This window comes from Streptomyces sp. NPDC005281, from assembly GCF_040607495.1.
In the GTDB taxonomy this organism is placed as follows: Bacteria; Actinomycetota; Actinomycetes; order Streptomycetales; family Streptomycetaceae; genus Streptomyces.
On record NZ_JBEXGX010000036.1, the window covers coordinates 1 to 57,671 of the forward strand.

At 72.2% G+C, this 57,671-nt stretch carries 42 protein-coding genes and 1 pseudogene (1 of these 43 running past the window's edge); 15 read left to right on the forward strand and 28 right to left on the reverse strand.

The genetic code is table 11. The features are described 5' to 3' along the window. The first annotated feature begins 142 nt into the window (after positions 1-142). Both ABZV42_RS35185 and ABZV42_RS35190 read left to right on the forward strand, forming a co-directional pair. Positions 143-601 carry a nuclear transport factor 2 family protein gene (locus tag ABZV42_RS35185; protein WP_355987608.1) on the forward strand — a complete coding sequence of 153 codons (459 nt, stop codon included), beginning with the start codon at positions 143-145 and terminating at the stop codon, positions 599-601. A gap of 69 nt (positions 602-670) precedes the next feature. After that, positions 671-1,204 carry a flavoprotein gene (locus ABZV42_RS35190; protein ID WP_355987610.1) on the forward strand — a complete coding sequence of 178 codons (534 nt, stop codon included), beginning with the start codon at positions 671-673 and terminating at the stop codon, positions 1,202-1,204. 28 nt (positions 1,205-1,232) lie between these two features. Here the strand turns inward: ABZV42_RS35190 and ABZV42_RS35195 are convergent, their stop codons facing one another. From ABZV42_RS35195 to ABZV42_RS35215, 5 genes are all read right to left on the reverse strand, one after another. After that, positions 1,233-1,670 carry a glutaredoxin domain-containing protein gene (locus tag ABZV42_RS35195; protein WP_356055527.1) on the reverse strand — a complete coding sequence of 146 codons (438 nt, stop codon included), beginning with the start codon at positions 1,668-1,670 and terminating at the stop codon, positions 1,233-1,235. 385 nt (positions 1,671-2,055) lie between these two features. Then, positions 2,056-3,939, reverse strand: a complete 1,884-nt coding sequence (locus ABZV42_RS35200; protein ID WP_356055530.1) for a phospholipid carrier-dependent glycosyltransferase — start codon at positions 3,937-3,939, stop codon at positions 2,056-2,058. Positions 3,940-4,142: 203 nt separating this feature from the next. Beyond that, positions 4,143-4,805, reverse strand: coding sequence for a DUF308 domain-containing protein (locus tag ABZV42_RS35205; RefSeq protein WP_355987618.1), 663 nt, complete (start codon positions 4,803-4,805; stop codon positions 4,143-4,145). Between the two features lie 144 nt (positions 4,806-4,949). After that, the gene (locus ABZV42_RS35210) at positions 4,950-5,147 is read right to left on the reverse strand and encodes a hypothetical protein (RefSeq protein WP_151467062.1); all 198 of its coding nucleotides are present in this window, start codon (positions 5,145-5,147) and stop codon (positions 4,950-4,952) included. A 121-nt stretch (positions 5,148-5,268) separates the two neighbouring features. Next, positions 5,269-6,894, reverse strand: a complete 1,626-nt coding sequence (locus ABZV42_RS35215; protein ID WP_355987621.1) for an MFS transporter — start codon at positions 6,892-6,894, stop codon at positions 5,269-5,271. Between the two features lie 322 nt (positions 6,895-7,216). On the opposite strand from ABZV42_RS35215, the gene ABZV42_RS35220 reads away from it, so the two are divergent. Continuing rightward, positions 7,217-9,880 (forward strand): LuxR C-terminal-related transcriptional regulator, encoded by a 2,664-nt coding sequence (locus ABZV42_RS35220; protein ID WP_356055532.1) that lies wholly within the window; start codon positions 7,217-7,219, stop codon positions 9,878-9,880. A gap of 78 nt (positions 9,881-9,958) precedes the next feature. On the opposite strand, the gene ABZV42_RS35225 is transcribed toward ABZV42_RS35220, so the two are convergent. The 10 genes from ABZV42_RS35225 to ABZV42_RS35270 form a co-directional block, all read right to left on the reverse strand. Beyond that, the gene (locus ABZV42_RS35225) at positions 9,959-10,378 is read right to left on the reverse strand and encodes a hypothetical protein (protein ID WP_355987625.1); all 420 of its coding nucleotides are present in this window, start codon (positions 10,376-10,378) and stop codon (positions 9,959-9,961) included. Between the two features lie 269 nt (positions 10,379-10,647). Further along, positions 10,648-11,967, reverse strand: a complete 1,320-nt coding sequence (locus ABZV42_RS35230) for an alpha-glucosidase/alpha-galactosidase (RefSeq protein WP_356055534.1) — start codon at positions 11,965-11,967, stop codon at positions 10,648-10,650. Further along, the gene (locus ABZV42_RS35235) at positions 11,964-12,995 is read right to left on the reverse strand and encodes a carbohydrate kinase family protein (protein ID WP_356055536.1); all 1,032 of its coding nucleotides are present in this window, start codon (positions 12,993-12,995) and stop codon (positions 11,964-11,966) included. The genes ABZV42_RS35230 and ABZV42_RS35235 overlap by 4 nt, the downstream gene beginning before the upstream one ends. Before the next feature lie 6 nt (positions 12,996-13,001). Then, positions 13,002-13,832, reverse strand: coding sequence for a carbohydrate ABC transporter permease (locus tag ABZV42_RS35240; RefSeq protein ID WP_355987631.1), 831 nt, complete (start codon positions 13,830-13,832; stop codon positions 13,002-13,004). Beyond that, complete coding sequence (locus tag ABZV42_RS35245) at positions 13,829-14,791, reverse strand: sugar ABC transporter permease (protein WP_355987633.1); 963 nt, start codon at positions 14,789-14,791, stop codon at positions 13,829-13,831. The genes ABZV42_RS35240 and ABZV42_RS35245 overlap by 4 nt, the downstream gene beginning before the upstream one ends. 69 nt (positions 14,792-14,860) lie before the next feature. Then, the gene (locus ABZV42_RS35250; protein WP_356055538.1) at positions 14,861-16,153 is read right to left on the reverse strand and encodes an extracellular solute-binding protein; all 1,293 of its coding nucleotides are present in this window, start codon (positions 16,151-16,153) and stop codon (positions 14,861-14,863) included. Positions 16,154-16,164: 11 nt separating this feature from the next. Then, positions 16,165-17,022 (reverse strand): endo alpha-1,4 polygalactosaminidase, encoded by an 858-nt coding sequence (locus ABZV42_RS35255; RefSeq protein WP_356055540.1) that lies wholly within the window; start codon positions 17,020-17,022, stop codon positions 16,165-16,167. A gap of 237 nt (positions 17,023-17,259) precedes the next feature. Next, the gene (locus ABZV42_RS35260; RefSeq protein WP_355987638.1) at positions 17,260-17,784 is read right to left on the reverse strand and encodes a universal stress protein; all 525 of its coding nucleotides are present in this window, start codon (positions 17,782-17,784) and stop codon (positions 17,260-17,262) included. 5 nt (positions 17,785-17,789) lie between these two features. Next, the gene (locus ABZV42_RS35265) at positions 17,790-19,100 is read right to left on the reverse strand and encodes an arsenic transporter (protein ID WP_356055542.1); all 1,311 of its coding nucleotides are present in this window, start codon (positions 19,098-19,100) and stop codon (positions 17,790-17,792) included. A gap of 282 nt (positions 19,101-19,382) precedes the next feature. Beyond that, positions 19,383-21,758 (reverse strand): SpoIIE family protein phosphatase, encoded by a 2,376-nt coding sequence (locus ABZV42_RS35270; RefSeq protein ID WP_356055544.1) that lies wholly within the window; start codon positions 21,756-21,758, stop codon positions 19,383-19,385. A 688-nt stretch (positions 21,759-22,446) separates the two neighbouring features. Here ABZV42_RS35270 and ABZV42_RS35275 point away from each other — a divergent pair. Further along, positions 22,447-24,642, forward strand: a complete 2,196-nt coding sequence (locus tag ABZV42_RS35275; protein WP_355987645.1) for an RICIN domain-containing protein — start codon at positions 22,447-22,449, stop codon at positions 24,640-24,642. Between the two features lie 111 nt (positions 24,643-24,753). Here the strand turns inward: ABZV42_RS35275 and ABZV42_RS35280 are convergent, their stop codons facing one another. Beyond that, positions 24,754-25,728 (reverse strand): 2-hydroxyacid dehydrogenase, encoded by a 975-nt coding sequence (locus ABZV42_RS35280; RefSeq protein ID WP_356055546.1) that lies wholly within the window; start codon positions 25,726-25,728, stop codon positions 24,754-24,756. Further along, positions 25,725-26,894 (reverse strand): lactate 2-monooxygenase, encoded by a 1,170-nt coding sequence (locus ABZV42_RS35285; protein ID WP_356055548.1) that lies wholly within the window; start codon positions 26,892-26,894, stop codon positions 25,725-25,727. Before ABZV42_RS35285 ends, ABZV42_RS35280 begins: the two co-directional genes overlap by 4 nt. A gap of 113 nt (positions 26,895-27,007) precedes the next feature. Between ABZV42_RS35285 and ABZV42_RS35290 the strand changes: the two genes are divergently transcribed. Further along, on the forward strand, positions 27,008-28,186 hold the full coding sequence (locus ABZV42_RS35290; RefSeq protein ID WP_355987651.1) for a helix-turn-helix domain-containing protein: 1,179 nt from the start codon (positions 27,008-27,010) through the stop codon (positions 28,184-28,186). A gap of 87 nt (positions 28,187-28,273) precedes the next feature. On the opposite strand, the gene ABZV42_RS35295 is transcribed toward ABZV42_RS35290, so the two are convergent. Next, entirely contained in the window at positions 28,274-28,825 is a 552-nt protein-coding gene (locus ABZV42_RS35295; RefSeq protein ID WP_355987653.1) for a hypothetical protein, read from the reverse strand. Between the two features lie 342 nt (positions 28,826-29,167). On the opposite strand from ABZV42_RS35295, the gene ABZV42_RS35300 reads away from it, so the two are divergent. Both ABZV42_RS35300 and ABZV42_RS35305 read left to right on the forward strand, forming a co-directional pair. After that, positions 29,168-29,590, forward strand: a complete 423-nt coding sequence (locus tag ABZV42_RS35300) for a protease inhibitor (RefSeq protein WP_355987655.1) — start codon at positions 29,168-29,170, stop codon at positions 29,588-29,590. Positions 29,591-29,929: 339 nt separating this feature from the next. Continuing rightward, the gene (locus ABZV42_RS35305) at positions 29,930-31,480 is read left to right on the forward strand and encodes a phosphatase PAP2 family protein (RefSeq protein WP_356055550.1); all 1,551 of its coding nucleotides are present in this window, start codon (positions 29,930-29,932) and stop codon (positions 31,478-31,480) included. Between the two features lie 87 nt (positions 31,481-31,567). Here ABZV42_RS35305 and ABZV42_RS35310 read toward each other — a convergent pair whose 3' ends face one another. Beyond that, on the reverse strand, positions 31,568-33,070 hold the full coding sequence (locus ABZV42_RS35310; RefSeq protein WP_356055552.1) for an MFS transporter: 1,503 nt from the start codon (positions 33,068-33,070) through the stop codon (positions 31,568-31,570). A gap of 182 nt (positions 33,071-33,252) precedes the next feature. On the opposite strand from ABZV42_RS35310, the pseudogene ABZV42_RS35315 reads away from it, so the two are divergent. Both ABZV42_RS35315 and ABZV42_RS35320 read left to right on the forward strand, forming a co-directional pair. Beyond that, a pseudogene (locus ABZV42_RS35315) lies at positions 33,253-33,564 on the forward strand (metalloregulator ArsR/SmtB family transcription factor); the annotation flags it as partial. A 237-nt stretch (positions 33,565-33,801) separates the two neighbouring features. Continuing rightward, complete coding sequence (locus ABZV42_RS35320; RefSeq protein WP_355987662.1) at positions 33,802-34,338, forward strand: SRPBCC family protein; 537 nt, start codon at positions 33,802-33,804, stop codon at positions 34,336-34,338. Between the two features lie 4 nt (positions 34,339-34,342). On the opposite strand, the gene ABZV42_RS35325 is transcribed toward ABZV42_RS35320, so the two are convergent. The 5 genes from ABZV42_RS35325 to ABZV42_RS35345 all read right to left on the reverse strand — a co-directional run bounded on the left by ABZV42_RS35325 (position 34,343) and on the right by ABZV42_RS35345 (position 41,462). Then, entirely contained in the window at positions 34,343-37,171 is a 2,829-nt protein-coding gene (locus ABZV42_RS35325; RefSeq protein ID WP_356055554.1) for an NHLP bacteriocin export ABC transporter permease/ATPase subunit, read from the reverse strand. A gap of 1 nt (position 37,172) precedes the next feature. Next, positions 37,173-39,398: an NHLP family bacteriocin export ABC transporter peptidase/permease/ATPase subunit gene (locus ABZV42_RS35330; RefSeq protein ID WP_356055555.1), complete on the reverse strand. Its 2,226-nt coding sequence runs from the start codon at positions 39,396-39,398 to the stop codon at positions 37,173-37,175. Next, the gene (locus tag ABZV42_RS35335) at positions 39,395-40,204 is read right to left on the reverse strand and encodes an HlyD family efflux transporter periplasmic adaptor subunit (RefSeq protein WP_355987668.1); all 810 of its coding nucleotides are present in this window, start codon (positions 40,202-40,204) and stop codon (positions 39,395-39,397) included. The genes ABZV42_RS35330 and ABZV42_RS35335 overlap by 4 nt, the downstream gene beginning before the upstream one ends. A 91-nt stretch (positions 40,205-40,295) precedes the next feature. Continuing rightward, positions 40,296-40,511: a type A2 lantipeptide gene (locus ABZV42_RS35340; protein WP_355987670.1), complete on the reverse strand. Its 216-nt coding sequence runs from the start codon at positions 40,509-40,511 to the stop codon at positions 40,296-40,298. A gap of 537 nt (positions 40,512-41,048) precedes the next feature. Continuing rightward, positions 41,049-41,462 (reverse strand): PaaI family thioesterase, encoded by a 414-nt coding sequence (locus ABZV42_RS35345; protein WP_355987672.1) that lies wholly within the window; start codon positions 41,460-41,462, stop codon positions 41,049-41,051. Positions 41,463-41,748: 286 nt separating this feature from the next. On the opposite strand from ABZV42_RS35345, the gene ABZV42_RS35350 reads away from it, so the two are divergent. Beyond that, positions 41,749-43,191 carry a S1 family peptidase gene (locus tag ABZV42_RS35350; RefSeq protein ID WP_356055556.1) on the forward strand — a complete coding sequence of 481 codons (1,443 nt, stop codon included), beginning with the start codon at positions 41,749-41,751 and terminating at the stop codon, positions 43,189-43,191. Positions 43,192-43,297: 106 nt separating this feature from the next. Here ABZV42_RS35350 and ABZV42_RS35355 read toward each other — a convergent pair whose 3' ends face one another. After that, the gene (locus tag ABZV42_RS35355) at positions 43,298-45,457 is read right to left on the reverse strand and encodes a SpoIIE family protein phosphatase (protein ID WP_355987676.1); all 2,160 of its coding nucleotides are present in this window, start codon (positions 45,455-45,457) and stop codon (positions 43,298-43,300) included. Between the two features lie 299 nt (positions 45,458-45,756). Here ABZV42_RS35355 and ABZV42_RS35360 point away from each other — a divergent pair, with 299 nt between their 5' ends. Both ABZV42_RS35360 and ABZV42_RS35365 read left to right on the forward strand, forming a co-directional pair. Then, positions 45,757-48,192: a SpoIIE family protein phosphatase gene (locus ABZV42_RS35360; protein ID WP_356055557.1), complete on the forward strand. Its 2,436-nt coding sequence runs from the start codon at positions 45,757-45,759 to the stop codon at positions 48,190-48,192. A 12-nt stretch (positions 48,193-48,204) separates the two neighbouring features. Then, positions 48,205-48,714: a metallophosphoesterase gene (locus tag ABZV42_RS35365; protein ID WP_355987680.1), complete on the forward strand. Its 510-nt coding sequence runs from the start codon at positions 48,205-48,207 to the stop codon at positions 48,712-48,714. Positions 48,715-48,812: 98 nt separating this feature from the next. On the opposite strand, the gene ABZV42_RS35370 is transcribed toward ABZV42_RS35365, so the two are convergent. Next, positions 48,813-50,210 carry an XdhC/CoxI family protein gene (locus ABZV42_RS35370; RefSeq protein ID WP_356055558.1) on the reverse strand — a complete coding sequence of 466 codons (1,398 nt, stop codon included), beginning with the start codon at positions 50,208-50,210 and terminating at the stop codon, positions 48,813-48,815. Between the two features lie 247 nt (positions 50,211-50,457). Between ABZV42_RS35370 and ABZV42_RS35375 the strand changes: the two genes are divergently transcribed. Both ABZV42_RS35375 and ABZV42_RS35380 read left to right on the forward strand, forming a co-directional pair. Then, positions 50,458-52,443, forward strand: coding sequence for a translation factor GTPase family protein (locus tag ABZV42_RS35375; RefSeq protein WP_356055559.1), 1,986 nt, complete (start codon positions 50,458-50,460; stop codon positions 52,441-52,443). 190 nt (positions 52,444-52,633) lie between these two features. After that, the gene (locus ABZV42_RS35380) at positions 52,634-54,502 is read left to right on the forward strand and encodes an endoglycosylceramidase (RefSeq protein WP_356055560.1); all 1,869 of its coding nucleotides are present in this window, start codon (positions 52,634-52,636) and stop codon (positions 54,500-54,502) included. 7 nt (positions 54,503-54,509) lie between these two features. On the opposite strand, the gene ABZV42_RS35385 is transcribed toward ABZV42_RS35380, so the two are convergent. Next, entirely contained in the window at positions 54,510-55,769 is a 1,260-nt protein-coding gene (locus ABZV42_RS35385; protein WP_356055561.1) for a YncE family protein, read from the reverse strand. Between the two features lie 235 nt (positions 55,770-56,004). On the opposite strand from ABZV42_RS35385, the gene ABZV42_RS35390 reads away from it, so the two are divergent. Further along, positions 56,005-56,676 carry a TetR/AcrR family transcriptional regulator gene (locus ABZV42_RS35390; RefSeq protein ID WP_356055563.1) on the forward strand — a complete coding sequence of 224 codons (672 nt, stop codon included), beginning with the start codon at positions 56,005-56,007 and terminating at the stop codon, positions 56,674-56,676. 104 nt (positions 56,677-56,780) lie between these two features. On the opposite strand, the gene ABZV42_RS35395 is transcribed toward ABZV42_RS35390, so the two are convergent. Beyond that, positions 56,781-57,671: the 3' portion of a glycosyltransferase gene (locus ABZV42_RS35395; protein ID WP_356055585.1), read on the reverse strand. The gene runs 354 nt beyond the window's last position; only the last 891 of its 1,245 coding nucleotides appear in the window; its start codon lies beyond the right edge, outside the window; its stop codon occupies positions 56,781-56,783.

Sequence of the window (57,671 nt, forward strand, 5' to 3'; positions counted from 1 at the left end):
CGCAACGAAACAGGAACCCGCCAGGAGCTGCCCACCGCGTCACCGCAGTGGGAGCAGACTGGAATCCCGGGCCCTTAAGCCCGAGAGGATGTCAATGTTCTCGCTCGTACCCGTGCTCGCGTTCGTGCGTCGAGGAGTCCCCATGGCCGACCGTCCGCCCCTGCCTCCCTTCACCCGCGCGACCGCGCTCCAGAAGGTCCAGGCCGCCGAGGACGCCTGGAACACCCGCGACCCGCACAAGGTCTCCCTGGCCTACTCCGAGGACTCGGTGTGGCGCAACCGGGACACCTTCGTCACGGGGCGCGCGGGGATCGTGGAGTTCCTCACCGGCAAGTGGGCCCGGGAGCGCGAGTACGCGCTGCGCAAGGACCTTTGGGCCTTCGAGGGCAACCGCATCGCGGTCCGTTTCCAGTACGAGTCACTGGACGCCGACGGCCGGTGGTGGCGTTCGTACGGCAACGAGCTGTGGGAGTTCGACGAGCACGGTCTCATGGCCCGGCGCGAGGCATCCATCAACGACGTGCCGATCGAGGAGACAGAGCGCCGGATTCTCGGCCCACGCCCGGAGCCGGGACACGGCCGGACCTTCCCGCTTCAGTGAGTTTCCCCGGCCGGAGGAGGGAGCACATGCCTGCCTCCGGCAGGGTTGGATCTTCACTAGGGTTCACGCGTGAGCGAACCCGTCGAGAAACCCTTCCTCTACGTCGTCGTCTGCGCGGCGGGCGTCGCCGCGGGCGTCGGCGCGTTGATCAACGCGGCACGGGAGCGGGGCTGGGAGGTCGGTGTCATCGCCACACCCCAGGGCCTCGGCTTCATCGACGCGGCCGAGGTAGAGGCGCGGACGGGCCGCCCGGTCCGCTCGGCCTGGCGTGCGCCCGGCGACCCGCGCCCCTTCCCGGCACCGGACGCGGTGGCCGTCGCGCCGGCCACCTTCAACACCGTCAACAAGTGGGCGGCCGGCATATCCGACACGCTCGCCCTCGGAACACTGTGCGAGGCCTACGGACTCGGCGTCCCGATCGCCGTACTGCCCTGCGTGAACGAGGCGTTGGCGGCCCACCCCGCCTACCGCGCCAGTGTCGAACGCCTCCGCGAAATGGGCGTCCGCTTCGGCAGCCCGCACACCGGAGAGGACCAACGGGCCGACGGGCGAGGGGATTTCCACTGGGAACGAGTGCTGGATCTGCTGGGGCCCGGGGAGTGACAGTCGGCAGGGTCCTGTCGCGACTTGGTCAGTTGGACCGGGAGAGCTGTTCGCGGAGCCATGTCGGGTCGGGGTTGGTGTGTGGTTGGCCTGCTATGACGACCGTCGGTACTGTCTCGTTGCCGGCGTTGGCCGTTCTGACCGCTGCGGCTCCCTCCGGGTCCCGCCAGATGTCGACCCAGTGCGCCTGACGCGCCCTGCGGCCCAGCCTGATGCGCAGGCGCAGGCAGTACGTGCAGCCCGGCCTCCAGAAGACGACCGGCCGGCCGTCGACGGCGCTGCGGTCGTGTGCCTCCAGCGCGCTGATCGATCTCGGGAAGACGAGGGGCGAGTTCACGCCCGCGAGCGGTACGAACACCAGCAGGATCGCGACGGCCGCACCGGGGCTCCCTTCGAGGACGAGCTGGGTCGCGGCGGCTGAGCCGCAGAGCAGCAGCAGTATCGGCAGGATCCGGGCGCGCGTCATGAGGACGCAGGCTACCAATGAGTCGAACGAGGGGAGTTGGCACCGTCCGGCGACCGCTGGGGGTGTGAGCACTCCTCGGCGGGCGTCCCGGCCGGGGCACCGGCGGACGACGTGCCGCGAGCCTCCCGTGGGGAGCCGGGAGGTGCGGCGGGCCACGCTCGCCGGAGCGCGGTGGACCCGAGCGGGGGCCTTCACCCGGGAGATCCGGAGCCCACACGGACACCATGCACCAGAACCGGCCACGCGGATAGATCATGGCCGGAAGTATTGGGCCGAGGGTTCAGGGGCCGAAGGTTCAGGGCCGGGGGCGGTGGTCCTGCCCGCCCGGGGGTTCGCGCCGGGCGGGGAACGACGTCATGAGGGACAGGCGCGCCGCCGGCCCGGCTCAGGGCCTGCGGAACACGGTGATCGAGTGGCCGACCTCGTCGACCCGCCTGCTCGTCGACAGCAGCGTCTTCAGACGGGCGTCGGCCTTGTCGATCGCGGTGTCGGAGACGGCGAGCAGACCGTGCACCCGCCCCGCGGGCACCGTTCGGGGGTCGGGCGCGTCGATGCCGTAGGCGGACGGTACTCCGGCGCCCTTGTAGACCAGCCACACCTTCTCGTGCGGGTAGTGGTGCTTCAGGCGGTCGGCGAGGCGGCCGAGGTCCTGGCCCCAGTCGACGTTCGAGTCGTGCAGGCGCAGATAGGTCTTCTCCGAGCCGCCGAACGCCTCGTTCGAGTAGGGAAGGTAGTAGGGGTACGTCAGCAGCGAACTGACGGCGACGAACAGGACCAGCACCGCGGTCACGGGCTCGGCCCACTGCGACCAGGGGCGCCCTGCCGTCCCCGCCCACCCCGGCCAGGGACGCCGTACCGTCCCCGCCCCCCGCGACCAGGGGCGATGCCCCGTCCCCGCGCAGCCCGGCCGGAGGCGCCGCACCGTCCCCGCCCAGCCCGGCCGGGACCTCCCCGTCACCTCCGGCCGACGCCCCCGCGCGAGCACGACCGTGCAGCCCGCGGCGACCGCCAGGAACACCGGCATGAACAGGGCGTAGCGCACGCCGAGATCGCGGGAGCCGGTCATCGCGGAGGCGAGGAGCAGGGCCGGGGGGATCAGGAGGTACGGGGCCGCGGGGCGCAGTCGGCGTACGGTCAGGAGGGCGAGGGAACCGGTGGTCCACAGGGCCGTCATGCCGAGCGGGGTCTTCACCAGCAGCGCGGCCGGCAGGTAGTACCAGAGCGAACCCCGGTAGAGCCGGCCGAAGAGGAAGCCCTGCCAGGTCGCGTTCTCGAAGCCGAACTGGACCCGCATGCCGTCCCGGTAGGGCCGCGGCACCGGCAAATGGTCGATCGCCAGCGCGCGCAGCCCGTGCACGGCGGGGAGATCCGCGGGTGCCGTCCAGCGCAGCCGGGGATCGACGGCGAGATACGTCGCCCACACCACGGCGACGGCCACCACGGCCATCCCGACGGCGGCCGCGGCGCCGAGTCCGAGCAGCCGGGCCTTCGCCCGCGTGCCGCCCGGAGCCGCGTCATGGCCGGAGCGGCCCGCGTGCCACACGGACCCGACCGCGAGGAGCAGGACCAACGGAACGGCGGGCAGCATGCTCATCTTCGTGGCCACCGCCGCGCCGAGCGCCGTCGCCGACAGCGGCAGGTACAGGAAGGGCCGTCGCCTGGCCCGCCACACCAGCCACACCGACGTCAGCAGGAAACCCGACGCCGGGAGGTCGAGCGTGGCCAGCGATCCGTGCGCGATGACGTCGGGGGAGAACGCGTAGAGCGCGAGAGCCACCAACGCGCCCGTACGGCCCGCCAGTTCGCGGGCGAACGCGAGGACGACCAGACCGGACAGCAACGTCAGGACGATCACCGGCAGTCGTGCCCAGAACATCACCCGCCAGGGATCGTTGCCCGACTCGTACAGCACGCGCCGTCCGAGCTCCGTCTGGTCGCCCTTGAACGCGGAGTCGAGGTGCGGGTGCGCGAACAGCAGACCGGCCCCGATGATCAGCTTGCCCAGCGGCGGATGCTCGGGGTTGTAGCGCAGGTCGTGCTGCTGGACGTACACCGTCGCGGTGCCCACGTACACGGGTTCGTCGATCGTCGGGGTCTGCTCCACGGCCGTACTGACCATGGCGACGGCCATCTGGACCAGCAACAGGGCCACGGCCACGGCGAACACGGCACGCCTGTGCCGCCCCAGCCGCCCGAGGAGCGAGTGCGGTGCCACCGCGCCGTTCACCGGCACGCGCTCGTCGTGCCTGCTGGCCAGGAATGTCGGCATGCCCTTTGTTACGTCCGCTCCGTGGGTGCCTGCTCATCGGGCGGCCCGCGGATTCGGGTACGCGTCGAGGCGCCGGCCGGATGATCCGGCCGGCGCCCGGCAGGGGAGTCACGAGTATGCCCGGCCCTCCGTACAACTCGAGGAGTCGTGGGCGGCGGTGTGCGCAGGCCGAAGGGCTCGGCCTCCTCCGCTCCGGCCTCGTCTCAGTAGGGGGAGGCCGGGTCGCGCGGCCCGACGGCGACCGCCCGGCGCAGGGCGGCCCGCCAGGCGAAGGCCACGGCGAGTTCGACCAGGCCGATCAGCACCATCCACAGACCGAGAAGCCGGGTCAGGGCACGGGCCGACTCGGTCGGCAGGGCCAGTACGACGATGCCCGCGATGATGCCGATCGCCGCCCCGCACAGGACGAAGCCGCGGTGCGGCAGGTCCCTGGCGGAGAGGGCGGTGTACGCGGTCAGCAGGCCGGACACGAGCCAGACGACGCCGAGGATCAGGGAGAGCGCGGCGATGGTCTGGATCGGGTGGCGCAGGCACAGGACGCCGGCCAGTACGTAGAGCACGGAGATCAGCAGCGTGGCGAACCGGTTCCCCTGCTCCCGGTGGCCGAAGACGGACACGAACCGGAACACGCCGATGACCAGCAGATAGAGCCCGAGGAGGACCGCGAGGACGTGCAGGGTCTCCTCCGGCCAGACCAGGACCAGGATGCCGGGGATCAGCGTCGCGACGGCCGAGCCGAGGAGCCAGGTCCAGGAGGCGCCGACTCGGTCCAGCAGCACCACGGGGTCGCCCGGGGGCGCGGAAGCCGGGCCGCCGGGCCCGGATCCCGGTCCGGTGTGCGGTGCCGAACCATGCGATTCCGTCATGGTTCCTCCTCACGCGGTCGAGCGGACCGGTTCCGGGCCGCCGACGGGACGGTGGGTGGATTCCCGGCATCAACGGTCCCGTGCGCCGGGCTCGGGCGGCTCACCCCCGGCGGGTGATCCTCGCCCTGACCTGGATCCGCGCCGTCACCCGGGCAGTTGGCGCATCTCCACGACACGCAGGCCGAGCGAGCGGCACCGGGCCAGCAGCCCGTACAGATGTGCCTCGTCGACGACCGGGCCGAACAGGATGGTCTGGCCCGAGATCAGCACGTGGTCCATCTCCGGGAACGCCTCGGAAAGCGTCTCCGACAGATGTCCCTCGACGCGGATCTCGTACTGCATGCGGGGCTCCCCGGAGGGCGGCCCGGGGCGGGCGGACGGCACCCTTCCCCACGATCATCCGCCCGCGCGCCCCGCCCGCCCTCACCCGCAGAAGGTGAACCTCGGGCCGGGCCTCCCGCGGTCACGCCTCTTCGAGGGGCACGGTCCGGGCGCCCGCGTCGGTTTCCTTCCCGCGGCCCGTCGGTCCCGTCGGCAGATGCGTCGTGACCAGGAAGCTCGCGAGCGTGATGCCGCCCGCCGCGAGGATCGCCGCCTTCAGACCGTTCAGCTGCGCCGTCGCGTAGGAGTCCGTGACGGCGTCGACCTCCGCCGGCGGCAGCCCGGCCTGTTCGGCCGCCGAACGCACCTGGTCGGTGGGGACGAAGCTGATGCCCGCCTCGAGCGCGACACTGGTCTGATGCCGTGCCTCCTGCGACACGTCCGGGTGGTTCGCCACCTGGTTGGTGAAGGCATGGGCCAGCGCGCCGACGAGGATCGAACCGATCAGCGCCGTACCGAGCGCGGAACCCAGATTCTGCGCGGTGAACTGGAGCCCGCCGACCTCACTGCGCTCCTCCTCTCCGGCGCTGGACTGCACCACGTTGCCCAGCTGCGAGGCGAGCAGGCCCATGCCGACGCCCAGCAGGGCCATGGCCCCGGCGAACTGGGCGTCGTCGATGACCGGTTGGATGGTGGCCAGCAGCCAGGTGATGGCTCCGAGGAGTGCCAGCAGGGCCAGTCTGACGACACGGCGCGGCCCCATCACCCGCCCCAGCCGGGAGGCCAGCACGGAGGCCGCCAGCATGGTCACGGACACCGGGAGCAGCCGCAGTCCCGTCTGGAACGCGTCGAATCCCTGCACCACCTGGAGATACAGCGGGATGGCGAAGAACAGCCCCAGCAGGATGAGGTTCTGGCTCACCAGCGTCAGCAGACCGGAGCGCAGGGGCAGTCGGTGCAGCAGCGACAGATGGATCAGCGGGTCGGTGCCTTGCGCCTCTCTGCGGCGCTCCCATGCCGCGAAGGCCGTAAGGACGAGCACCCCGGCGGCGACGACGAACAGGGTCGGAGCGAAGCCGAAGACCGTGAAGGGAGGGTTCTGCGGCTGCACCCATCCCCAGGTGCCGCTCTGGAGGACACCCAGCACCCCCAGGCCCAGTCCGGACGCCGACAGGAAGGCGCCCACGCCGTCGAGCCGGGGGCGATGCTCCAACCGGGGGGATTCGGGGATCGCCCGGCGCAGACAGAGCATCACGATCACGACCACGACCTCGCCCGCGAAGACCAGCCGCCAGGTGAGGTACGTCGTCACCCAGCCGCCCAGCAGCGGTCCGACCGCGATGCCCGCACCGGCGAGCCCGCCGATGACGCCGTAGGCGACCGCCCGGTCCCGTCCGGTGTAGGACTCCGCCACGAGAGCCGCCATGGCCGGCAGCACCAGGGCGGCCCCGAGCCCCTCGATGACCGACCAGCCGAGCGCGAGCATCCACAGGGTGGGCGCCACCGCGGTCAGGGCCGACCCCACGCCGTAGACGACGAGTCCGACGAGGAACAGCCGCCGGCGCCCGAGGATGTCGCCGAGCCGCCCGCCGGTGGCCATGAACGCCGCCATGACCAGCGCGTAGAGCGTGATGACGGCCTGGATGGCCGTCACCTCGGTGTCGAAGTCCTCCACCAGCTGGCTGATGGACACGTTCATGACGGAGGTGTCCAGGACCATCAGGAACTGGGCCGTCCCGAGCACGGCCAGAGCGTGCCACTGTCTCATCGGTGACCACCTCGTCGATTCGGCCCGCGAGGCCGCCGCGCGGGCCGGCGGTGTCCGGCCCGGCCGCGCTGCCCCGGCACGTCCATGGCACCCGGAGCCCGGCTTCCGCGCCATCCGGCGAATCGGGGAACGCGCTCCCATGGCACCGGAAGCGGGTTCCCCGCGCCTCACCCGCGGCGGGCGACCGGGGCCTGCCTTGCGACATTCCGGACAGCGGGTGACGATCAGGGTGCGGGGGTTACACCGGGGAGGGAGCTGTGGACCCGGACCACATCGGATCGGACGCGTCGCCGCTGCCGAGAGACCGCGGAGGCAGGACCCCATGGCAGGGCTGCTGACCCCAGGCGGTGACCCCCTGCTCGCCGTCCGGTTCACCGTCCCCGACCTGACGGAGACCTTCGTCCGCAGGCCCCGGCTGGTGGGACGGCTCGCCGAGGGTGTCCAGGGTCCCCTCACCCTGGTCAACGGGCCCGCCGGCGCGGGGAAGACCCTCCTGGTCGCCCACTGGATCTCCACGCGGGACCGCCCGGACGACGTGGCCTGGCTGACCGTGGAACACGAGGACACGGGCCCCGGCATCTTCTGGACGTACGTCCTGGAATCCCTGCGCAGGCACGGAGCGGACGTTCCGGACGACATCGGCAGCCCGTCGAGCCCCGGCGACGTGGACCACTCCCTGCTGACCCGCCTGGCCGCCTGGCTCAGCGAGCGCGCCGAACCCGTGATCCTCGTGCTCGACGAGTTCGACCGGGTGGGAGCCTCGGCCGAGGTCGCCGACGAGCTCCAGTTCGTCCTGCGCCACGCGGGTGGCGGTCTGCGCCTGGTCGTCGTCAGCCGTACGGAGCCGCAACTGCCCCTGCACCGCTATCGGGCCGCCGGAGCGGTCGCCGAGGTCAGGGGCGCCGACCTCGCGTTCGTCCCGGGCGAGACGGCCGCTCTGCTGAGCCGTCACGACATCCGGTTGTCGGACGAGGGCGCGCGATCGCTGACGGAGTGGACCGGAGGCTGGGCGGCCGGACTGCGCCTGTGCATCCTCGCCGCACAGCACGTCGACGATCCGGACACCTTCATCAAGAACTTCGAGGCGGGCCAGAGCACGCTCGCGGACTTCCTGCTGGCCGAGGTCCTCGAAGCGCAGTCGCGGGAGACACAGGATCTGCTCCTGCGCTCGAGCATCCTCGATCAGATCCACCCTGACCTGGCCAACGCCCTGACGGGCCGGGACGACGCGGATCCCATCCTGGCCGGACTCCAGCACGCCAACGCCTTCGTCGAGGCCATCGGCCACTCGTGGTACCGGCTGCACCCCTTGTTCGCGGAGATCCTGCGGGTCCACCTGCGGGTCAGGCTTCCGGGTGTCGAGCCGGAGCTGCACCGGCGCGCCGCCCGCTGGCTCAGCGGAGCGGGACTGCTGGCGGAGGCGCTGCCGCACGCGGCGGGGGCGGGCGAATGGGAGCTCGCCGCGGACCGCTTCGTCGACGAGCTGGCCATCGGCGAGCTGCTGACCGGACTCGACGCCGAGCGCCTGGACAAACTCTTCGCGGCCATGCCCCCGGACGCGGCGGGCCCGGCCGCGTGTCTGGTGCGCGCCGCCCGCGAGCTCGTACGCCACGACGTCGACCGGGGCATGGAGTATCTGCGCCGGGCCGGAGAGAACCTGGGCGGCGAGGGGGCGGACACGGCGGCCCTGCGGCTGAGCCACGCGCTGCTGCGGGTGTTCGCGGCCCGGCTGACCGGCTCGGCCGACCGGGCGCAGGCGGCGGCCGAGGACATGACGGCGGCGGAGCCGGCCCTTCCGGCCGAACGGCTGGAACGGCACCCGGAGCTGCCGGCCCTGATGCTCACCGGCCTGGGATCGGCGCAGCTGTGGGCGGGACGGCTGGACGCCGCCCGCACCTCGCTGTCCGCCGCCGCGCGGGTCGACGACGGACCGTCCACCGCGTACCCCCGGCACGAGTCCCTCAGCCGGCTCGCCCTGATCGACTTCCTGGGCGGCAGGCCGAGCCGCGCGGAGTCGCACGCGCGGGCGGCGGTCGCCGAGGCGGAGCGCTCCGGGCTGCCGCCCGCCGCCCGGACGGGTGTCGCCCAGCTCGTCCTCGCGGCGGTCGCCGTCGACCGCGACGATCTGGCGGCGGCGCAGACCCATCTGGACCAGGCGACCGCCTCCGGCACGGCCTCGCACGATCCCGTGGCGACCGCGGTCCTGGCGCTGCTGCGCTCGAACCTGCTGCTCGCCAAGGGACATCCGAAGGAGGCGTTGCGTGTCCTCGAGGAGCTGAAGCGCCCGCCGCACGGGGTCGAGCCCTCGCCGTGGGTCGGCGACCGGGCCGCGCTGGCCATGTCCACCGCGTACCTGGCCCTGGGCGAACCGCTGGCCGCGGTGGAGGTGCTCGCGGAGGAGGGGGCCAGGGGGCCCGAGGCCACGGCGGCCGCCGCCCTCGTCCGGCTGGCGACCGGTGACCGGGAGGCGGCGCGCACCCTGCTCGAGGCGCTCTGCGCCGAGCCGGACGAGGGTCCGGGCGTCGCCGTCCGGGTACTGCTCGCGCGGGCGCGGACCGCGGACGCGCTGGGCGACGACTCGACCGCCGGGCGGCTGGTGGCGCGGGCGCTGCGGACGGCCAGGCCGGAGCATCTGAGACGGCCGTTCCTGGAGGCGGGCCCCTGGCTGCGGAACTTCGTGCGGCACCGGCCCGTGCTGGCCCAGGGCCATGAGTGGCTCCCCGGGATGGCCGCGGTCCGGGGCATGGGGCAGGCCCCGTCGCCGGGCCGGGAACCGTTGACCGAGCCCGTGGTCGAACCGCTCAGCGAGCGCGAACAGGAGGTGCTGGAGCGGCTGGCGCAGACGATGTCGAGGGACGAGATCGCCGCCGACCTGCATCTGTCGGTCAACACGGTCAAGACCCATCTCAAGAGCGTCTACCGCAAGCTCGCGGCCACCCGCCGGGGCGAGGCCGTACGAAGGGCCCGCGACCTGCACCTCCTGTGAGACGTGGACCCCTCGCGTCGGGAGCCGGCCGGTGCGGGCCGGCTCCGGCGTCGTCACCCCTCGGCCGGACAGGTGGTCCTAGTCGGCGTCCGTGTCCGGCCCCGCCACACAGAGTGCCCAGATGACGAATCCGTACAGCGCTATCAGGGTCAGCGACCAGACGGGGTAGTACGGGATGGAGAGGAAGTTGGCGATGATCAGCAGCGCCGCGATCCCCACGCCGGTCACGCGTGCCCAGGTGGCCGCCGTGAACAGGCCGAGGCTCACGACCACGGCGACCGCCCCGAGCGCCAGATGGATCCAGCCCCAGCTCGTCAGGTCGAACTTGAAGACGTAGTTCGGGCTGGTGACGAACACGTCGTCCTGGGCGATCGCCATGACGCCCCGCAGGACGTCCAGGACGCCGGAGACGAACAGCATCACCGAAGCGAAGATCGTCAGGCCGCCGGCCGCCGTCATGGCGGCCCTGGAGTGAGTGTGATGCTGGGTGGTTGCCATGGCGAGACCTCCGTTGCACTGGCTGCGACCGCAGCCACTCACCACCGAGCCTGCGACAGCCGGCCGCCTCCGGCCTCACCCGTTGAGGGTGACGATGAACGGACATTCCTGCGGGAGCCTGGTCCGGGGCAGGGCCCGGGGGCGAGGAGGGGCCGGCGCGGGCGGTGCACACCGCTGCCCGCGCCGGAGAACGGCACCGTCCCGGGACCGCCGGCCCCTGGACTCAGGCCCCTCCTCCCCGGGGACCGTGCCGCCCCTCGTGGTCCGCCTCAATGCCCGAGCAGCGTCCTCAGCTCGGGCTGGAGCAGTTCCCCATGCGCTCGTACGAGGTCGTCGCACAGGTCCCAGATGCGCTCGACGGGCAGGGCGGCGGCCGTCGCGGGGTCGGCCATCGCGGCGTGGCGGATATGGCGCGGCTCGTGATCGGTGGCCGCGCGGACCACCAGGTCGGTGACCGAGGCGTAGGCGCTGTTCAGCGCGGCGCACTGAGGGGGCAGCGCGCCGACCCGGGTCGGCTGCACGCCCGACGCGTCGGTCAGACAGGGGACTTCGACGACACAGTCCGCCGGGAGGTTGTCGATCAGGCCCCGGTTGGGCACATTGCCGTAGACCGTGCGGGGGGTGCCGGTCAGCGTGCTGTGGATGATCTGCGGGGCGTACTCCAGGGTGCCCTCGACGGGGAGGGGCACCCCGGAGGCGAGGGCGTCACGGGTGCGCCGGTAGCTCGCGGCGTTCTCCTCGATGATCTCCAGATAGGCGCCCACCGGCAGCCTGAGCCGCTCGATCTCGCTGTCGTGGTGGAGATACCACGGCACGTACTCCGAGGAGTGCTCGCTCGTCTCGGTGGGGTAGTGGCCGAGACGGCGGTACATGTCCACGCGGACCCGGCGCAGCAGCCCCGGGTCCTTGGCGATGGCCGCGTCCAGAAGGGGGTGGAGATCCTGGCCCGCGCGCTCGAAACGCAGTACCCACGCCTGGTGGTTGACCCCGGCCGCCAGATAGTTGACCTCCTCGAAGGGGACGCCGACGAGCTGGGCGAGATCGTGCATGGTCCAGTGGACCGAGTGACACAGGCCGGTCACGCGCAGCTTCGGGGCGATGCGGCTCAGATAGAGGACGTTCATCGCCATGGGATTGGTGTAGTTCAACAGCAGGGCGTCCGGGCAGAGTTCGGTCATGTCGGAGGCGAGCGCGCGGAGTACCGGGAAGGTGCGCAGGGCGCGGAAGATGCCACCGATTCCGAGGGTGTCGCCGATGGTCTGGCGCAGTCCGTGGCGGGCGGGGACCGTGAAGTCGGTGCGGGTCGCGGCGTCCATGCCGACCTGGACGATGTTGATGACGAAGTCGGCGTCATCCAGGGCCGCCCGCCGGTCGAGATGCGCGGTGATCGTGGGTTTGGCGCCGCGTACGCCGGCGATGTACCGGGCGGCGCCCTCGGCCGTGCCGAGCCGTTCCGGGTCGATGTCGTGCAACGCGATCCGTGCGTGCGCGAGTTCGGGGAACGTGAACAGGTCGGCCAGCAGCCCCTGGGTGAACACCACGCTCCCGGCTCCGATGAAGGCGATCTTCGGGGCGTTGACGTCGTTCATGAACGGCTCCTGGTCTCGCGGGTGCTGGGGGTTCGTGACATGGCCGGGTCCTCGGCGCTGTCCGGGGCGTTAGCGCCCGGCGGGACGCCCTGGAGGCCGGCACCGGCCGCGGCGAGGGCCTCGTCCCAGGTGGGCTGCGCCGCCGTACCGCCGTGTGCGCGGGTCGAGAGCGACCCGCAGGCGGCGGCCACCGCGAGCGCGGAGCGCAGGTCCAGGCCGCGCAGGGTCGCGGCGACGAACCCGGCGTCGAAGCTGTCGCCCGCGCCCACCGTGTCCACGGGGTCTACGGTCACGGCCGGCACGCGCGCCGGCCGTGTCCCGTCGTGGACGAGGGCGCCGTTCGCGCCGTCCTTGACCACGACCGTCGGCCCCCGGCAGGCCAGGACGGCGGCGGCCGCGGCCGGTTCGGCCTCCCCGGACAGCGCCGACGCCTCGGCCGCGTTGGGCAGCAGGAAATCGGTGAACTTCAGGACCGGGTCCAGGAGTTCGCGGTCCCAGCGCCCGGCCGGGTCGTCATTGGTGTCGAGCGAGGTCGTCGCGCCTGCCTGCCGTGCCAGGACGAACACCGCGGCCAGGGAACGCGCCAGACGGGGCATCAGGAAGAACGAGGCCGCGTGCACATGCCGGGAGGCCCGGATCAGGTCCCGGGGCACGTCCTCGGGACCGGTCGCCGTGAGACAGCCCTGCGCCGTGAGGATGGCCCTGTCCCCGTCCCCGGCCGTCAGGACCGTCGTGAGCGGAGTGGGCCGGACCGGGTCGGTGGCCAGGAAGCCCACGTCCACACCGCGCCCGGCGAGGGTCTCGCGCACGAAGGCACCCGCGGGATCGTCACCCACCCGGCCCGCGAAGGCGACCCGCAGCCCGAGCCGCGCGGCCCCGCACGCCATGATCGCCGCGGAGCCGCCGAGCACCAACCCGGCGTGCTCGACGAGCTGTTCGCGCTGCCCGAACTCCAGCGGGCCGCGCAGCGGGCCGACGACGACGTCCGGATTGGCGTCGCCGACGACCAGGAGATCGAAGGATTTCATCCTGTCCTAACCCTTCAGGCCGCTCGAGGTGAGCGACTGGACAAAGGTCTTCTGCGCGAGCAGGAACGCGATCAGCACGGGCAGCACGGTGATCACATTGCCCGCCATCACCGCCGACCAGCGTGTGTGGTGCTGTCCCTGGAACGTCGTCAGACCGAGCTGCAACGTGTACTGCGTGTCGTGGTTGATCGCGATGAGCGGCCAGGACAGGTCGTTCCAGGTGCTCAGGAACGTCAGCACCGCGACCGTGGCCAGCGCGGGCCGGGCGAGCGGCAGCACGATCGAGAACAGCACCCGCAGCCGTGAACACCCGTCGATCCAGGCCGCCTCCTCCATCTCCCTGGGCAGCGCGAGGAAGAACTGCCGGAACAGGAAGACCGCGAACGGGGTGACGAGCGAGGGCACGATCAGGGCGCCGAGCGTGTCGATGAGCCCCAGCTCCTTCATCACCAGGAAGGTCGGGATCATCGTGAGCTGGAAGGGGATCACCATCGTCGCCAGCATCAGCCCGAGCAGCACCCGCGATCCGGCGAACCGCATCCGCGCGAAGGCGTAGCCGCCGAGCGCCCCGAGCAGCAGATTCGACAGGACGGCCGCGAACGCGACGATCAGTGAGTTGGCGAACCAGCGCGGGAACATCGCGTTCCCGAGCACGTATCGGTAGCCGCCCAGGTCGATCCCCCCGGGCCACAGCGCGGGCGGGAACCGGTTGATCTCCGTGTCGGACATCACCGAGCTGAGCGCCAGCCACACCAGCGGCAGCGCGAAGCACAGGGCCAGCGGCGCCAGCAGCAGATGCCAGCCGCTCGGCCTGCGCGAGGTCACGGGTGAACTCATCGGACCGCTCCTTCGATACGTTCCTGCCGCCGCTGTACGAGACGCAGCGCCCCGCCCGCGACCAGCAGCGCGACCGCGAGGACGTACGCCGCCGCGGCCCCGTAGCCCGCGGTGAAGGTCTGGAAGGCCTGCTGCCAGACGAAGTAGACGACCACGCCCGTCGAGCCGAGCGGCCCGCCCTTGGTCGTCACATAGATCAGGTCGAAGACCTGGAGCGCCGTGATCAGCTGCCACAGCAGGAGGAACACGGTGACCGGGGTGAGGGTCGGCAGGATGATGTGGCGCAGCACCCGCCCGCGGCCCGCCCCGTCGATCCGGGCGGCCTCCACGAGTTCGGGCGGGACGTCCTGGAGCGCGGCCAGATAGACGACGACACAGAAGCCGACCCCGCTCCACAGCGAGATCAGCACCAGCAGGTAGATCGCCTGGTCCGGGTCGGTCAGGAACCCCTGCGGGGAGAGCCCCACCTTGTGCAGCAGGGAGTTGGCGACGCCGAACTCCGGATCGAGGATGAACGAGAACAGCACGCCCTGCGCGGTCGCCGAGACCACGAACGGGACGAAGACGAGTGTGCGGTAGAGGCCGATGAACCGGATACGGCGATTCAGCGCCAGGGCCAGCACCAGCCCGCCGACCAGGCTGAGCGGCACGTACAGGGCCGTGTACAGCAGCGTGTTGCTCACGGCCGTCGAGAAGTTGGGGTCCTGGGACAGTGCGCGGTAGTTGTCGAGGCCGACCCAGCGGCCCGGGGTGACGAGGTCGTCGGCCCGGAAGGAGAGCAGCAGCGACCAGACGACGGGCACGATGCTCAGACCGAGGATCACGACGACCGCCGGGCTGATGAAGGCCCAGGCGGTGGCGCTCTCGCGCCGGCCGCGGCGACGGGCCGCGCGCCGCGCGGCCGCCGGGGTAACCGCGGGGCCCGGTACGACGGTTATGGCGCGGGGAAGGGTGGACATGACGGCCTCCTTCAGCTGGAAGTCAGCTGGGAACGTCTGAAGTCGAGGTCACCGGGGAACGAGCCGAGGTCACCGGGGGATGAGCAGGGCCGCGTCCGCCGTGTCGGCGCACCGGCGGATGGCGTGGGCGGGGGAGTCCTTGCCGAGCAGGACCGAGACGACCGCCTCGCCGAGTGCCTGGGAGATCTGCGGGTAGGCCGCGTGCACGGGCCGGACCCGGGCGGTGTCCAGCGCGCCGGTGAACACGTCGAGCCCTGTCGTCCGCGCCGAGTGTTCGCGCCACTCGGGCCGCCGGGCGGTGGCCGAGCTGAGCGGCAGGCTGCCGGCCGAGATGCCCCAACGGGCGTCCTGGGCCGGCTGGATCATCCACTGGACGAACGCGACGGCGGCCCGTGCACGGGCGGAACCGTTGTCGAAGACGGTCCAGGTGTCCGGTCCGGAGATGGTGATCGGTCTGCCGCTGTACGTCGGCAGCGGGACGACGTCGTAGTCGACCTTCGCGGTGATGATGTCCGGCAGCTCCCAGGGCCCGGTGGCCACCATCGCCATCCGGCCGCCCAGGAAGACCTGGTACATCTGCTCGCCGCCGGGCTTCGGGTCGACGTACACGCTCTTGTCCCGGGCCAGCCGGGCCAGGGTCCCCAGGGCCTTCGTGCCCTGCTCGGCGAAACCGATGCCCTTGCCGTCGGCGGCCACCACCTCACCGCCGAGGTCCCAGATCATCGGCCACAGCCGCCAGACGGTGTCCTCGTCGCCCGTGCCGGGCCAGCCGGTGCCGAACACCCCGCGCCCGGAGTCGGTGAGCCGTCGCGCGGTGTCCACGAACTCGTCCCAGCTCCAACCCGCCTTCGGATAGGGGACCCCGGCCTCGCGGAACAGCTTCTTGTTGTAGACGACGGCCAGCGAGTCGAGGACCGCCGGGGCGGCGCGCACCTCGCCGTTGACCGTGACCGCGTCCCGTACCGGCGTCCAGAAGGACATCCACGGCGGGGTGCCGCCGCGCAGCGCGGACGTCAGGTCGACGACCCGGGGGCTGCGCGCGACGCTCGCCAGGTCCGAGCCGAAGATGTAGGCGATGTCGGGGTACGAGCCGGCGGCGAGCGCGGCCGTCACCTTCTGGAGCATCGCGTCGGCCACCACTCCACCGCCCGAACTGTCCACGCGGATACGCGGATGGGTGCGGTTGAACTCGCTCACCAGCGCTTCCAGCGCCTTGCGGGCCGTGTCGCTCTGGCCGTGCCACAGCTCGACGGTCACCGTGCCGTCGGAGCCGACGCCGTCCGAGGGGCCGCCGCAGGCGGCGAGGGCCCCGGCGGCCGCCGTGCCCAGAAGCAGCCGGCGCCGCGGTATCAGGTGTGTCATCACGGCCCCCGTCAGCGTGTCCTGCGGACGTAGTCCGCGTTGCCGGGTGTCGAGACCATCACGTCCCGGCGCACGATGCTCAGCCGGTCGCCGAAGGCCGAACGGGCCTTGCGCAGACCGCTGTCGGTGTACTCGATGACCACCACCCGGTCGTGGAAGGCCTTCGCGTACTCGCCGCACTCGTCGTACTCGCCGCACTCCTCCGCCACCGCGAAGTCGAGGCCGGTGCGCGACCTCAGTCCCGCCAGTTCGACGGTGTTCTTCTGGCCGATCGCCAGATGCCTGGCGTGCGCGTGCCGGGAGAGCAGGGTGATGAACGCGGTGGCGTCGTCCGCGGTCAGCAGTTCGTGCGAGCGGGTGTAACTGTCGTAGTTGTCCGGCTCGACCGCGTCGAACCCCTTCTTCGCACAGTCGTCGATCCACCGGTCGACCCGCGCGGCCACCCGCCGGCGCTTGTCCGGTGTCCGGATGTCCAGCAGCGCCTCGTTCCAGTCCTTGTCGACGACCACCTTGCCGTCCGCGTCCCGCAGCAGCAGGTCGGCGGGCCACTGTCCGCGTTCCTCGGGCTGGGCCTGGAAGGCGTTGACGTAGCAGATGTTGTAGAGACCGCGGGCCGGAGAGGAGGAGCGGTCGCGGCTGACGACGCGGACGTCGGCGGCCGGGGGGTAGGCGCCGCCGATCTGGTAGTCGAACCCCGCGTGCAGCGGGGGGAGTTCGACGGCGGTCGCCGTACGGTGAGGGCTGGGCGACGGTTTCGGTGAGGCGCTTGTGTCCTTGCCGGGATCGCAGGCCGCGAGCGTCAGGGAAGTGGCAAGGGCTGTGACCGCGCCCAGAACTACGGTGCGGAGAACACGTTTGACGGGGGGCATGTCCGCTCCATCAAATCGCGAGTACGTCCCCGCCTCGGACGCTTCGAGCGATCCTGGCGACTTTGGCCGGACTTGAACCTGGTCCGTTACCGGCTGGGCGCACCTCTGCGTGCCGGGTCGCACCACGGCACGCAGAGGATCAAATCGTGCATGCCCGACTCCGTCAAGTGCCGGCCTCGCCCAAAGGTGCTCCCGGGCCGCAGCGGGCGCCACCGGGTGCCCGCCCGACGCGTGTCGTCAGGGATGCGGGTGGTGCGGGGGAAGCGGCGGGTGCGGCGGATGCGGGGGAGGGGGCGGCAGCGTCGTGACGTCCGGTGCCGGTTCGGGCCACACGAGCAGCACCGGACAGGGGGCGTGGTCGACGACGAAACGCCCGGCGGGGCCCAGACTGTGCGGGCCGAGCCGGCTGCGGTCGCCGTCACGGGCCAGCACGAGCAGTCCGGCGCCCTCGGCCGCGGCGACCACCTCCCGCTCCACCCGTCCGGTGCGCTCCAGGCGTGTCGCCGGGCTCCCCAGCCGCTCGGCCGCCGCGTCCAGGAGCTCGGCCGCGGAGACCGTGCCGAGGGTCTCCAGGAGGTCGCCCGGATCGGGCTCGGAGCGTCCGCGTCCGAGGAGTCCCGCGAACGCGCCGTGTGCGAGCCCGGGCACGGCGGGGTCCGCGACATGCAGCAGCACCACGTCCGTCGCACCGGGAGCGTGCGTCCCCACGGCGTCCACGCACGCGGGCCATGTTCCCTCGACCAGCCAGACGACCACCCGCATGCCCATCAGCCTCCGATGACGTGGAGCGAGACCCACAGCGCCAGTACGGCGGGGACCAGGGCCGCCGGGACGGCGATCAGGCCCAGCCGGGTGAACTCCTTGAGGTCGACGCCGTGTTCGTGCTGATGCACGATGCGACGCCACAGCAGCGTCGCGAGGGAACCCGCGTACGTCAGATTGGGGCCGATGTTGACGCCGAGCAGGACGGCCAGGACCGCGCCCGCGCCCGAGCCGGCCGCCAGCGGCAGCAGTACGAGGACCGCGGGCAGGTTGTTGATCAGGTTGGCCAGTACGGCGGCGATCGCGGCGATGCCGAGCAGCGCCGACAGTGAGCCGCCGTCGGGGAGGAGGTGGTCGAGGGCGCCGGCCAGACCGTTGTCGACCACCGCGCGGACGACGATGCCGAGCGCGAGGACGAAGGCGAGGAACGAGGGCGCGGCGGAGCGCACCACGGTGAGCGGGGTGGTGCGGCGCCGGACGAGAGCCCGGGTCGCCAGTACGAGCGCCCCCGCCGCGGCGGACCAGGCCGGGTCGATGCCGACGGCCGAGGCGAGGACGAATCCGGCCAGGGTGCAGCCCACGGTGACCAGCGCGAACAGCGGCAGGTCCGGTGCCTCCTCCGCCTGCCGGGGGAACGCGCCCGCCGCGAGGTCACGGGCGAAGAAGCGCCGGAAGACCACGTACTCGGCGCCGATGGCCACCAGCCAGGGCAGCACCATCAGCGCGGCGAACCGGGTGAAGCTCAGGCCGCTGGCGGTGAACGCGAGCAGGTTGGTGAGGTTCGAGACCGGCAGGAGCAGCGAGGCGGTGTTCGACAGATGGGTGCACGCGTACACATGCGGCTTGGGGCGCGCGCCCATCCGCGCCGCCGTCGCGAACACGACGGGGGTGAGCAGCACGATGGTGGCGTCCAGGCTGAGTACCGCCGTGATCGCCGAGGCGAGCACGAACACCGCGGTCAGCAGCCGGCCCGGCTGCCCCGCGGCCCAGCGGGCCATCCAGGCGCCGCACGCCTGGAACAGCCCGTCGTCGTCGCAGAACTTGGCGAGGACGAGTACCGCCGCGAGGAAGCCGATCACGGGACCCAGATGGGCCGCCTCCGCGCGGGCGTGGTCCCAGGAGATCGCCCCCGTGGCCAGGACCAGCCCGGCGGCGGGCACGGCCACGACCGCCTCCGGCCAGTTGAACGGCCGTACCACCGCGCAGACGAGGACGGCCGCGAGCAGCACCACGGACAGCGTCTCGGCGAGCGGACTGCCGAGGGCCGCGGCCAGTGGCGCGGCGAGAGCGGTACCGGCGCCGTCGGAGTGCGGCACGGGGACAGCTGAGCCGGGAGCGCCGCCGAACGCCTGGGCGAGCCGGGTGCCCGGAGCGGCGGAGACCGCCGCGGTGAGCGGGTGGCCGGGACCGGCGGAGAACGCCTCGGCGAGCCGGGTGCCGGGCGCGCCGGGGATGCCTTGGACGAGCGGGCTGTTCAGGATGGTGTCCTCCGGACGGTGATGGCGGCACCCTCCATCACATCAGACACGGCCCCGCGGACCTGTGAACGGCCTCGCGTCGCGTCGCCGGGCGCCGTCCGACCCGCCCCTGAGCGGCCGTCACTCCTCGCCGAGGAGGGACAGCTCCGCCCAGATCGTCTTGCCCTCCGGCGTGTGCCGGCTGCCCCAGCGCTGGGTGAGCTGGGCGACGAGAAGCAGCCCGCGTCCGCCCTCGTCGAAGGTCTTCGCCCGGCGCAGATGGGGCGCGGTGTGACTGCTGTCGGAGACCTCGCAGATCAGCGTCTCGGTGTCGTGGATGAGCCGCAGCCGGATGGGCGGGTCGCCGTAGCGGATGGCGTTGGTGACCAGTTCGCTCACCACCAGCTCGGCCGTGAACGTGGCCACGGTCAGACCCCAGATCTCCAGCTGATCGGCGACCTGCTTGCGGATCGGCGCGACGAGGGCGGGGTCGGCGGGGATGTCCCAGGTCGCCACGTCGGACGCGGACAGGCCCTGGGTACGGGCGAGCAGCAGGGCCACGTCGTCCGGCGCGCCGCCCGCGGGAAGGAGCGCCTGGAGGATCGCGTGGGCCGCCCCCTCCAGATTCCGCGACGACTCCTCCAGCGCGTGGCAGAACATCCGGAGGCCGGCTTCGACGTCCCGGTCGCGGCTCTCCAGCAGACCGTCGGTGTACAGCGCGAGCACCGTGCCCTCGGGCAGTTCGAGTTCGACCGACTCGAAGGGCAGCCCCCCCAGACCCAGCGCCGGGCCGGGCGGCACGTCGATCTGCCGGGGCGGCCCGTCCGGCGGCCGGACGACGGGCGCCGGATGGCCCGCGCTGGCCAGCGTGCAGCGCCGGGAGACCGGGTCGTACACCGCGTAGACGCAGGTGGCGCCCACCTCTCCGGTGATTCCCTCGGCCCCGGCCTCGGCGGACAGCCGTACGACGAGGTCGTCGAGGTGCGTGAGCAGCTCGTCCGGGGCCAGGTCGATGTCGGCGAGGGTGCGGACGGCGGTGCGCAGCCGTCCCATCGTCGCCGAGGCCTGGATGCCGTTGCCGATGACGTCACCGACGACCATGGCGACCCGCATCCCCGACAGCGGGATCACGTCGAACCAGTCACCACCGACCCCGGCACGCGCCGCGGGCAGATAGCGCGACGCCGCCTCCAGGGCCGCGGTCCGGGGCAGGGACTGGGGGAGGAGGCTGCGCTGGAGGGCCAGCGCGGTCTGCCGCTCGCGGGAGAACCGGCGGGCGTTGTCGATACAGACGGCGGCTCTGGCCGTGACCTCCTCGGCCAGCAGCACGTCGTCGGCGGTGAAGGGGTCGGGCCGCCGGAACCGGCTGAGGACGACCACCCCCAGGGTCCGGCCGCGCGCCCGGACGGGCACCGACATGGTGGCGTGGACGCCGTACTCCCGGACGTGCTCTCCGCGCGGTCCGTCCCAGCTCAGCCACTCCTCCAGCGTGCCGGCCGCGTTCGGCGCGACGAGGGGACGGCCGACGATCAGCGAGTCGGCCTGCGGCGAGGACGCGGGATAGACGTCGACCTCGCCGGGTTCGACGACGGCCTCCGGACTGCCCGCGTTCACCGACCGGTGGGCCGCGCGGCGGAGCGTGACCGGGGCGGCCGGCGGTCCGACGCGGTACTCGTCCCCGTTCTCCGGCGGGTCCAGCAGATCGACGCTGACGAAGTCGGCGAGCGCGGGGACGCAGACGTCGGCCAGTTCCTGGGCCGTGCGGGTGACGTCGAGGGTGGTGCCGACACGCACGCTCGCCTCGTTGACCAGCTGGAGCCGCTCGCGGGCCCGGTGCTGCTCGGTCAAGTCGTGCGCGGCCACACACACGCCGATCACGCGCCCGTGGGTGTCGGTGAGCGGTGCGATCCGCGCGAGCCAGTGGCGCGCCCGCTCCTCGCCGCCGGCGCGCGCGTACGTCTCCACGTCACGCCCCCGGCCGGAGGCGAGCACCTCGGCCATCTCCCGCTCCAGTTGGTCACCGGTTCCCCGGGAGCCGATCTCGGAGGCCCGCAGGCCCCGGATGCGCTCCTCGGGCAGGCCGACCACCTCGGACATCGCGTCGTTGAGGCCGTACAGCCGCAGCCGCTCGTCGTAGACGGCCAGGGGGCACGGCGCCTGGGCCAGGACGGCGCGGGACAGCGGGTCGTCCGGGGTGCGGGGCTCCCGCCCCTCCAGCGGGGTGAGCACGAGCCACTCGCCGCTCCGCTCCTGGGGGTGGGCGAGCAGCCACACGGGCAGGATCCGGCCGTCGCGGTGGCGCAGGAAGAGCACGCCCTCGCGGCGGTCGCGGCCGGTGCCCGGCAGGGGAACCGTGCTCCCGGAGGCCAGGAGGTCCGCCGCCGGGCGGCCCTCGACCTCCTCGGGTGTGTGGCCAAGGAGCCGGCGGGCGCCCTCGTTCCAGTGGATCAGGGTGCCGTTCCCGTCGATGACCGCCCGTGCGGTGGTGGCCTCGTCGAGAGGGTGGACCGGGCTCATCGTCGCCACTTTCCCTTGTACGCACACTCGCGGTGATCAAGCGCGTCGTCCGGGTTCCAGACTAGTGGCTGGGCGTCTCGCGCACCGTCGAACGGGCAGGGCCCGGACAGCCATTCGCACGGACCGTGCCGGCCGGACCCGCGGCGGCCGTGATCCAAGGGCTCGGCAGTGTGCCTTCCCGGGGCCGCCGACCGAGGGCGGGAGGAACGGGGTCGGCGGCCGGTTTCGCGTGGGAGAGCCGCCGTCCCGCGCGGGGCCTTCGAGAAGGGCCGGTCCCAGTGGACTACGGAGTCCGGTGCGCCGGGAGCGTGCGAGGGAACCCGGAGTGTGCGCGCGGTTCACACGGGGCGTGTGGAATACCGAAAGCCGGTACGGACCCGCCGAGTCGCCGATCGCTTTTTGACATTCTTTCAATAAGCCTGATCTCACCCGTCCGCCTTGTTGGTGACGAGTGAGTTGTGCGAGGGTGAGCCTCCCGCGCTTGGTCAAGGGCCGGGTCTGAATCGCTGTTCGCCATTCCCGGCTGTCGACGAGCTCAAGAGGCTCCCTGAACGACGGTCGCCGCACGGCCTTCGTCCCCCGGCCGTTTTCCGGCGCTCCGTCAAAAGGTCCACACCAATCGGGACTCCTTTTCGACGGGCAAGCACGTCCTTTGTGCCACCTTGCACCTCGGAAGGAACCCGCTCCCGTGCGCACCCCCCACCCGCCGCCGCCCGCCCGTCCGCCCGGCGGATATTTCGGCGAACCCGATGAGCAGCTCGCCGCTCTGCTGAGAGGCGGGGCGGAGGCCGACATCACCCGTTCCGTCGCCCTGCTGACAGCCCGGCACTGGCGGCCGGCGTACGACTACGCGGTGATCTGCCTCGCCACCTCCTCGCAGGTCGCCTCCATGGTCACCGAGGCTTCCTTCCACCATGTCCTCGACGGCCTCGGCGAGGGCGAGCAGGCTTTCGCGCTGCGGCTCCGGCTTCTCGTGACCGTTCGGGACACGGTCCGGAACTGGGCGGCGGACGACCGGATATGCGAGGCCCTGCCTGCCCTGCGCAAACCCGCGGGGGGCCGCGGTATGCGCGCGGCGACGTCCATGACGGCCGAAAACCGCAAGCTCGCGGAGTACGCTTTCCTCGGTCTTCCGGGCGCCGCCCGATGCCTGTTGTGGCACACCGAGGTCGAGGCCGAGTCGCTGTCCGTGCCGGCCGGGCTTTTGGGCCTGGACGCCGAGAGCGCGGCCGCGGCCTGGGAACAGGCCCGCGAGCAATTCCGCCAGGCCTGCCTGCGGGCCCATCTGGAATTCGCCCCGACCAGGGAATGCGGTTTCCACAACCGGCTCCTCGACGTGCCGATCCGGCGCGGCGGAGCCTTGCTGCCGGATGTCCAGCAGCATCTGTCGGAGTGCTCCTACTGCCGGCACGCGGCGGCACAACTCGGCCACTTCGAGGGCGGGCTGGGGGTCCTGATCGCCGAGTCCGTGCTCGGCTGGGGAGCCCGCCGCTATTTCGACTCCCGCCGGGCCCGCGGGCGGCAGGCGCTGCGGTCCCTGAGCGTCTCCCCGTTCGGCGGCAGGCGGCAGCGAGGCGGTGAGCGCCCCGGAAAGGTCGCGCGTCTCCTGGGCGACGGACGACGGACGAGCCGCGAGCAGGCCGCGAAGGATGGTCCCTCCGCGGACGAGACACGCCCGGACGACGCCGAGACCCCCACCGGCCTCACGCGGCCGGTCGCGGGCGAACGCTTCGGGGCCGAGGAGAACTTCGAGGGCGGTGCGGGCCTGGCAGGCAGTGGGCCTGACGCGGGCGAACGCTTCGGGGGTGAGCAGGACTTCGAAGGTGGTGCGAGCCCGGTGGGCAGTGTGAAGCCCGTCGCGGGCGAACGCTTCGGAGGTGAGGAGAACTTCGAGGGCGGTGCCAGCCCGATGGGCAGTGCGAGGCCCGTCGCGAGTGAACGCTTCGGAGGTGAGCAGGACTTCGAGGGTGGTGCGAGTCCGGCGGGCAGCATGAGGCCCGTCGGGGGTGAACGCTTCGGGGACGAGGGAGACTTCGAGGGCGGTGCGAGTCCGGCGGGCAGTGCGTGGCCCGGTACGGGCGGAGGCTCTGGGGGCGATGTGCGCTCGGACGACGCCGAGGACTCCACCGGCCGTGCGCGGACCGGCACGGGCGGTCCCTCCGAAAGCGGTACGAGCCGCGCGGACCGCGGACGCGCCGAGGCGGGCCGACGCCGCCGTCCGCAGCCCTTGTTCTCGTCGACGGGACGCCGGTCCGGCAAGCCGGCGGAGGGATCCCAGCAGGCGCTCGTCACCGGGGCCGGTCTCTCGGCAGCCCTGCTGGCGACCGTCCTCGCGGTCAGCCTGTGGCCGAACGAGGAGGGCGGCACCGACCCCGCCGCCGCCATCGGCGCGAGCAGCAGCCGGACACTGTCACCCACCCAGGGCTCACAGGTCCCGCCGGTGACGTCGACGCCGTCCGCCGCGATCGGAGCCCCTGCCAAGGGGGAGCCGACCCGGCTGCGCAACGTGGACGCCGACCTGTGCCTCGACGTCCGGGACTCCAGGGCCGTGGAGGGAGCCGAGGCCACGCTGGACGTGTGCTCGTCCGCCGGGACACAGCAATGGACGTACGAGCGTGACGGACTGCTGCGCAGCGCCGCCGCTCCCGCGCTCTGCCTCGACGCGCGAGCCGACGACGGTGTCCTCCTCCTCGGCCGCTGCGCCGGCGAGGACGCGAAGCAGCGGGACAACATGCGCTACGACTTCACCGCGGAGGGCGAAGTGCTGTCCCGGGGACGTGACGGACTGGCCGTCGCACCCGCGTCCACGGACGCCGGTGCGGACATCGTGGTCAAGGTCCGCGACTACTCCGACATACAGCGCTGGCGGGCCGAGGGCCGCTAGGCGGGGCTTCCCTCAATACCCAGGCGGCCCCGCCACCACCCACCCGCTCCGCGACCATCCACCCGCCTCTCCGGGCGGGTCGCCGACGAGTGTGCGGCCATGACACGACGGCTATGACACGACGTCCCGGGGCGGCTTGCCCGCGACGAACTCCGCTGCGTTCTGGACCGCGGCCAGCGCGATCCGTACGAGCGTCTCGCGGGTGACACCGGCGACGTGCGGGGAGAGCACGACGTTCGGCGCCTTGAGCAACCTCAGGGCCGGGGTGGGCGGTTCGGGGTCGAAGACGTCGAGGCCCGCTCCGGCGAGGGTGCCCGCGTGCAGCGCGTCCGCGAGGGCGTCCTGGTCGATCAGGGCGCCCCGCGAGGTGTTGACGACGAACGCGGTCGGCTTGAGCAGCGCGAGCCGCTCGGCGTTCAGCAGATGCCGGGTCGCCCCGGTGAGCGGCGCGTGCAGCGTGACGTAGTCCGATACGCGCAGCAGTTCCTCCAGTTCGACATGGCGGGCGCCGAGCCGTTCCTCGGTCGCGGCGGACGCGCGTGTCGGCCCGGCGTACACGACACTCATGTCGAAGGCGACCGCGCGCCGGGCGACCTCCTCGCCGATGTGGCCGAGTCCCACGATGCCGAGCGTCTTGCCGGACAGTTCGGTGATCGACTGCTGGAGCCGCGGCAGAGCCCAGTCCGCCTCGGTCAACGCGGTGTGGGCGGGCACCAGTTGCTTGGCCAGGGCGAGCATGAGGGCGAAGGTCTGCTCGGCCACGTTCTGCTTCTCGGCGCCGCTGGAACCGATGTTGCACACGGGCACGCCCCGCCCGCGAGCCGCGTCCAGATCGACGTAGTCGAAGCCGTGACTGGCGCACTGGATCAGTTCCAGGTCCGGTGCGGCGGCGATGTGTTCGGCCGTCACCGGGCCGAGGCCGGTGACCACGACATGGGCCTCGCGCAGCGCGACGGGGTCCTCGTCGGTGGCCTCCACGACGGTGACGCGGGCCTCACCCGGAAAGAGCGTGGCGAGCGCCGCTCCCGCCGTACGGCCGCCCACATGCGGGGAGACGACGGCGAGTACGTTCTTGGTGACGGTCATGCGGTTTCCTCGATGAGGTCGTGGGGGCCGATGGAGGCCGGGCGGGCGTGCCCGGACAGAGCGAGGGTGAGATCGAACTCGGCGAGCAGACAGCGGACGACGTGTTCGACGCCCGCCTGGCCGTCGAGGCCGAGACCATAGGCGTACGGACGTCCGACGAGCACCGCCCGCGCGCCGAGGGCGAGCGCCTTGAAGACGTCGTCGCCGGTGCGGATGCCGCTGTCGAAGAGCACGGTGAGCCTCTCGCCCACCGCGGCCGCCACCCGGGGCAGCGCGTCGGCGGCCGCGACGGACCCGGCCACCTGCCGGCCGCCGTGGTTGGAGACCACCACACCGTCCATGCCGGCCTCGGCCGCGTGGCGGGCGTCGTCCGGGTGCAGGATGCCCTTGAGGACGATCGGCCCGTCCCAGTTCTCGCGCAGGAAGGCCAGATCGGGCCAGGTCTTGCCGGGGTCCGCGAACATGTTCACGAAATGCATCACGGCCGCGTTCGGGTCCTCGTGCACCGGCTTGGCCAGACCCGCCTGGAACGCCGGATCCGAGAAGTAGTTGGCGGTGCCCACGCCGTGCAGGAAAGGCAGGTACGCCTGGTCGAGGTCGCGTGGACGCCAGGCCAGCAGCGGTGTGTCGAGCGTGACGAACAGCGCGGTGAACCCGGCCGCCTTCGCCCGGTCCAGGAAGCTGCGGGTGACCTCGCGGTCCTTCGCCCAGTACAGCTGGAACCAGCGCTCGCCGTCGCCCATGGCGTCGGCGACCTGCTCCATGGGGGTGCTGGAGGCGGAGGACAGGATGTACGGGACACCCTGCGCGGCGGCGGCCCGTGCCGCGGCGCACTCCGCGTCCGGATGCATGATCGACAGCACGCCGATCGGTGCGAGCGCGAGCGGCGCCGGCAGCGGGCGCCCCAACACCTCGACGGACAGGTCGCGTTCATGGACGTCCCGCAGCATGCGTGGCACGATCCGGCGCCGGCCGAGTGCCTCGCGGTTGGCGCGCGCCGTGCTGCCGTCGCCCGCGCTTCCCGCCACGTAGCCGACCGGACCGGGGCCGAGCCGCTGTTCGGTGAGTTCCTCCAGCCGTGTCAGATCGGTGGGCAGCCGCGGTACGGCGCCCGTCATTCCGTTCAGATAGATCTCGTACTGGAAATCGGCCCAGTGCTTCGCCATCCGTACGTCCCGCCTCTCGTCCCCAAGACCGCGCTGTACGAGGTCGATCCTGGCGACTGTGACAAGTCCCGTCCACCGTGGTGCGCACAACGTGCGGCTGAGATCATCACCCTGTGACAAACAAGTCGTCCGAGGTCCGGGAACGTGTCCGGCAGGAGATGGTCGCCGACCCGCGTGTGGTCGAGGCGATCGTCACGGCGGTCCACGAGCAGGTCCCGGTGTACGCGGCGCTCGACGACAGCAGGCTGCCCGAGGTGCGGGCCATCGCGGCCTGGGGCCTCGAGCGGCTGCTCGGTCTGTGGGCCACCGACGGCACACTGGGGCCGGCGGATCTGCGGCGCTTCCGGGGCATCGCGGCGGCCCGCGCGGCGGACGGGCGCCCGGTGCAGGCGGTGCTGCGCGCCTACCGGGTCGCGGGCACCGTGCTCACGGACGAGGTCGCCGCCCGCGCGCCCCGCCTCGGCGCGGCCGACGCCTTCGCGCTGGCCCGCATGCTCCTCGTCAGCCTCGACACGCTCTCGGAGGAGATGGCCACCGCGTACGCGGCCACCAGCGAGGACCTGGCCGGTGACCGCAACCGGGCCCAGCGGCTGCTGCTCGACGACCTGATCGCCGGGCGGCACGCCTCCGTGGGCGCGCTGACCGACCGCTCCGCCCGGCTGGGCATCCAGCTGCCGGACCCCTGCTGCCTGCTGGTGGCGGAACAGGCCGCCGCCGACCGGCCGGATCCCGCCCCCGAGACGGCGGCGGGCCTGCTCGACGCGCTGGCCGGCCCCGGGGACGAGGTGACGTCCCTGGCGACGGTACGGGGCTCCCGAGCCGTCCTGCTGCTGCCGCTCGCGGCGTCGGCGCGTGTGGCGGCGGTCCTGGGCCGACGGTCCTGGCGCGGTTGCGTCATCACCGGCGAGGGCCTGGACCGCATCGCTCTCGCGCACCGGCTCGCGGCCGACGCGCTCGACACCGCCCCGGCCCACGCCCATCGGTCGGGGAGCGTGCTCACCGACGCCGACGCGCAGATCCTCGCCCTGCTCGCCGGGCGTCCGGCCGCCACGCCGGGCCATGTCGCGCGGCTGGTGCTCGGGCCGCTCACCGAAGCCGCGCAGGGGCATCTTCTGGACGCCCTCACGGCGTACATCGACTCGGGCTCGGCGAACGCCGCCGCGCGGGCCCTGCACCTTCATCCGCAGTCCCTGCGCTACCGGCTGCGCCGCGTCCTGGAGCTGACCGGCCGGGACCCGCGCGACCCGTGGCACCGGCTCACCCTGGACATCGCCCGGACCGTCCGGGACTGACGTTCCGGGCAGGGCGCGGACGGAACCCGCCGCCACCGCGGCGGGACGGAGGCCGGGAACGGCGTGGCCGGGGCGTCGCGCGCCGGGTCACTCCTCGTCGCCGGAAGCCTCCCGATCCTCCGTGTCCGGGCCCTGGGAGCGGACCCGCTGCACGTGCTGCAGCGACTCGCGCAGCTCGCTCAGCCAGTCGTCGGTGTGCCGCTGCACGAGACGGACGCACCAGGCCAGGGCGTCACTGCGGCTGCGGGCGACCCCGGCCGCGACGAGCGTGTCGAGGACCTCGCGCTCCGGCTGGCGCAGCCGGGTCATGACGGGCGCGGCGACATGGGTGAACAGCGCACGCTCGGTGCCGCACTCCACGCCCCAGGAGACCTTCTTGCGGAAGCGGTGCTCCGCCTCGCGGGCCACCTCCATACGGTCCTCGCGGGTGCGCTCGCGGAACTCCTGGATACGGGCCTGGAGCGCCGCCTCCTTCTCGGCGTCCGAGGCGCCCTCGGCGAGCCTCGGCTCGGGGATGCGACCGACGACGGTGATCTCCTCACGGTCGGCCGTCACCTCCGTAAGGCTCTCGAAGAGATCGTCGGGCAGGCGGCCGGCGAACCAGCCGCGCAGCTTCTCACGTTGCTCCGATGTAATCATGTAATCACCATTACTCTCCCGCCTTCGATGCGCAAGGGATCCCGGAGAAGTCCGCCGACAGCGGAAGTCGAGGCGGCATGCCGGTTCAAGCGGAATGTTTCAGGCCTATTGCTGAGCCGTGTCTTTCCGGCCATGTGGCTGCCTGTGGTCGGTGCCGGGCGCTCTGTTACTGGCCTCAGGCGTTCGAATTCTGTGACTTCACGCCACTGATTCAATACTCAAAGTTACCGAAACGTGCGGGGTCGATGTGTGTTTCCTGTGCGGACTCGGCAGACTCGCGCTCGCCGAACCGGCACCGACCGAGCCGGTATCGCATTTCGATCGAGCGGAAGGATGCACACAATGCCGAACACCGCGCGTTGGGCAGCGACTCTCACCCTGACGGCCACCGCTGTCTGCGGCCCCCTTGTCGGGTCCGCCCACGCAGCCCCGTCCGGGCTCTACGCCCCCTCCGCCCTGGTGCTCACCACGGGCCACGGCCAGACCGCCGCCGCCGCGACTCCGGAACGGGCGGTCACCCTCAACTGCGCCCCGACGGCTTCCGGCACCCATCCCGCCGCGCCCGACGCCTGCGCCGAACTCCGCGCGGTCAAGGGTGACTTCGACGCGCTGACCCTGAGAAGCGATGTCTTCTGTACCAGGCAGTACGACCCCGTGGTCGTCACGGTGGCAGGCGTCTGGCAGGGCAAGCGTGTCTCGTACGAGCACACCTTCGCAAACGAGTGCGTGAAGAACTCCTACGGGATGACGGTCTTCGCGTTCTGAGAGACCGGGATCGCGTGGGCGTCGTGGACATGGACCGGAATCCGTAGCTGGGGAGTGCGGGCTCCGTCACGAAGCGCCATGTGATTTCGCACCGAGGGCCGGTCAGACGGAGTGGGGCCGTCGACCGGCCCTCGGCATGTCCGCGTGAGCGCCGCCGCACTGCCGCGGCGGCGCCACGGGCGTCACCCCTGGGAGTGCCGTGGCGGGCGGCCGGACCTTCCCGGGTCCGCGCTCCTGCCGTACCACGCCGGAGGGTTCCGTGCGCCGCACGGCCCACGCCCTTCACCGTTCCGAGTCACCCGGGATGCCGGCGCGGCCGAGGCGGAGTAGCGGTGGAGCATGGGTGCACTCCTCGACTGGGACCAGCGGCTGTTCACACGGGTGGCCTCCGCACACGTACCCGGAGCCGATCCGGCCCTGCGGCGGCTCAGCCACGTAGCCAACCACGGCCGTCTGTGGCTCGGCACGGCCGCCGGGATCGGGCTGGCCGGCGGACCGGCCGGGCGCCGGGCGGCACTGCGCGGCCTCGGCTCGCTGGCACTGGCCTCGTTCACCGTCAACACGCTGGTGAAGTGGAGCGCCCGACGTCCCCGTCCGCTGCTGGAGGGCGTCCCCGCGATCCGACAGCTGGCCCGTCAGCCGCACACCACGTCCTTCCCGTCGGGGCACTCCGCCTCCGCCGCGGCCTTCGCCACCGCCGTCGCCCTGGAGTCCACGCGCTACGGCATCCTGGTCGTGCCCATGGCCGCCGCCGTCGCCTTCTCGCGTGTATACGTCGGCGTCCACTACCCGGGAGACGTCCTCGCCGGAGTGGCCATCGGCGCGGGCGCCGCCGCCCTCACCTGCCGTTGGTGGCCGCCGCGCCGCGTCGTACCGGAGCGGGAGCGCCCCGCCGCGGGGGCGCCCGCGCTGCCGCTCGGCAAGGGGCTGGTCGTCATCGTCGACGGCCCGGCCGCTGCCGGGGTGCCCGGGGCGCCGGCGCACGCCCGGCGGCTGCGCGCCCTGCTGCCCGAGGCCGAGGTGATCGAGCGGGGCCCCGACGACGACTTCGCGGAGCTGCTCGGCGCGGCGGCCGACCGGGCCGTCGAGACGGGCGGCGCGCTCGGTGTCTGCGGGAGCGACGCGGGTCTCGGCGCCGTCGCCCGCGCGGCGGCCGGACGGGGGCTGGCGCTGGCCGTGTTCCCCGGTGGCACCGCCGACCGCTTCGCGCGGGACGTGGGCGTGGCGGACTTCGAGGACACCTCCGTCGCGGTCGCCCGGGGCGAGGCGGTGTCGGTGGACATCGGCGTCGCCCGTTCGGGTACGGGGGAGGACACCGAGGACACCTGGTTCCTCAACGAGTTCAGCATCGGCCCGTACCCGGAGCTCGCGCGGCTGCGGGAGCGGCTGGAGCGGCTGGAGCGGCGCTGGTCCGGCGTCCCGGCGGCGGCCGCCGCCCTGGTCCGGGTGCTCGGTGCCGCCCGTCCGGTCGAGCTGAACGTCAACGGCCGGCCCCGCAGCCTGTGGCTGCTCCTCGCGGGCAACGGCCACTACGTGCCGGAGGGGTTCGCGCCCGCCTTCCGGCCGCGTCTGGACGACGATCTGCTCGATGTGCGTCTGGTCGACGCCGGCCACCGTCTCGCTCGCACCCGTGTCGTCGCCGCCGCGGTCCTCGGGACGCTGGAGCACTCACGGGTATACGAAGCCGAGCGTGTCCCCTGGGTGGAACTGGACGGGATCCTCGGCGCGGACGCCCCCGCGTTCGACGGTGAACCGCGTCCCGGCGCCGCCGGGTTGAGGCTGGAGAAGGAGTACCGGGCCCTGGTCGTGTACCGGCCCGCACGGGCGCGGGACGAGACGGTCCAGGAGGCGAGCAGGGCCTTTGTACGACCCGTCACCCGAGAAGGGTGAGGGGCCGCCGTCTCCCTGCGGACGGCGGCCCCTCGGCCCGACGGGCGACCGGGTCGGGACCCGGTCACCTGTGGACGACGGACCCGGTCACATGTGGACGACGGGTGCGGCGTCCGGGTCCTGGGCCGGCCGGCCGCGGCGGTAGAGCACGAGGGCGATGAGCGCGCCCGCGGCGAAGAAGCCGGCCGACCACCAGAAGGCGGTGGTGTAGCTCTCGATCGTCGACTGCGCCCGGACCAGCTTGTCCGTCGGGTCCTTGCCGGCCAGGTAGCTGGTGGCCGCGCTCGCGGCGAGCGTGTTCAGCAGCGCGGTGCCGATCGAACCGCCCACCTGCTGCATGGTGTTGACGGTCGCGGAGGCCACGCCCGCGTCCTCGGGGGCGATACCGCTGGTGGCGAGCGACATGGCGGGCGGCATCACCATGCCGAGTCCGGCGCCGATCAGCAGCAGCTGCGGCAGGACGTCGGTCGAGAAGGACGAGCCGACGCCGATGCCGGTCAGCCAGGCCATGCCGAGCGCGGCGACACCGAAGCCCGCGGGGATGACCGCCTTCGGGCCGATCCGGGGCACCAGGATCGTGGTGGAGACCTGAGCCATGACCATCAGGGTCGCCATCATCGGCAGGAAGGCCACACCGGTCTTGGTGGGGCTGAAGCCGAGGTTGAGCTGAAGGTAGTAGGTGAGGAAGAGGAAGACGCCGAACATGCCCGCGCCGGTGATGAGCACCGCGAGGAACGAGGCGGCCCGGTTGCGGTCGAGCAGGACACGCATCGGCAGCAGCGGGTGCGCGGCCCGTGTCTGCCACCAGCCGAACGCGGCCAGCAGGATGCCGCCCGCGGCGAGGAAGCCCCAGGTGGCCGGTGAACTCCAGTGGTGCGTCTCGGCGTTGGAGAAGCCGTAGACGACGGAGAAGAGACCGGTGGAGACCAGCAGGGTGCCCGGCAGGTCCAGCTTGGAGTTCGCCGCGTCCCGGTGACCGCTCAGCAGGACCCAGCCGCCGGCGAAGGCGACGACCGCGAAGACGAGGTTGACGAACAGTGTCCAGCGCCAGTCGAGCGCGTCGGTCAGGAGGCCGCCGAGCAGCAGGCCCACCGCGCCGCCGGCGCCGGCGATGGCGCCGTACACGCTGAACGCCTTGGCGCGCTCCTTGGCGTCGGTGAACGTCGTGTTCAGCAGGGACAGGGCGGCCGGCGCGAGCAGGGCGCCGAACACACCTTGCAGGGCGCGCGCGGTGACCAGCATCCCGAAGCTGGTCGAGACACCGCCGAGGACGGAGGCGCCGGCGAATCCGGCGACGCCGACCAGGAAGGCGGGCTTGCGCCCGAAGAGGTCGGCGATGCGCCCGCCCAGAAGCAGCAGGGAGGCGAAGGCGAGGGAGTACGCGGTGACGATCCACTGCCGGTTGCCGTCGGAGAAGCCGAGGTCGGCCTGGGCGGAGGGCAGGGCGATGTTCACGATGGTGGCGTCGAGGACCACCATGAGCTGGGCGATGCCGATGATGGAGAGGATCCACCAGCGGCGCTTCGACGCGGTGGCGGACGTCGTGTCCGCGGCACCCGCGCCGGTGCCTTTTGTGAGGGTCTGGGACATGGGAGAAGCACTCCAGGGAAGTCGCTCATTACGTGCACGTAAACGAAACGGTTTCGTACACATCGACGTTCCGACCCTAGACCCCATCGAGCGAAACGGCAACGTTTCGTTAAGTGTCCGGGTGTGACGTCCGTCCCAGGCATTCCTTGACGGCTATATAACCGCCGAGGCATATTGGGGACGTGTCCGACAACGCCCTGCTCTGGGCCGCCCTCGCCGACCCCCGGCGGCGGGCCATCGTCGCGCTCCTCCTGGAGCGCCCCCGGGCCGCCGGCGAGATCGTCGAGGCGTGCGGGCTCAGCCAGCCGGGCACCTCGAAGCATCTGCGGGTGCTGCGCGACGCCGGGCTCGTCCGGGTACGGCAGGACGCCCAGCGCCGCGTCTACGCCCTCGATCCCGCCCCGATCGCCGCGCTGGACGCCTGGCTCGCCCCGTACCGCCGGCTGTGGAACGAGAGCCTGGACGCCCTCGGCCGCCGCTTGGACGAGAGCGCGGCCGACGCGGCGGGAGGACCCCCGGACCACCCCGAAGGGCCCTTCCCTTACGAAGGGGAGCGGCCGGACGGCGAAGCACCCCGGCCGAACGCGTCCACGCCGGAGAAGTCCGGGCCGAACGCGTCCACCCCCGGGAAACCCCGGCCGAACGCGTCCACCCCCGATAAACCCCGGCCGAACGCATCCACCCCCGAGAATCGCCGGCCGAAGGCACCCTCACCGAAGGACTGAGCCGACATGTCCGCCGAAGTCTCCGCAGGCACCGGAACGTACCTCACCCTGGACGACGGGCGCCCCGCCGTCCGCTTCAGCCGTGTCTACGGTCACCCCGTCGACCGCGTCTGGCGATTCGTGACCGACCCCGGCGAACTCGCCGCGTGGTTCCCCTCCCGCGCCGAGATCCAGCTGCGCCCCGGCGGCACGATCACGTTCAGCGGCGATCCGAACATGCCCGAGTCGACGGGCCGGGTCCTCGCCGTCGACCCGCCCCGCCATCTCTCCTTCGAGTGGGGCGGCGACGAACTGCGCTTCGACCTCGAAGCCCTCGACGGCGGACGCACCCGCTTCACGCTCACCGACGTGCTCGCCGGACCGGACACCGCCGCCCGCAACGGCGCCGGCTGGGAGGTGTGTCTGGCCGCCCTCGGCGCGACGGTCCGCGGTGAACACTCCGACGGCCCGCACGCCGGAGGGATCGCGGCCTGGAGGGAGATCTACGACGCCTATGTCGAGGCGGGCGTCCCCTCCGGCGCCCCGGTCCCGGGGGCGGACTGACCGCTCATGCCAGCTGCCGCCGCACCAGTTCGTGCAGCCGCCCGCCCGTGTCCGCCAACAGCTGCTCGGGCGGGCCCTGCTGAGCGACCCGGCCGTTCTCCATCACGATGACACGGTCCGCGTCCAGCACCGTCGACAGCCGGTGCGCGATCACCACCCGGGTGGCGTTGAGCGCCTTGGTGCTCTCGATCACCGTGCGCTGCGTCGCGTTGTCCAGGGCGCTGGTCGCCTCGTCGAAGTAGAGGATGCGGGGCCGTCGTATCAACGCCTGCGCGATCATGAGGCGTTGGCGCTGGCCGCCCGAGATCGCGCCGCTGCCCGAGACGAGGGTGTGCAGCCCCATCGGCATGCGCCTGATGTCCTCGGCGAGGCCCGCCATCTCGGCCGCCTCCATCGCCTCCTCCGGCGTGTACGGCTCGGTGCCGCAGATGCAGTCGAGGACCGACCCCGTGAAGGGCTGCGCGTGCTGGAGCACCACACCGCACTGACGTCGTACGGCGGACTGGTCGAGGGCCGCCAGGTCCTGGCCGTCGTACAGCACACTGCCCGACACCGGCCTGTCGAAGCCGATCAGCAGCCGCAGCAGGGTGGACTTGCCGCAGCCGCTCGGGCCGACGATCGCCACGAACTCGCCCGGCCGGACCGCGAACGACACGTCGTCGAGGACGAGCGGACCGTCGTCGGCGTACCGGAACGACAGCCGCCGGGCCTCGATCCCGCCCGACAGGACACCGGGACGCGTACTCGCCCCGCGCACCTCGGGTGTCGCGTCGAGCACCGGCCTGATCTCCTCGAACATCGGCAGCGCGGCCGCCGCGGACACGAGCGCGCCGGTGATCTGGGTGACCGACGTCAGCAGCATCGTCACCGACGTGTTGAAGGTGAGGAAGTCCGCCGCCGACAGCGAACCTCTTGCCGGACCCGCCAGGAGCATGAACATCAGCAGGGAGCACAGCGGCAGATACACCGACCCCATCACCGTCGTCAGGTTCTTGACGCGGCCCACGCCCTGCTGGAGCTCACGGCTGCGGGCGAACCCGCTCGCCCAGGCCGCGTACGCGTAGTTCTCGGCCGCCGCCACCCGCAGCTTGGGCAGCCCGCGCAGCGTCTGGAAGGCCTGGTTGTTCAGCTTGTTGCCCAGCACCACCAGACGGCGCTGGCCGCGCACCTGCCACAGACCGAGCCCCAGGAACACGGCCCCGACGACGACGAGCATGCCGATCGCGGCCAGCGCCATGGGCACGCTGTACCAGAGCAGCAGGCCCAGGTTCATCGCGCCGACCGTGCCCGCCTGCGCGAGCGTGGGGCCGACACCCGCGAGCAGCCGGCGGATCGCGCTCACGCCCATCGCCGCGCTCGCGAGCTCCCCGGTCGAACGGGCGGCGAAGAACGAGGTGGGCAGCCTCAACAACCGGTCCCACACGGCCGGTTGGAGACTCGCCTCGATCCGGCCCTCCATCCGCAGCAGGGTGAGGTTCTGGAGCAGCATGAACGCCGCCGAGACGACACTGGTGACCATGAGCGCGAGACAGACCTGCACGATCAGCCCGTGCTCGGCCTTCGGGACGTAACTGCCGAGCACCCGTCCGGTCGCGATCGGCACCAGCGCGCCGATCGCCACGGTCACCAGAGAGCTGATCGCGAGGTTGCGCAGATCCCCGCCCGTGCCCGTGAGACAGAACCGCAGCAGCCGCAGCGGGCCCATCCTGCGCTCGGGCAGCGGGCGGTAGAACATCACGGCCCGCTGCTCGAACTCCGCGGCGTTGGCCTTCTCGACCGGTGTCTCCCGCCCGGACGACGGCTGTACGGCGACGTAGCCACCGCGCCGCCACAGCAGCGCGACCGGCGCTCCGGACACCGCCCGGCCGCCGACCAGCGGTCCGATGTCGTCACGCCACCAGCGCCCGTCCAGACGCACGGCACGGGTGCGCAGGCGCGAGGCGAGCGCGATCCGTTCGACCGGGTCGAGCCGCTCGCTCTCCGTGCCGCCGCCCGCCCGCTCCGCGAGGGTGATCCCGGCCGCGCGGGCGACCAGTTCGCAGGCCGCGTACGTGGCGTCCGTGTCGGCCGTCGTCGGGCGCTTCGCCGACGTTCTGCCGATGGAGGCGAGCAGGGTGCGGTCGGCCTGGGCGCGGACGGCCTCACCGGCCTTGATGCCCGCCGCCGCCCGGTCCTCGTGACCGGCCTCCAGCTCCTCGATCCAGCGGTCGAGCATGGACAGCAGCCGGTACTGCTGGTCGACCATGCCCTGCCAGACGCCGGAGTCCATCAGCAGATCGGCCGCCGCCTCGGCCCCGTACAGCGAGCCGTACTGCACGCTTCCCGGCGGGACCTGCATCCAGAACACGTCGTCGTCGGTGGGCGCGGCGGTGCCCTCCGCGGCCGTCGGCGCCTGGACGAGGATGGAGAGACTGCGTCCGACACCGAGCGCGAGGGCGTGCTCCAGCGGGCTCGACACCGGCGGCGCGAGCTGCGGGTTGCCGTAGGCGTCGTACGACCAGGTGGCCGCGTCGGCCGCCTGGTGCAGCTCGCGCAACCCGATCCGGCGCAGCTCGCAGCCGCGCAACGGCCGTCCCACCAAAGTGTGCTGAGGACCCGTCACCGGGCCGAGCAGCAGGGAACCCGCTTCGAGCCGACCCAGGTGATGCCAGTGCCCCTGCCGCGCCGCGTCGACCGCGAACAGGTCCATGGCCCCCGCGACCACCAGCCACAGGACCTGCGGGCCCTCCAGGTCGAGGCGGCTCAGCCCCGCGCAGCCGACCGGGACACCCATGCCGCCGAGCGCACCGAGCACCACGTCCTGCTCGTGGACACCTTCGTGAACCGTGGTCATCTCAACGCTCCCTGACCAGAGCGGCGTAGGGGCCGCCGGCCGTCAACAGTGCTTCGTGCCGCCCGCGTTCCACGATCGAGCCGTGGTCGAGTACGACGATCTCGTCGCTGTCCCGCACGGTGCTGAGCCGGTGGGCGATCACCACACAGGCGCAGCCGCGCCGGCGCAGGTTGTCCATGACGGTCTGTTCCGTCTCCGCGTCGAGGGCACTGGTGACCTCGTCGAGCACCAGGATGCTGGGCCTGCGCACCAACGCCCTCGCGATCTCCAGGCGTTGCCGCTGACCGCCGGAGAAGTTCCGCCCGTCCTGCTCGACGCGGCTGTGGATCCCGCCGGGACGGCGCGTGACGACGTCGTACAGCGCCGCGTCCTGGAGGGCGGCGGCCACCGCGTCGTCGGGGATCGACGGGTCCCACAGCGCCACGTTGTCGCGGACCGTCCCCTCGAAGAGGAACACGTCCTGGTCCACGAACGACACGGACGACGCGAGCGCCCCGCGCGGGATGTCCTCGAGCCGCCGGCCGTCGATGCGGATCGTGCCCTCCCACGGCGTGTACAGGCCCGAGATCAGCCTGGACACCGTCGACTTGCCGCTGCCCGAACCGCCGACCAGGGCCACCTGCTCACCCGGGCCGACCGTCAGCGAGAACCCGGTGAGCAGGGGCTCGTCGAGCGGGCTGTAGCCGAACGTGACGTTCTCCAGCTCGACATGACCCCGCAGCCGACGGGTGGACTCGCCGGTGCCGGGGCGGGCGTAGAGCGGGTCGGCACGGAAGTTCTCCACGTCCTTGAGCCGCGCCACGTCGGCCGCGAAGTCCTGGATGCGGCCGGCGACCCCGTTGAGCCGGGTGATCGGCGCGGTGAAACGGGTGACCAGCGCCTGGAAGGCGACCAGCAGCCCCACGGAGACATGCCCCTCGACCGCGCGCAGGCCCCCGATCCACAGGATCAGCGCGCTGTTGAGCATCGCCAGTGTCGGGGCGACCACACCCAGCCATGCGCTCGGCACACCGAGGCGCTGCTGTTCCTCCAGCGTGGTGGCGTGCTGTCCGGCCCACTTGCGGAAGTAGCCGTCCTCGCCGCCGGTGGCCTTCATCGTCTCGATCAACTGGAGCCCGGTGTAAGCGGTGTTGGTCAGCCGGGCGCTGTCGGCGCGCAGCTTGGCGGTGCGGGTGGCACGCAGCCGGATCACCACGCGCATCGCCACCACGTTGAGCAGCGCGACACCGATGCCGACGGCCGTCAGCTGAGGGTCGTACGTGTAGAGCAGCACGGCGTACAGGACGACGACGACCGCGTCCACGCCGGCGGCGGCGAGATCGCGAGCCAGGGTCTCGGCCACCGCGTCGTTCGACTGGAGCCGCTGCACCAGGTCGGCCGGGCTGCGCTGGGAGAAGAAGGTGACCGGCAGCCGCAGCAGATGGCGCAGGAACCGGGCGCTGGAGAGCGTCGAGGAGATGATGCGGCCGCGCAGCAGATTCGACTGCTGGAGCCAGGTCAGCACCACCGTCAGCAGCACGGAGGCGCCCATCGAGGCGAACAGCACCCCGAGCAGCGAACTCTGACCGCCGATCAGATACTGGTCGATGAACGCACGGCTCAGTGCGGGCACAGCGGCGCCGACCGCCACCAGCAGCAGGCTCGCCAGCACGGCGGCGGGCATCGTGCCCGAAGTGCCGCGCAGCCGGGCCGGCATGGCGCCGAGCACCCCCGGCCTGCGGCCTCCCTTGCGGAACCCGGGGCCGGGCTCCAGGACCAGGACGACCCCGGTGAAGCTGGTGTCGAAGTCCTCCATCGGAACGAAACGACGGCCCTTGCCCGGGTCGTTGATGTGCACGCCCCGGCGTCCGAAGCGTCGTCCCATGCCGTCGTACACGACATAGTGGTTGAATTCCCAGAACAGGATCGCGGGCCCCCGCACCTCGGCGAGCGCGGCGGTGTCCATCTGCATGCCCTTGGCCGTCAGGCCGTAACCGCGAGCCGCTTTCAGGAGGTTGCTCGCCCGCGAGCCGTCCCGCGAGACACCGCACGCGATGCGCAGCTCTTCGAGCGGGATGTGCCGGCCGTGGTGGCCGAGCACCATGGCGAGCGATGCGGCACCGCACTCCACGGCCTCCATCTGGAGGACGGTGGGCGTGCGGACGCTCTTGATCCGGGTCCTGGGCACACTGCGCCGGGGCGGGGCGGCGGCGCGCCGTCTGCCGCGGGTGTCCTGTGCGCCGCTCATGGCAGGAGCCAGTCGACGGGGCGCTGACCTGCCAGCCGGACCGAGGCCGAGGCCAGGGTCATGGAGGTGAGGGCGAAGGGTGGGCCGTCAGCGGACGACCACTTCAGTCCGCTATGGGTGGCGGAGGACCGGTCGAGCCCGACCAGGACGGCGACCGGCCTGCCCTTCTGGCTGAACTGCTCGCCCAGTTGGGCGTCGCCGAGAAAGGCGGCTATCTGCTGCCGAGTCTGCACGCTGCGGCCCACCGTCTTCACATGGCCGCGCAGCACTCCGTACCGCTGGGCGGGCACGGACTGGACGGTGAGGTCGACGGCGGCGCCGGCGGGAATGGCGGCGGCGCCGGCGGCGGAGACGTACACCGTCGCGTACAGGGGGTCGTCGGCGTGGGCGACCTTCTCCACGGCGGCCACGTCCGTGCCGGTCGAGATGATCGCGCCGATGGTGGCGGCCAGGGCGGTGACCCGGCCCGCGGCGACCGTGCGGACGACGGCCGTCTCCCCTCGCGCCGTACGCACCTTCAGTACGGGCGCGTTCCCGGGGAGCCGTTCGCCCTCCTTCGCGAGGACCGCGGTGACCTGCCCGGCGACAGGGCTCTGGAGGATGTAACTGCCCTCCGCGTGGGTGAGAACGGCGGGCGCTCCCACGGTGGAGGTGACGGTGGAGGTCACGGCCCAGACGCCGGCGGCGGCCATGGCGAGGACCGTCACGGCCAGAGTGAGCCGGCCCTGCGGGCGGGCGAAGCGCACCGGAAGGTCGAGCTCTTCGGGCGACCGCAGCTTGGCGAGGGCCTGGTGGCGGAACTGCACGGGTTACTTCTCACCTGTTCGAGAGGCTGACGGCACCCGAGAGTCCCGGAACCGGTGGGGCGGTTCCGGGACTCGGCGGCGTGAAACGCGATCAGAGACCGGCGACCAGGCCGGTGACCGGGGCGGTGTTCAGGCCGGTCACACCCTCGACGGTGCCGATGGCCGTGCCCAGGATGCCGGAAACCGGGGCAACGCCGTCCACCAGGCCGGTGACGGTGCCGACGGCGTTCAGCGCGAGGCCACCGGAGACGTTGTCGAGGTCGGCGTCGGAGATCTCGGCGGTCTCGACACGGGGGGTGGAGTTCATGATGGAACTTCCCTTCATATGGGTATTCACAAGGGGGGAGAGCGGCCCCCTCTGGGGGACAGATGACGGCCGCCACCGCAGCGGTGCGGCTCCCGTTCCCGGGAGCGGTGCCGCGACCTGTGCGGTGCCACGGATCAAAGCACGGCCGTGGGGCGCGCTTCCACTCAACCAGGGCTCTCACCTGGGAACTTGTGCTCCAAGAGCGGTGAACCGTGCAGGGGCGCACACGCCTCTGCGGCCACTTCTTCACAAGCTGCGCGGCATCGGCCCACCCGAACCCTTGCCACTTCCGCACCGAATGGGACAGTCCCGGCCCATCGGCGCGCGGGGGGCGCGCGAGTGTGCAGATCCCCGGTCCGGGGTGACCTCGTTGGGCACGGGCTGTGCAGATTCCCTGAACCCGGGATTCCGCCGCGGATCATCGACGGAGTGTCGCCGGTCGGTCGCTTTCCGTACCCGCCGGGGGCTGTTCGCCGGGTACGGCCGCCGTGCGGGGCGGGTACGGCGTCGTGAGGGGGTCGGGAGGGCCTTCGTGATTCACGCGAGGATCGCGTACACCGTGCTCGCTCGCGCGGCGATCTCCGCCGAACCCTCGGCGGTCATCGTGATGTCCGCGAAGGCCATGCGGCGGCCCAGCTTCGTGAGGACCGCCTCGATCAGCACGTCCGTGTCCGTCACCGCCCGCTGGAAACTCGTGGACTGCTGAACCGTCGTCATGGGGACGAAGGCGCCGCGGGCCGCGGAGACCGCGATCACTGTCGCCGTGTCCGCCGCGGCCATCAGGGCCTGGCCCGACAGGGAGCCGCCCTCCCGGGCCAGCCGCGCGGACCACGGCAGCCGCAGGACCGCGCGACGGTCGTCCAGTTCCGCCACGGACAGGCCGAGGTCGAGCACCCAGGGGGCGAAGTTGTCGGCGAGGATCTTGTCGGCTTCGACGAGGGTCAGTGTCATACGGGGCATTGTTCCCCTCCGGGCCGCCGGCTCCCTTCGCGGAACCGTCGGTCTCTCCCGGGTCCCGTGTCCGGCCCGGTCCGGGGTCCCGCCCGCGCTCCGGCGATCCCCCCGCGGAGGAAATGAGCCGGTTGTCTCCGCAATCGGTGTCTTTGGCGAGACCAACTTCCGCAATTTGCAATGGCAGTTGAACACCCCGGGTGGCACCCGCGTATCAACGGGCAACCAGGCGCCCCCAAGTCAGCTGCCGGACGCGGCATCGACCCCGTCCCCAGGAGGTCAAGAGTTGAGTCACAAACGGATACCCAAGCGCAAGGCCGCTATCGCGGTGGGCGGCGTCGCGGCGCTCGGAGCGGCGGCTCTGCTGCTGCCCAACGCCAACGCGTCGCAGTCGAACGGGGACGCCGCCACTCCCAGAACCTTCAAGGCGAACGACGTCTCGGACGTCGCCTCCATGCTGGCCACCCAACTGGGCGACGCTTTCGCCGGCTCGTACTACGACGCGCAGCAGAAGCAGCTCGTCATCAATGTCGTCGGTAACAACAGCAACGTCGTCAACCAGATCGAGAAGGCCGGTGCGGTGGCCCACCAGGTGCAGAACAGCACCGCCGCGCTCCAGACCGCCGCCAAGACACTCAAGGCCGACGCGTCGATCCCGGGCACGGCGTGGTCCGTCGACCCGAAGACCAACGAGATCCGCGTGACCGCGGACTCCACGGTCACGGGCGGCAAGTGGAACACGGTGCAGTCGACCGTCAAGAACCTCGGTTCGGGCGTGGCGACCCTCTCGAAGTCCGCGGGAACCCTCAAGACCTTCGTCGACGGCGGCGACGCCATCTTCGGCGGCAACGTGCGCTGTTCGCTCGGCTTCAACGTCACCGCGGGCGACGGAACCCCGGCCTTCCTCACCGCGGGCCACTGCGGTGTCGCCGCCGCCAAGTGGTCGGACTCCCAGACCGGTGCGTCCATCGCCACCGTCGACCAGGCCACCTTCCCCGGTGCCGGTGACTTCTCCCTCGTCAAGTACGACGACCCGGCCACGCAGACCAACAGCGCGGTCAACGTCGGCAACGGGCAGAGCGTGCAGATCAACCAGGCCGTGGAAGCCGCCGTGGGCCAGCAGGTCTTCCGGATGGGCAGCACCACGGGTCTGCACAACGGCAACGTGACCGGTCTCAACGCCACCGTGAACTACCCGGAGGGCACCGTCACGGGCCTCATCCAGACCGATGTGTGCGCCGAGGCGGGCGACAGCGGCGGCTCCCTGTTCACCCAGGACGGCGGCGCGGTCGGCCTGACCTCCGGCGGCAGCGGTGACTGCACGGCGGGCGGCGAGACCTTCTTCCAGCCCGTCACCACCGCGCTGGCCGCGGTCGGCGCGACGCTGGGCGCCGGAGACGCGGGTGCGGGCGCGGGTGCCGGCGGCGCGGCGGACCCGAGCGCGAGCGCGGCCGATCCGGGCGCTGTGGACCCGGGCGCTGTGGACCCGAGCGCGAGCGCGGCGGACCCGGGCGCTGTGGACCCGGGCACCGCGGACCCGGGCGCCGCCGGCGCGGCGGACCCGAGCGCGGGCGCCACTGACGCGGCGGGCGCCGGCGACCAGGCGGGTGCCGCCGCCGGCCAGAGCGGGACCGGCAACCGGCACAAGAAGCACCACCAGTCCGGCGCGGCGGCCCAGCAGTCGGCCGCGGCGTCGGGTGACGGCTCGGGCCTCGTGTCCACGCCGTGAGGCCGGTGACTCCGGCGATCAAGAACCACTGAACGGCCAACGGAACAGGGAATTCCGGTCGACAGTGGACAGGTCCGGCCCTCCGGCGGGAGGGTCGGACCGCTCCTCATACGGCGCCGGTCCCGTCGGGCGGCCGTACCCGCAGCAGGAGCAGCGCGACATCGTCGGGCCGCTCCTGCCCGGCGTCCTCACCCCGCTGGAGCAGAGTGTCGGCCAGCTCGTCCAGCGGCTGGTGCCCGTTCGCGGCCAGCCGTCGCGCGAGGTCGGCGAGCGCGTCCTCGATGTCCACGCCCGGGGATTCGATCAGACCGTCGGTGTAGAGGGCGAGTACGGACCCGGGGACGAGCGGAACCTCGGTCGTCGGATAGACGGCGTCGGGGTCGATCCCCAGCAGCGGCCCGCCGGCCAGGTCGAGCGCCTTCACCTTGCCGTCCGGCCTGAGCAGCAGCGGCGGCGGATGCCCCGCCCGGGCCATCACGGCGACATGGCGCGCCGGGTCCAGGCGCAGATACAGACAACTGGCGAAGAGTTCGGCGCCCAGGTCGATGAGCAGCCGGTTGGTGCTCCCCATCACCTCCTCCGGCGCCTGGCCGACCGCCGTGTAGGCGCGGACCGCGGTACGGATCTGCCCCATCAGCCCCGCCGCCGTCACGTTGTGCCCCTGCACGTCCCCGATCACCGCCGCGGCCCGGCCGTTGGAGGGCACCAGGTCGTAGAAGTCCCCGCCGATCTCCATGCCCTGGGTCGCCGGCAGATAGCGCGCAGCCGCCTCGATCGAGGCCAGCGGCGGCAGGGAGGCCGGCAGCAGTGCCGCCTGGAGACCCTGAGCCAGCTGGAGCTTGGCGTCGTAGAGCAGGGCACGCTCCAGCGCCTGGGCGATCAGCCCGCTCAGACTGGTCAGCACCGCCCGCTCGTCGGCCGCGAAGTGGTGGGACTGCGCGTACCCGAGGACGCAGGTGCCCACCGGCCGTCCGGAGGCGACCAGGGGCAGATACGCCCACGCGCCCATGCCGTCCGGCGTGGCGTTGCGCGACGGATACAGCCGCTCCAGCTGCTCGCGCGAGTCGAAGAACGCGGGCACACCCGTGTTGAGGGCCTGGGTGCCAGGGGTCGGCTCGCTCAGCGGCAGCCCGTTGAAGCGCTCCACGGTGTGCGCGTCGGGATAGCCGCGGTGCCCGAGCACGTGCAGGCGTCCGGCCCGGCTGGCGAGGACGACCAGCGACTGACTGCCGACGGCGGGCGAAAGCTCGTCCGCCACCAGTTGCACGACGTCCTGCACGCCCACGGCCTCCGTCAGCGCGCTCGCCAGGCTCAGTACGTGGGAGATCGTCACCAGGCGCGGGCTGCCGTCGCGCCGCTGGGGTCCCGCCCGGGTCATCTCGGACACCGGCCTGGCCCGCGAGATCCGCACGCTCAGCCCGTTCGTACTCGGATACAGCCGGAACGACAGCCAGTCGCCCGGCGGGCGCAGCGCGACGAAGGAGGTCACGTGCTGGCTGATCAGCGCCGCCCGGTAGCGGTCCTCGTAGACCGGGTCGTTCAGCCAGGGCACGGCCGCCCACAGCTGCGTGCCCAGGAGACGGCTGACCGGCACGCCGAGCAGCTCGGCCGTCGCCGCGTTGGCGAAACCGACGCGCCCGTGCAGATCCAGCGAGCACAGCCCGTACGGCAGCCGCCCCACCATGCGCGTGGCCTCCACCGTGCCCAGCGTGCCACCGGGCTCCGTCGCGGACGGCGTGAGCAGGTCGGGCTCGGACTGGAGCGTCCGGTTCTCCTTGGCGGCCCGCTCCAGACGCAGCGCGAGCCGGTCGCAGGCCGCGGTGAGGCGTTCGCGCTCCCGGTCGGAGAGGTCCGGCGGATGCGAGCCGGGCCAGGTGACGTAGACGGCGCCGTACACGGTGGCCGCCGTCGCCACCGGAAGCGCGGCGAGGGCGAAGGGATACGGGAGCACGACCGCGATCCGGGGATACCTGCGGGCCATCTCCTGCTCGCCCCCCACCCAGATCAGCCGCCGCTCCCGTACCGCCTCGGCCACCGGGATCGGGGCGTTGAGCCCCACGCGTTCCCAGGGGGCGGCGAAGGCCCGTGGCAGTCCCGCGGAGACCGCCATCTCCAGGACGGGCTCACGGGCGGCCAGCAGATAGACGGCTCCCGAGTGCGCGTGCACGTCGTCCAGCAGCGCGGCCAGCGACAATGAGAGCAGCGAACGTCCAACGGGGGCCGGCCGGCCCGCCGGCGCCTGCGCGGTCTCCTGCCCCTCGGACACGGCGACCACCTCCTCGCGGGGCCGTCCACGACCTCCGCACCCTCCAGGGGACAAGGCTCCTCCCTGGAAGCCGATCGCGCACGGCGAGCCGGCCACACCCCCGGCCTGTCGGCGTCTGTCCCGGCCGGCCGGGACACGAACGGTCACCCTCGCCATGAGAGCGCTGAGTGGAACGCATGAATCACCACGGATTCGATTTCGTTCGATCGGCCGTCCCGCACGGGCTGCACCGCAGGCCCGACGCGTTCGGAACGGTCACAGGGGCTGCGCCCGAGCCCGGGAAGCGCTGTAATGACGGCGTGGTCAGTGAGGGTGCCGCGGAACGCGGAACGAGAACGTCGCGTGCCGAACTTGCCCTGAAGACGCTCACCGCGGATCTCGACCCGCGCGAACGGCTGCACCGCCTGCTCGAGCAGGCACTCGTCTTCACCGGTGCGACCGTGGCCGCCGTCTACTCACCGAGTGTGAGCGGCGGTGAACTGCATCTGGCCGAGTCCGCGGGGGTGCCCAGGACGCTGTACGGGCTCCGCGACAGCTACCCCCTGTCCGGCGGCTCCCCGGCCGCCGAGGTCCTGCGCACGGGACAGCCGTGCTGGCTCGGACCGGAGGAACTCGCCCGCTGCGCCGACGCCCGGCGCCTGTCCTCCGCGGACTTCTCGCTTGCCGTGCTGCCCCTGCGGGACCAGAACGGCTGCCTGGTCGCCGTCAGCGAGGGCCCCGACGGATTCGGCGCCGAGGACCGCGCCTGCCTCGGGCTGCTCGCCGAAGCCGTCGTCTGCCCGCCGGCACCGCCGCCCGACGACGCCGCGGAACTGCCCGCCAGCTCGTTCAGCCTCGCCATGGACACCGGACACGTCGAGGTCGACCACGAGGTGCTCGACCTGTTCGGGCTGTCTCCCACCGCCTTCGACGGCAAGGTCGAGACGCTGCTGTCCATGGCCGTTCCGGAGGACCTCCCGGCCCTGATGTCCGCGGTGGAACCGGACCACATGTCCGTCGGCGACCGCGAGCTGGAGTTCCGCATCCTCCAGCCGTCCGGCGGACACAAGTGGCTCCGGCTGCGCGCCCGCCTGGTGCCCTCCGCCGAGGGCCGTCCCGCACGGCTCGTGGGCACCGTCTCCGACGCCTCCAAGCTGCGTTCCGGCCTGAACGACGTGGGCCGCGTCCAGCGCCTCGCCGCCGCCCTCGCCACCGCCGGCACCGTCCGCGATGTCGGCCAGGCCGTCGTCGCCGCCCTGCGCAAACCCCTCCAGGCCGACCGGATCGCCGTCGCCGAGCTGGAGGGCGACCGTCTCGTCGTCACACTCCTGGACCCGCCTCAGCCGGAGTTCTGGCCGGAGCTGTGGCGCAGCGAATGGCGCTCGGAGTGGCCCGACGCCCCCGTCCGGGCCATGCCCACGCTCGCGGCGGCCCTGAACGAGGGCCGGCCGGCCATCTGGCCCGCGGGCGCGGACCTGGAGACCGCGCTCTCCGAGGTCGGCCCCGGCGGCCTCGCCGTCCTGCCGCTGCCCGCGGGCGGACGCATGGCGGGCGCCTGCCTGATCGGCTGGGACACCCCGCACGAGTTCGGCCCCGAGGAGCGGGCGCTGCTCACCGCCTCCGCGGGCCTGGCCGGGCAGGCCCTGGTGCGCGCCCACGCCTTCGACGCCGAGCACGAACTGATCAGCATGCTCCAGCGGACGCTGCTCCCGCGCCGGCTGCCCCGGCTGCCCGGAGCGGTCGCCGTCGCCCGCTACCTGCCCACCACGTCGGGCCTGGACGTCGGCGGCGACTGGTACGACGTCATCCCGCTGCCCGACAACCACGTCGCCCTCGTCATCGGCGACGTCCAGGGGCACAACGCCTCGGCCGCGACCGTCATGGGTCAGATGCGTACGGCCCTGCGCGCCTACGCCGTCGAGGGCCACCCGCCGGACGTGGTGGTCTCGCACGCCAACCGGCTTCTGCTCGATCTGGAGACCGACCTCTTCGCCACCTGCTGCTATGTCGACATCGACATGGAGGAGGGGTCCGCCTGGTATGTGCGCGCCGGACACATCCCGCCCGTGCTGCGTCACCCGAACGGTCGTACCGAGGTCCCCGAGTCGGACACCGGGCCGCCTCTCGGCGTCATCCGGCAGGCCGACTACCCCATGAGCCCGCTGCGGCTACAGCCCGGCACCATCGTCGCGCTGACCACCGACGGTCTGGTCGAGTCCGTCGAGCTCGACATCGAGGACGGCCTGAAACGGCTCGCCGAGGGCCTGGCCGGCTCCGACCCCGCCCACCTCGGACTCGTCGCCGACGAACTGCTCACCAGCGCCAACCGCAGCGACGACGTCGCCCTCCTGCTGATGCGGTACGACGGCATGGAGGTGCTGCCGCTCCGCGAGAGCTGGACCGTGTGGCGGGTCCCCGAGGCGGTACGGCACGCCCGCCGCTACACCAGGCGGGCCCTGCGCAGCTGGGGCGTCGGCGAGTACACGGACGCCGCCCTGCTGATCGTCTCGGAACTCGTCACCAACGCCCTGGTACACACCGACGGCCAGGTCAGGCTCGACCTCACCCTGATCAACCACCGTCTGCGCATCGCGGTCGCCGACAATTCGCCGCGTACACCGATCAAGCCCACCAACATCGGCTGGGAGGCCACCGGCGGCCGCGGCATCCTGCTCGTCGAGGCGATGTCGGCGACCTGGGGCACGGTGCCGGTGAGCGGCGGGAAGCAGGTCTGGAGCGAGATCGCGCTCGACTGACGAGGTGAAGCCGTGCGTCTGCTGATCATGTCCGACACCCACCTTCCGAAGCGGGCCCGCGAACTCCCCGCCGCGCTGCTCGCCGAACTCCCCTCGGCCGACGTCGTCGTCCACGCCGGGGACTGGGTGGACACCGCCACCCTCGACCTCCTGGAGGCCCGCTCCCGACGGCTCATCGGGGTGTACGGCAACAACGACGGCCCCGGCCTGCGGGCCCGCCTCCCCGAGATCGCCCGCGCCGAACTGGGCGGACTGCGCTTCGGCGTGATCCACGAGACCGGCGCGACGCAGGGCCGTGAACAGCGCTGCGCGCGGCGCTTCCCCGACCTCGACGTCCTGGTCTTCGGCCACAGCCACATCCCCTGGGACAGCACCGCGCCCACCGGGCTGCGACTGCTCAACCCCGGCTCGCCGACCGACCGCCGCCGCGAGCCGTACTGCACGTACATGACCGCGACGGTGACCCACGACGGGCGGCTCACCGAGGTGACCCTGCACCGGCTGCCTCCGCGCACGGGTTGATCCCGCGGCCACCGGGACACAGGAGAGACGGCACACGAGGCACGGAACGGCGGGATCGGGCAGCGGGACCGGGCAGCCGGGCCGGTCAGTGCGGACGGTCAGCGGTGATGGATCGCCCCGCTCCTCGCGGACAGGGGCACTCCGCTGCCGCCCCGGCGCAGGGCGACGATCTCGGCGGCCACGGACACGGCCACCTCCTCCGGCGTACGCGCTCCGAGGTCGAGGCCGACGGGGGAGCGCAGCCGGGACAGCTCGCGCTCCGGCACGCCGGCCGCGCGCAGCCGTTCCAGGCGGTCGTCGTGGCTACGGCGGCTGCCCATCGCCCCGATGTACGCGGCCGGGCGGCGCAGCGCCTCCTCCAGCAGGGGGACGTCGAACTTGGGGTCGTGGGTGAGGACGCAGATCACCGTGCGCTCGTCGGTCGTCGTGCCGCTCAGATAGCGGTGCGGCCAGTCCACCACGACCTCCACGTCCGCCGGGAACCGCCTCGGCGTGGCGAAGGGCGGACGGGCGTCGCACACCGTGACCCGGTAGCCGAGGAAGACGCCGACGCGGGCCACGGCGGACGCGTGGTCGGCCGCGCCGAAGACGAGCAGGCGCGGCGCCGGCGCGAAGGAGTGCAGGAAGACGGTGACGTCGTCGCCGCACCGCTCACCGTGCGGCCCGTAGTGACGCACCCCGGTGACGCCCCGCGCCGCCCCGTCACGCGCATCGGCCGCGACGGCCCGGTCCAGCCCACCGGCCCCGAGCGACCCGAACACGCCCCGGTCCGGCCCGACGGCTCCGAGCGACCCGGACACGCCCTGGTCCGGCCCGACCGCCTCGACCGACCCGGACACGCCCCGGTCCGGCCCAGCCGAACCGGGGACCGCGCAGTCCGGGCCCGCGGAGCCGGACGAAGCAGGCCTCGCACCGTCCGGTCCCGTCGAGTCGGGGGAGTCGAGCAGCGCGCCGACCGGTCCCGCCGGTCCCGCCGGTCCCGCCGATCCGGCCGATCCGGCCGATCCGGCCGATCCGGGCGAGCCGGGCGAAGGGGAGCCCCCGTCGTCCCCGCCCGGGTCCTCGTAAAGCCGCACGGCCAGCGTCGCTCCGCGTGGGGCGGGGCCGGCGAGTACCGTCGCGAGTGTGACCGGGCGGCCCGCCGCCACCGACTCGGCCAGCGCCGGGAAGGCCGGGTCGTCGGCGGCCGACACCCGGCGGACCAGCAGGGTGATTTCTCCGCCGCAGGTCAGTCCCACGGCGAACGCGTCGTCGTCGCTGTACCCGAACGTCTCGAGACGGGCATCGCCCGAGGCGATCACCTCCCGGGCCAGTTCGAGGACGGCGCCCTCGACACAGCCGCCGGACACACTGCCCACGACCTCGTCGCCGGGGCCGACCGCCATGGCGGCGCCCGGGTCACGGGGCGCGCTGCCGACGACCGCCACCACCGTGGCCAGTCCGAAGGGCGCTCCGGCCGCGTACCACTCGTTCAGCGCGGGGAGGATGTCGCGCATCGTCCGCTCCTCTCGCCGCAGGCCGGGTCCTCCCGGAGATCCGGTCGCTCTCAAGGACCAGGATCCGGTCATCTCCAAGGATCCGCCCCGTGACGAGGTTTTGTTGAGCGTTAATGCTTTGCCGTCCCGGGCGGCCGCCTGCTGCACTGACGGGGAAGCGTTCACCGGGACCGAGGAGCAGCGATGCGCACACCGTTCATGTCCGCCAAGGAAGGAATCTCTCTCATCTCAAAGGACATGACACCCGGTGCATATGCTCAACCTGGGAATCCTGGCGCACGTAGACGCCGGTAAGACAAGCCTGACCGAGTGGCTGCTGCACACGGTCGGGGTCATCGACGAGATCGGCAGCGTCGACGACGGGAACACCCGGACCGACTCCCTCGCGCTGGAGCGGCAGCGCGGTATCACGATCAAGTCCGCCGTCGTCTCCTTCGCGGTCGGCGACCTCACCGTCAATCTCATCGACACCCCCGGTCACCCGGACTTCATCGCCGAGGTGGAACGGGTGCTCGGCGTGCTCGACGGCGTCGTCCTCGTCGTCTCGGCCGTGGAGGGCGTCCAGGCGCAGACACGCGTGCTGATGCGGACCCTCCAGCGGCTGCGCATCCCCACGCTGATCTTCGTGAACAAGATCGACCGCCGCGGTGCCCGGCACGAGGAGGTCCTGGAGAAGATCTCCGAGCGCCTCACCCCGGCGATCGTCCCGATGGGCGAGCCCGTCGAACCGGGCACGCGTGCCGCGTACTTCGCCCCCTACTCCGCCGCCCGGCTGCGGCCGCACCTCCTCGACCCGCTCGCCGGGCACGACGAGGAACTGCTGGCCGCGTACGTCGAGGACGGCGTGCCGTACGAGCGTCTGCGCGCCGCGCTCGTCGAGCAGACCGGGCGGGCCCTGGTGCACCCCGTGTTCTTCGGATCGGCCATGACCGGTGCGGGTGTCACCGAACTGATCGCCGGGATCAGGGAGTTGCTGCCCCCGGCGCGGGCGGACGCCGAGGGGCCGCTGTCGGGCACCGTCTTCAAGGTCGAACGGGGAGCGGCCGGGGAGAAGATCGCGTACGCGCGGATGTTCTCGGGAACCCTGAGGATCCGTGACCGGCTCACCCTGCACGACGGGGAGGAGGGGAAGGTCACCGCGATCAGCGTCTTCGACCAGGGCTCGACGGTCGGTGAGGCGTCCGTGACCGCTGGGCGCATCGGCAGGCTGTGGGGGCTCGGCGCGGTCCGGATCGGCGACACCATCGGTGAACCGCGGCCCTCGGCGGCGGGGGAGCACCACTTCGCCCCGCCGACCCTGGAGACCGTCGTCTCTCCCGGCCGTCCGGCGGACAAGGGCGCGTTGCACACGGCGCTCACCCAACTCGCCGAGCAGGACCCGCTGATCGGCCTGAGGCACGACGAACTGCGCGGCGAGATCTCCGTATCGCTCTACGGCGAGGTGCAGAAGGAGGTCCTCCAAGCGACCCTGGCCGACGAGTACGGCATCGACGTCCACTTCCGTGAGACGACCCCGCTCTGCGTCGAACGGCCCCTGGGCACCGGCGCGTCGGTCGAGTTCAACAAGAAGGACCCGAATCCCTTTCTCGCGACCGTCGGCCTGCGCGTGGACCCGGCGCCGACCGGCTCCGGAGTGGAGTTCCGGCTGGAGGTCGAGCTCGGATCGATGCCGTACGCGTTCTTCAAAGCGGTCGAGGACACCGTCGAGGAGACGCTGGGACAGGGACTGCACGGCTGGCGGGTCACCGACTGCACGGTGACGATGACGCACTCGGGCTACTCGCCCCGCCAGAGCCACGCCCACCAGGGATTCGACAAGAGCATGTCCAGCACGGGTGCCGACTTCAGGGGGCTGACCCCGCTGGTGCTGACCGCCGCGCTGCGGGCGGCCGACTGCCAGGTGTACGAGCCGGTGCACCGCTTCCGGCTGGAGGCGCCCGCGGACACGCTCGGCGCCGTGCTCCCGGTACTGGCCCGGCAGCGAGCCGTGCCGCAGACCACCCGGATCCAGGGGTCCTCGTGCGTGCTGGAGGGCGTCCTCCCGGTGGTGCGGGCCCATGAACTGGAGCAGCGGCTGCCGGGGCTGACACGAGGAGAGGGCGAGCTGGAGTGCTCCTTCGACCACTACGCGCCGGTGGCGAACGGCGCGATCCCGGACCGCCCCCGGACCGATCTGAACCCGCTCGACCGCAAGGAGTATCTGCTGAACCTGACCCGCAGGATCGGGGGGTGAACGACCCGCGGGGTGGCGGGTGAACCCGGGCCACGGCGGCGGTCGGTGAACCGGCCGGACGCACAGGACGGCCGGCCGGTTCACCGGCAGGCCGTCCTGTGCGTCCGTTGTGCGGAAGCGGTGAAACGAGAAACTTACTCATGAGTCAGAGGTGTTGACGCCTTCCGGCACCGGCAGGACTGTTGTGTACATGTCGAAGTTGCGTGCGCGTCTGCTCGGCGTCCTCGTACTCCTCACCGGTCTCCTCACGGCGGCGGGCACCCGGCCCGCCGCCGCGGACGGACTCCCCGACTCCCTCTGGTTCGACCAGCCGGCCGCCGCCGCTCTCACGGTCGTGAACGGCCGCTTCACCGACGGCCTCGGCCGCGAGGTCGTCCTGCGCGGCTACAACGTCTCCGGCGAGACCAAACTGGAGGAGAACAGCGGACTCCCGTTCGCCTCGGTCGCCGACGCGGCGAAGTCGGCGCAGGCGTTGCGCGCCCTGGGCGGCGGCAACTCCGTGCGCTTCCTGCTCTCCTGGGCGCACGCCGAACCGGTCCGCGGTCAGGTCGACAGCACCTATCTCGGCGCGGCCACCGACCAGATGCGGGCCTTCCTCGACGCGGGAATCCGTGTCTTCCCCGACTTCCACCAGGACCTCTACTCCCGCCACCTGTTCAACACGGGCAGCTGGTACTCGGGCGACGGAGCCCCCAAGTGGGCGGTGACCGCCGGTGGTTACCCTCAGGAGTCCTGCGGCATCTGCCTCTTCTGGGGCCAGAACATCACCCAGAACAACGCCGTCAAGGCGGCGCAGTACGACTTCTGGCACAACTCCTACGGGCTCCAGGACGCCTTCCTCACCACGGCCCAGGCCGCCATGACGTACGTCCGCCTGCACCTCACCACCGCCGAGTTCGCGGGCGTCGCCGGCTTCGACCCGTACAACGAGCCCTACGCGGGCAGTTACGACTCGGGCCAGACCAGCCGCACCTGGGAACGCGACCTGCTCTGGCCGTTCTACGGGAAGTTCCGGGCCCGCATGGACGCGGCCGGCTGGCAGGACAAGCCCGCATTCGTGGAACCGAACCTCTTCTGGAACTCCAACATAAGCTCCCAGAAACAGGAGGGCGGGCTGCTCGACGCGGGCACCCTCGGTCCCCGCTATGTGTTCAACACCCACTTCTACGACCAGAAGGCCATCTCGGGCATTCTCATGTGGGGCAAGGCCGGAGACGGCCAGTACACCGGCGACTTCGGCACGGTACGGGACAGGGCCGCGGCGGCCGGGACCGCGGCTGTCGTCTCCGAGTTCGGCCACCCGCTCTCCGGCACGGTCTCGGACAAGGCCCCGACCGTCGACAAGGCCATGTACCAGGCCCTCGACTCCCGTCTCTCCGGCTCCGGTTGGTGGTCAGGGGCGGCCTCGTCCGGACCGGTCCTTTCGGGTACCCAGTGGCAGTGGGACATCTACAGCGGCCGTCACCACGAGCTGATGAACGGCAACCCCGGCAAGGTTCTGACCTCGGGTGACGCCTGGAACGACGAGGACATGTCCGCCGTGCGCCTCGACGACTCGGGCACGGCCGTGCTCCGTCAGGACGCCCGGCTCCTCGACCGTCTCTACCCCGGCGCCACCGCGGGCTCCACCCTCGCCTTCACCTACGAGGACCGCTCCCGCGACGGCTCCACCACACTGACCTGGAACCCGGTGCCCTCGACCCTGCCGCAGGTCTCCCAGCTGGTGGGAACGGGGCAGTACGGCCTGCTCGTCTGGCGCTCCGACGGCGGTACCGCGCCGACGGAACTCCATCTGCCGGCGTCCTTCCCCGCCTCGGCCACGACGGTCGTGTCCGACCTCGGGGCGACCGCCTCCCCGCCCGCCTACACTCCGGCCACGCCCGTCGCCGTGGCTCCCGAGCCGGGCGGCACCGGAAGCCGTCGCCTCCTGCTCACCGCGTCCGGCTCGGGAACCGTGCACTACGCGCTGGTCACGAACGGGGCGAGCGCCCCGTCCTCCGCCCTGCTGAACGGGGCCCGGACCGAACTCGCCGCCTGGGCCGCCGCGCGCTTCGGCTGAGCATCCGTCAACTACCCGCCGGGCCGGTCCAGTTCGCCTCCACATGGCCGAGCCGGACCCGCTGGGGGTGGTCGCCGACCGGCACCGACACCGTCTTCAGCCCGGTTTCGAAGTCGATGGCGGTGACCTGGTCGGCGCCGCTCTCGGAGACGACACAGTCCTTTCCGTCGCCGCTCACGGTCGCCCAGTACGGCTTGGAGGCGGGGACCAGAGGACCCTCCTGGAGGGTCGTGCGGTCGACGACCGTCGCGTAGTCGTCCATCGTCCCCGCGACGCACAGCTTGGTGCCCGACGGGTTCATCGAAATGCCGTGGTGGCGCGAGTCGTTGACCCACGTCGTGCGGTCGCTGCTGGTGGCGGGGTTCTTCGGAAGGGTCTTCACCCGGGTGATCCTGTCGGTGGCCACGTCGTACTCCAGGAAGCCGTTGAAGAACGACACCTGGAAGTACAGCTTGGACTCGTCTGGCGAGAAGACGGCCGGGCGGACGGCGTCGGAGAAGTCCCTGAGGCCGATGGCGTCGAGGCGCTGGCGCATGTCGATCACCTTGACCTGCTTGAAGGTGGCCGCGTCGACGACCGTGATCTTCCGGTCGCCCTTCGTCCAGTCCAGCCAGGGGTCGTCCAGCGCGGTGGTGACGTCACCGATGGCCATGTTCCAGATGTACTTGCCGTCGTGGGTGAAGATGTTCTCGTGCGGTTTGTCGCCGGTGGCGAACGAACCGAGCTGTGTGCCGGTCGTGATGTCGAGCACGTGCACGGTGTTCGCGGTGGAGGCGGAGACCGCGACCCGGGTGCCGTCGGGCGACACGGCCATGTGGTCCGAGCGGTAACCCGACACGGGGAAGCGCCAGTTGATCCGGTCGGTGGCGAGGTCGATCGAGACGACATCGGCGAAACTCGGGCGCGAGACCACCACCGACCTGCCGTCCGGCGTGGAGTACATGTCGTCGACGAACTGGTCGTGTCCCTCGCCCACGCCGTTGCGAATGCCCATGAAGTAGGCCCATTTGATGGGATCGGCGTTGATCGCGGCGAGCCGCGCGGCCTTGTCCGGGATGACGTCGATCCGGCCGACCTTCGCGAAGTCGCCGGAGGACTTGATGACGTCCGCGGTGCCTTCCCAGTTGTTGCCGACGAACATCACCTCCCGTAGACCGGTGGCCGAGTCCCGCGCGCCGACCGCGGAGGCGGCGGTCGCCGTCCCGCCGAGGGTGAGGGTGAGGGCGGCGGCGAGCGTGCAGAGGTGTCTGGCTCTGAGGACGGACATGGAGGGTCCCTGTCGTAGTGGGGGAGTGCGGTGACGGCACGGTGGACCAGGAGCGTGCTGTGTGCGCGATGCCATGAATGACGAGAGCATGCCAAGCGGGAATCTGAACACGCCCGCTTTCAAAGTGTGCTTACTGGAAAGTAAGGACTGAAGGAGCCTCTTCACAAGGGGCGGTAGGCGAGAAAATCACCGAAGGGGCGAACGACGGTTCGTACCGGCGCCGAGGGAGGAACGCGTGGCGGGCAGGCTCAGACAGCCCACCGGCCGATACGGCGGCAGGACGGCAGAGGAGCGGCAGGCGGAGCGCCGCCGTCGCTTTCTCGACGCCGGGCTCCGGCTGTTCGGCGCCGGACCCGGGTACCGGTCCACGACCGTGGCGGCCCTCAGCGAGGCGGCGGGACTCTCCACGCGCCAGTTCTACGAGGCTTTCCACAGCCTCGAAGACGTACTGGCGGCCCTCCACCTCCAGGTGAACGACTGGGCCGAGCAAGCCGCTCTCGCCGCTCTCGCGGAGGCCCGTGACCTGCCGCTCGCCGAGCGCGCCACCGCCCTCTTCCGGGCCTACGCCGCGAACGTGACGAGTGATCCGCGCCGCATCCGCATCACCTTCGTGGAGATCATCGGCGTGAGCGCGCGGCTGGAGGAGCAGCGGCTCGCCCGCCGGTCCCGCTGGGTGGAGTTCATCTGCGGAGAGGCGGCGGCCGCCGTCGCCCGCGGGGAGGCGGTGCCGCGCGACTACCGGCTGGCCGCCACCGCCTTCATCGGCAGCGTGAACGGCCTGCTGCACGACTGGAACGCCGGCTGGGTGGACGCGACCCTCGACGAGGTGGTGGAGGAACTGGTCCGCCAACTGCTCGCGATCCTGCGCCCCGCCGACTGGGTCGCGGACGGGACCGTGGGCCCGTAGGCGAACGCGACCAAGGGCCGTGCGGGGCTCGTCCTCGCCGGGCCCCGGAGCCGCCGGAGCTGTCGGTCCCGTCGGAGGAGCCGGTCCTGCCGGGGCCGCGGGGCTCAGGGCGGCCCGAGGTGTTCGATCCCGGCCAGTGTCTCCGCGACCGGGGTCACGCCGTCCTCCGCGCGAAGGCGTTCCGCCAGATTCCGCGCGTTGCGCCGGTACGCGGGATCCGTGGTCGCCCGGACCAGGGCCGCTGCCAGCCGTTCGGCGCGCAGACCTCGTGGTGACAGGGTGCCCGGCGCGACCCCGAGCGCGACGAGCCGCGCTGCCCAGAAGCCCTCGTCGAACTGGACCGGTACGGGCACCGCGGGAACCCCGGCCCGCAGGCCCGCCGCCGTCGTACCGGCCCCGGCGTGATGCACCACGGCCGCCACGCGGGGGAACAGCAGGGAGTGCGGCACCTCGCCGACCGTGAACATGTCGTCGCCGGTCGCGTGCAGCTCACCCCATCCCCGCTGGATCACCCCCCGCAGCCCGGCGGACCGCAGGGCGCGCACGATCTCGCCGCTCAGCCGCCCCGGATCGGGAACGGTCGCGCTGCCCAGGCCCACGAAGACCGGAGCGGGGCCCGCGTCCAGGAAGTCCGCCAGCGCGTCGGGGAGCCGGGCGTTCTCACCGTCGTAGGGCCACCAGTAACCGGACACGTCGAGCCCGCGCCGCCAGTCCCGCGGCCGGCGCACCACCAGGGGGCTGAACCCGTGGTGCACCGGCCAGGCGCGCCGCTCGCGGGCGCGACGGACCGCGAGGGGACCGGCGGGCGGCAGGCCGAGTTGCCCGCGCAGGTCCCGCACCGTCCGGGCGAAGACCCGCTCGACGGCCAGGTTCACCCCGTACCCGGCGGCCCGGTTGACGGTGGGGCCCCAGGAGCGGACGCCGGCCACGGGAGGCGTGAACTCCCGCGTCGGTGCCAGTGGCTGGAGATTGACTCCCAGGCTGGGCAGGCCCAG

Bases quoted from the DNA above. Each gene is read 5' to 3' on its own strand.
- ABZV42_RS35185 (WP_355987608.1), top strand. From the start codon at position 143: ATGGCCGACCGTCCGCCCCTGCCTCCCTTCACCCGCGCGACCGCGCTC.
- ABZV42_RS35195 (WP_356055527.1), bottom strand. From the start codon at position 1,670: ATGACGCGCGCCCGGATCCTGCCGATACTGCTGCTGCTCTGCGGCTCA.
- ABZV42_RS35200 (WP_356055530.1), bottom strand. From the start codon at position 3,939: ATGCCGACATTCCTGGCCAGCAGGCACGACGAGCGCGTGCCGGTGAAC.
- ABZV42_RS35205 (WP_355987618.1), bottom strand. From the start codon at position 4,805: ATGACGGAATCGCATGGTTCGGCACCGCACACCGGACCGGGATCCGGG.
- ABZV42_RS35210 (WP_151467062.1), bottom strand. From the start codon at position 5,147: ATGCAGTACGAGATCCGCGTCGAGGGACATCTGTCGGAGACGCTTTCC.
- ABZV42_RS35215 (WP_355987621.1), bottom strand. From the start codon at position 6,894: ATGAGACAGTGGCACGCTCTGGCCGTGCTCGGGACGGCCCAGTTCCTG.
- ABZV42_RS35220 (WP_356055532.1), top strand. From the start codon at position 7,217: ATGGCAGGGCTGCTGACCCCAGGCGGTGACCCCCTGCTCGCCGTCCGG.
- ABZV42_RS35225 (WP_355987625.1), bottom strand. From the start codon at position 10,378: ATGGCAACCACCCAGCATCACACTCACTCCAGGGCCGCCATGACGGCG.
- ABZV42_RS35230 (WP_356055534.1), bottom strand. From the start codon at position 11,967: ATGAACGACGTCAACGCCCCGAAGATCGCCTTCATCGGAGCCGGGAGC.
- ABZV42_RS35235 (WP_356055536.1), bottom strand. From the start codon at position 12,995: ATGAAATCCTTCGATCTCCTGGTCGTCGGCGACGCCAATCCGGACGTC.
- ABZV42_RS35240 (WP_355987631.1), bottom strand. From the start codon at position 13,832: ATGAGTTCACCCGTGACCTCGCGCAGGCCGAGCGGCTGGCATCTGCTG.
- ABZV42_RS35245 (WP_355987633.1), bottom strand. From the start codon at position 14,791: ATGTCCACCCTTCCCCGCGCCATAACCGTCGTACCGGGCCCCGCGGTT.
- ABZV42_RS35250 (WP_356055538.1), bottom strand. From the start codon at position 16,153: ATGACACACCTGATACCGCGGCGCCGGCTGCTTCTGGGCACGGCGGCC.
- ABZV42_RS35255 (WP_356055540.1), bottom strand. From the start codon at position 17,022: ATGCCCCCCGTCAAACGTGTTCTCCGCACCGTAGTTCTGGGCGCGGTC.
- ABZV42_RS35260 (WP_355987638.1), bottom strand. From the start codon at position 17,784: ATGCGGGTGGTCGTCTGGCTGGTCGAGGGAACATGGCCCGCGTGCGTG.
- ABZV42_RS35270 (WP_356055544.1), bottom strand. From the start codon at position 21,758: ATGAGCCCGGTCCACCCTCTCGACGAGGCCACCACCGCACGGGCGGTC.
- ABZV42_RS35280 (WP_356055546.1), bottom strand. From the start codon at position 25,728: ATGACCGTCACCAAGAACGTACTCGCCGTCGTCTCCCCGCATGTGGGC.
- ABZV42_RS35285 (WP_356055548.1), bottom strand. From the start codon at position 26,894: ATGGCGAAGCACTGGGCCGATTTCCAGTACGAGATCTATCTGAACGGA.
- ABZV42_RS35295 (WP_355987653.1), bottom strand. From the start codon at position 28,825: ATGATTACATCGGAGCAACGTGAGAAGCTGCGCGGCTGGTTCGCCGGC.
- ABZV42_RS35300 (WP_355987655.1), top strand. From the start codon at position 29,168: ATGCCGAACACCGCGCGTTGGGCAGCGACTCTCACCCTGACGGCCACC.
- ABZV42_RS35305 (WP_356055550.1), top strand. From the start codon at position 29,930: ATGGGTGCACTCCTCGACTGGGACCAGCGGCTGTTCACACGGGTGGCC.
- ABZV42_RS35310 (WP_356055552.1), bottom strand. From the start codon at position 33,070: ATGTCCCAGACCCTCACAAAAGGCACCGGCGCGGGTGCCGCGGACACG.
- ABZV42_RS35320 (WP_355987662.1), top strand. From the start codon at position 33,802: ATGTCCGCCGAAGTCTCCGCAGGCACCGGAACGTACCTCACCCTGGAC.
- ABZV42_RS35325 (WP_356055554.1), bottom strand. From the start codon at position 37,171: ATGACCACGGTTCACGAAGGTGTCCACGAGCAGGACGTGGTGCTCGGT.
- ABZV42_RS35330 (WP_356055555.1), bottom strand. From the start codon at position 39,398: ATGAGCGGCGCACAGGACACCCGCGGCAGACGGCGCGCCGCCGCCCCG.
- ABZV42_RS35340 (WP_355987670.1), bottom strand. From the start codon at position 40,511: ATGAACTCCACCCCCCGTGTCGAGACCGCCGAGATCTCCGACGCCGAC.
- ABZV42_RS35345 (WP_355987672.1), bottom strand. From the start codon at position 41,462: ATGACACTGACCCTCGTCGAAGCCGACAAGATCCTCGCCGACAACTTC.
- ABZV42_RS35370 (WP_356055558.1), bottom strand. From the start codon at position 50,210: ATGCGCGACATCCTCCCCGCGCTGAACGAGTGGTACGCGGCCGGAGCG.
- ABZV42_RS35380 (WP_356055560.1), top strand. From the start codon at position 52,634: ATGTCGAAGTTGCGTGCGCGTCTGCTCGGCGTCCTCGTACTCCTCACC.
- ABZV42_RS35385 (WP_356055561.1), bottom strand. From the start codon at position 55,769: ATGTCCGTCCTCAGAGCCAGACACCTCTGCACGCTCGCCGCCGCCCTC.